50 protein-coding genes (1 of these 50 running past the window's edge) are annotated in these 57,376 nt (G+C 59.7%); 22 read left to right on the top strand and 28 right to left on the bottom strand.

Annotated elements, in window-relative coordinates:
* Positions 1 to 156: polysaccharide lyase family 7 protein (locus tag JH25_RS10810; protein ID WP_032879013.1), on the bottom strand; the 156-nt coding region annotated here is incomplete at its 3' end.
* A 310-nt stretch (positions 157 to 466) separates the two neighbouring features.
* On the opposite strand from JH25_RS10810, the gene JH25_RS10805 reads away from it, so the two are divergent.
* The 3 genes from JH25_RS10805 to JH25_RS10795 are packed head-to-tail and all read left to right on the top strand — an operon-like array spanning position 467 to position 3,429.
* Positions 467 to 2,572 (top strand): putative bifunctional diguanylate cyclase/phosphodiesterase, encoded by a 2,106-nt coding sequence (locus tag JH25_RS10805; protein WP_032879015.1) that lies wholly within the window; start codon positions 467 to 469, stop codon positions 2,570 to 2,572.
* Positions 2,573 to 2,614: 42 nt separating this feature from the next.
* Positions 2,615 to 3,115, top strand: coding sequence for a M48 metallopeptidase family protein (locus JH25_RS10800; RefSeq protein ID WP_032879017.1), 501 nt, complete (start codon positions 2,615 to 2,617; stop codon positions 3,113 to 3,115).
* Positions 3,116 to 3,132: 17 nt separating this feature from the next.
* Positions 3,133 to 3,429 carry a winged helix-turn-helix domain-containing protein gene (locus JH25_RS10795; RefSeq protein WP_032879019.1) on the top strand — a complete coding sequence of 99 codons (297 nt, stop codon included), beginning with the start codon at positions 3,133 to 3,135 and terminating at the stop codon, positions 3,427 to 3,429.
* Between the two features lie 36 nt (positions 3,430 to 3,465).
* Here JH25_RS10795 and JH25_RS10790 read toward each other — a convergent pair whose 3' ends face one another.
* Positions 3,466 to 3,918, bottom strand: a complete 453-nt coding sequence (locus tag JH25_RS10790) for a GNAT family N-acetyltransferase (protein WP_032879021.1) — start codon at positions 3,916 to 3,918, stop codon at positions 3,466 to 3,468.
* Positions 3,919 to 4,115: 197 nt separating this feature from the next.
* Between JH25_RS10790 and JH25_RS10785 the strand changes: the two genes are divergently transcribed.
* Positions 4,116 to 4,853 carry a substrate-binding periplasmic protein gene (locus JH25_RS10785; protein ID WP_032879022.1) on the top strand — a complete coding sequence of 246 codons (738 nt, stop codon included), beginning with the start codon at positions 4,116 to 4,118 and terminating at the stop codon, positions 4,851 to 4,853.
* Positions 4,854 to 4,857: 4 nt separating this feature from the next.
* Here JH25_RS10785 and yccS read toward each other — a convergent pair whose 3' ends face one another.
* From yccS to JH25_RS10750, 9 genes are all read right to left on the bottom strand, one after another.
* Positions 4,858 to 7,041 (bottom strand): YccS family putative transporter, encoded by a 2,184-nt coding sequence (gene yccS / locus JH25_RS10780; protein ID WP_005792181.1) that lies wholly within the window; start codon positions 7,039 to 7,041, stop codon positions 4,858 to 4,860.
* 216 nt (positions 7,042 to 7,257) lie between these two features.
* Positions 7,258 to 8,436, bottom strand: coding sequence for an NAD(P)/FAD-dependent oxidoreductase (locus JH25_RS10775; protein ID WP_032879024.1), 1,179 nt, complete (start codon positions 8,434 to 8,436; stop codon positions 7,258 to 7,260).
* Between the two features lie 159 nt (positions 8,437 to 8,595).
* Positions 8,596 to 9,933, bottom strand: a complete 1,338-nt coding sequence (gene dbpA / locus JH25_RS10770) for an ATP-dependent RNA helicase DbpA (protein ID WP_232289440.1) — start codon at positions 9,931 to 9,933, stop codon at positions 8,596 to 8,598.
* A gap of 130 nt (positions 9,934 to 10,063) precedes the next feature.
* Positions 10,064 to 11,491, bottom strand: coding sequence for a multidrug transporter subunit MdtD (gene mdtD / locus JH25_RS10765; RefSeq protein ID WP_032879027.1), 1,428 nt, complete (start codon positions 11,489 to 11,491; stop codon positions 10,064 to 10,066).
* 53 nt (positions 11,492 to 11,544) lie between these two features.
* Complete coding sequence (locus JH25_RS10760) at positions 11,545 to 12,417, bottom strand: alpha/beta fold hydrolase (protein ID WP_032879030.1); 873 nt, start codon at positions 12,415 to 12,417, stop codon at positions 11,545 to 11,547.
* Between the two features lie 214 nt (positions 12,418 to 12,631).
* Complete coding sequence (locus tag JH25_RS0127230; protein WP_050549381.1) at positions 12,632 to 13,369, bottom strand: hypothetical protein; 738 nt, start codon at positions 13,367 to 13,369, stop codon at positions 12,632 to 12,634.
* Positions 13,370 to 13,444: 75 nt separating this feature from the next.
* Positions 13,445 to 14,962: a hypothetical protein gene (locus tag JH25_RS27665; protein ID WP_164699528.1), complete on the bottom strand. Its 1,518-nt coding sequence runs from the start codon at positions 14,960 to 14,962 to the stop codon at positions 13,445 to 13,447.
* Between the two features lie 247 nt (positions 14,963 to 15,209).
* Positions 15,210 to 16,526 carry a TldD/PmbA family protein gene (locus JH25_RS10755; protein WP_032879031.1) on the bottom strand — a complete coding sequence of 439 codons (1,317 nt, stop codon included), beginning with the start codon at positions 16,524 to 16,526 and terminating at the stop codon, positions 15,210 to 15,212.
* Positions 16,526 to 17,968 (bottom strand): TldD/PmbA family protein, encoded by a 1,443-nt coding sequence (locus JH25_RS10750; RefSeq protein WP_032879033.1) that lies wholly within the window; start codon positions 17,966 to 17,968, stop codon positions 16,526 to 16,528. Before JH25_RS10750 ends, JH25_RS10755 begins: the two co-directional genes overlap by 1 nt.
* A gap of 257 nt (positions 17,969 to 18,225) precedes the next feature.
* Here JH25_RS10750 and JH25_RS28695 point away from each other — a divergent pair, with 257 nt between their 5' ends.
* A complete protein-coding gene (locus JH25_RS28695) occupies positions 18,226 to 18,813 on the top strand; it encodes a hypothetical protein (RefSeq protein ID WP_146097895.1) in 588 nt (195 codons plus the stop codon).
* 97 nt (positions 18,814 to 18,910) lie between these two features.
* Here the strand turns inward: JH25_RS28695 and betA are convergent, their stop codons facing one another.
* The 3 genes from betA to betI form a co-directional block, all read right to left on the bottom strand.
* Positions 18,911 to 20,614: a choline dehydrogenase gene (gene betA, locus JH25_RS10745; protein ID WP_032879035.1), complete on the bottom strand. Its 1,704-nt coding sequence runs from the start codon at positions 20,612 to 20,614 to the stop codon at positions 18,911 to 18,913.
* A gap of 143 nt (positions 20,615 to 20,757) precedes the next feature.
* The gene (betB, locus tag JH25_RS10740) at positions 20,758 to 22,230 is read right to left on the bottom strand and encodes a betaine-aldehyde dehydrogenase (protein WP_032879038.1); all 1,473 of its coding nucleotides are present in this window, start codon (positions 22,228 to 22,230) and stop codon (positions 20,758 to 20,760) included.
* 110 nt (positions 22,231 to 22,340) lie between these two features.
* On the bottom strand, positions 22,341 to 22,934 hold the full coding sequence (gene betI, locus JH25_RS10735) for a transcriptional regulator BetI (RefSeq protein ID WP_032879040.1): 594 nt from the start codon (positions 22,932 to 22,934) through the stop codon (positions 22,341 to 22,343).
* 390 nt (positions 22,935 to 23,324) lie between these two features.
* On the opposite strand from betI, the gene JH25_RS10730 reads away from it, so the two are divergent.
* Entirely contained in the window at positions 23,325 to 25,259 is a 1,935-nt protein-coding gene (locus JH25_RS10730; protein WP_228309931.1) for a BCCT family transporter, read from the top strand.
* A 150-nt stretch (positions 25,260 to 25,409) separates the two neighbouring features.
* On the opposite strand, the gene choV is transcribed toward JH25_RS10730, so the two are convergent.
* The 3 genes from choV to JH25_RS10715 form a co-directional block, all read right to left on the bottom strand.
* Positions 25,410 to 26,588 carry a choline ABC transporter ATP-binding protein gene (choV, locus tag JH25_RS10725; protein WP_005792170.1) on the bottom strand — a complete coding sequence of 393 codons (1,179 nt, stop codon included), beginning with the start codon at positions 26,586 to 26,588 and terminating at the stop codon, positions 25,410 to 25,412.
* Complete coding sequence (gene choW, locus JH25_RS10720; RefSeq protein ID WP_003194913.1) at positions 26,585 to 27,430, bottom strand: choline ABC transporter permease subunit; 846 nt, start codon at positions 27,428 to 27,430, stop codon at positions 26,585 to 26,587. The genes choV and choW overlap by 4 nt, the downstream gene beginning before the upstream one ends.
* A gap of 69 nt (positions 27,431 to 27,499) precedes the next feature.
* Positions 27,500 to 28,447, bottom strand: coding sequence for a choline ABC transporter substrate-binding protein (locus tag JH25_RS10715; RefSeq protein ID WP_032879044.1), 948 nt, complete (start codon positions 28,445 to 28,447; stop codon positions 27,500 to 27,502).
* Positions 28,448 to 28,863: 416 nt separating this feature from the next.
* Between JH25_RS10715 and JH25_RS10710 the strand changes: the two genes are divergently transcribed.
* Complete coding sequence (locus tag JH25_RS10710) at positions 28,864 to 30,240, top strand: L-serine ammonia-lyase (protein WP_032879045.1); 1,377 nt, start codon at positions 28,864 to 28,866, stop codon at positions 30,238 to 30,240.
* A gap of 499 nt (positions 30,241 to 30,739) precedes the next feature.
* Entirely contained in the window at positions 30,740 to 31,843 is a 1,104-nt protein-coding gene (locus tag JH25_RS10705; protein ID WP_005792167.1) for a GlxA family transcriptional regulator, read from the top strand.
* An 88-nt stretch (positions 31,844 to 31,931) separates the two neighbouring features.
* On the opposite strand, the gene JH25_RS10700 is transcribed toward JH25_RS10705, so the two are convergent.
* The 5 genes from JH25_RS10700 to JH25_RS10680 form a co-directional block, all read right to left on the bottom strand.
* A complete protein-coding gene (locus JH25_RS10700; RefSeq protein ID WP_032879047.1) occupies positions 31,932 to 32,195 on the bottom strand; it encodes a hypothetical protein in 264 nt (87 codons plus the stop codon).
* Positions 32,196 to 32,420: 225 nt separating this feature from the next.
* Positions 32,421 to 32,912: a thioesterase family protein gene (locus JH25_RS10695; protein ID WP_032879049.1), complete on the bottom strand. Its 492-nt coding sequence runs from the start codon at positions 32,910 to 32,912 to the stop codon at positions 32,421 to 32,423.
* A gap of 12 nt (positions 32,913 to 32,924) precedes the next feature.
* Entirely contained in the window at positions 32,925 to 33,890 is a 966-nt protein-coding gene (locus JH25_RS10690; protein WP_032879050.1) for an L-carnitine dehydrogenase, read from the bottom strand.
* 41 nt (positions 33,891 to 33,931) lie between these two features.
* Positions 33,932 to 34,819, bottom strand: a complete 888-nt coding sequence (locus JH25_RS10685; RefSeq protein WP_032879052.1) for a 3-keto-5-aminohexanoate cleavage protein — start codon at positions 34,817 to 34,819, stop codon at positions 33,932 to 33,934.
* A gap of 73 nt (positions 34,820 to 34,892) precedes the next feature.
* Positions 34,893 to 35,837 (bottom strand): choline ABC transporter substrate-binding protein, encoded by a 945-nt coding sequence (locus JH25_RS10680; protein ID WP_032879054.1) that lies wholly within the window; start codon positions 35,835 to 35,837, stop codon positions 34,893 to 34,895.
* A gap of 193 nt (positions 35,838 to 36,030) precedes the next feature.
* Here JH25_RS10680 and JH25_RS10675 point away from each other — a divergent pair, with 193 nt between their 5' ends.
* Together JH25_RS10675 and JH25_RS10670 are read left to right on the top strand one after the other, a co-directional pair.
* Complete coding sequence (locus JH25_RS10675) at positions 36,031 to 36,975, top strand: GlxA family transcriptional regulator (RefSeq protein ID WP_005792161.1); 945 nt, start codon at positions 36,031 to 36,033, stop codon at positions 36,973 to 36,975.
* Positions 36,976 to 37,043: 68 nt separating this feature from the next.
* Positions 37,044 to 38,222, top strand: a complete 1,179-nt coding sequence (locus tag JH25_RS10670) for an AAA family ATPase (RefSeq protein ID WP_032879056.1) — start codon at positions 37,044 to 37,046, stop codon at positions 38,220 to 38,222.
* 31 nt (positions 38,223 to 38,253) lie between these two features.
* Here the strand turns inward: JH25_RS10670 and JH25_RS10665 are convergent, their stop codons facing one another.
* From JH25_RS10665 to JH25_RS10655, 3 genes are all read right to left on the bottom strand, one after another.
* Positions 38,254 to 38,670: a DUF3010 family protein gene (locus JH25_RS10665; RefSeq protein ID WP_032879058.1), complete on the bottom strand. Its 417-nt coding sequence runs from the start codon at positions 38,668 to 38,670 to the stop codon at positions 38,254 to 38,256.
* A 37-nt stretch (positions 38,671 to 38,707) separates the two neighbouring features.
* Positions 38,708 to 39,322 (bottom strand): hypothetical protein, encoded by a 615-nt coding sequence (locus JH25_RS10660; protein ID WP_032879060.1) that lies wholly within the window; start codon positions 39,320 to 39,322, stop codon positions 38,708 to 38,710.
* 94 nt (positions 39,323 to 39,416) lie between these two features.
* Positions 39,417 to 39,818: a lysozyme inhibitor LprI family protein gene (locus JH25_RS10655; RefSeq protein ID WP_005792155.1), complete on the bottom strand. Its 402-nt coding sequence runs from the start codon at positions 39,816 to 39,818 to the stop codon at positions 39,417 to 39,419.
* 218 nt (positions 39,819 to 40,036) lie between these two features.
* Between JH25_RS10655 and JH25_RS10650 the strand changes: the two genes are divergently transcribed.
* From JH25_RS10650 to etfB, 6 genes are all read left to right on the top strand, one after another.
* Entirely contained in the window at positions 40,037 to 41,014 is a 978-nt protein-coding gene (locus JH25_RS10650; RefSeq protein WP_032879065.1) for a dipeptidase, read from the top strand.
* Positions 41,015 to 41,066: 52 nt separating this feature from the next.
* Positions 41,067 to 41,597: a DUF5943 domain-containing protein gene (locus JH25_RS10645; RefSeq protein WP_005792152.1), complete on the top strand. Its 531-nt coding sequence runs from the start codon at positions 41,067 to 41,069 to the stop codon at positions 41,595 to 41,597.
* A gap of 15 nt (positions 41,598 to 41,612) precedes the next feature.
* Entirely contained in the window at positions 41,613 to 43,673 is a 2,061-nt protein-coding gene (gene dgcA / locus JH25_RS10640) for a dimethylglycine demethylation protein DgcA (protein ID WP_032879068.1), read from the top strand.
* A 171-nt stretch (positions 43,674 to 43,844) separates the two neighbouring features.
* The gene (gene dgcB, locus JH25_RS10635) at positions 43,845 to 45,785 is read left to right on the top strand and encodes a dimethylglycine demethylation protein DgcB (RefSeq protein WP_032879071.1); all 1,941 of its coding nucleotides are present in this window, start codon (positions 43,845 to 43,847) and stop codon (positions 45,783 to 45,785) included.
* Complete coding sequence (etfA, locus tag JH25_RS10630; RefSeq protein WP_032879074.1) at positions 45,785 to 47,005, top strand: electron transfer flavoprotein subunit alpha; 1,221 nt, start codon at positions 45,785 to 45,787, stop codon at positions 47,003 to 47,005. The genes dgcB and etfA overlap by 1 nt, the downstream gene beginning before the upstream one ends.
* A 10-nt stretch (positions 47,006 to 47,015) precedes the next feature.
* The gene (etfB, locus tag JH25_RS10625; protein ID WP_005792147.1) at positions 47,016 to 47,786 is read left to right on the top strand and encodes an electron transfer flavoprotein subunit beta; all 771 of its coding nucleotides are present in this window, start codon (positions 47,016 to 47,018) and stop codon (positions 47,784 to 47,786) included.
* 778 nt (positions 47,787 to 48,564) lie between these two features.
* On the opposite strand, the gene gbcA is transcribed toward etfB, so the two are convergent.
* A complete protein-coding gene (gene gbcA, locus JH25_RS10620) occupies positions 48,565 to 49,860 on the bottom strand; it encodes a glycine-betaine demethylase subunit GbcA (protein WP_032879076.1) in 1,296 nt (431 codons plus the stop codon).
* 281 nt (positions 49,861 to 50,141) lie between these two features.
* Between gbcA and gbcB the strand changes: the two genes are divergently transcribed.
* A complete protein-coding gene (gene gbcB / locus JH25_RS10615; RefSeq protein WP_032879077.1) occupies positions 50,142 to 51,242 on the top strand; it encodes a glycine-betaine demethylase subunit GbcB in 1,101 nt (366 codons plus the stop codon).
* A gap of 94 nt (positions 51,243 to 51,336) precedes the next feature.
* Here the strand turns inward: gbcB and JH25_RS10610 are convergent, their stop codons facing one another.
* Together JH25_RS10610 and JH25_RS10605 are read right to left on the bottom strand one after the other, a co-directional pair.
* Entirely contained in the window at positions 51,337 to 51,537 is a 201-nt protein-coding gene (locus tag JH25_RS10610; RefSeq protein ID WP_032879079.1) for a hypothetical protein, read from the bottom strand.
* 193 nt (positions 51,538 to 51,730) lie between these two features.
* Positions 51,731 to 52,771 (bottom strand): threonine aldolase family protein, encoded by a 1,041-nt coding sequence (locus JH25_RS10605; RefSeq protein ID WP_032879081.1) that lies wholly within the window; start codon positions 52,769 to 52,771, stop codon positions 51,731 to 51,733.
* A 90-nt stretch (positions 52,772 to 52,861) separates the two neighbouring features.
* Between JH25_RS10605 and JH25_RS10600 the strand changes: the two genes are divergently transcribed.
* The 5 genes from JH25_RS10600 to JH25_RS10580 form a co-directional block, all read left to right on the top strand.
* Positions 52,862 to 53,590, top strand: a complete 729-nt coding sequence (locus JH25_RS10600) for a TraX family protein (protein ID WP_032879083.1) — start codon at positions 52,862 to 52,864, stop codon at positions 53,588 to 53,590.
* Positions 53,591 to 53,746: 156 nt separating this feature from the next.
* The gene (gene glyA, locus JH25_RS10595) at positions 53,747 to 55,000 is read left to right on the top strand and encodes a serine hydroxymethyltransferase (protein ID WP_032879086.1); all 1,254 of its coding nucleotides are present in this window, start codon (positions 53,747 to 53,749) and stop codon (positions 54,998 to 55,000) included.
* Between the two features lie 22 nt (positions 55,001 to 55,022).
* Entirely contained in the window at positions 55,023 to 56,273 is a 1,251-nt protein-coding gene (locus JH25_RS10590) for a sarcosine oxidase subunit beta (protein WP_003176546.1), read from the top strand.
* Positions 56,274 to 56,288: 15 nt separating this feature from the next.
* Positions 56,289 to 56,591, top strand: coding sequence for a sarcosine oxidase subunit delta (locus tag JH25_RS10585; RefSeq protein WP_003194855.1), 303 nt, complete (start codon positions 56,289 to 56,291; stop codon positions 56,589 to 56,591).
* On the top strand, positions 56,588 to 57,376 hold the 5' portion of the coding sequence (locus tag JH25_RS10580) for a sarcosine oxidase subunit alpha (protein WP_032879087.1). The gene runs 2,229 nt beyond the window's last position; only the first 789 of its 3,018 coding nucleotides appear in the window; it begins with the start codon at positions 56,588 to 56,590; its stop codon lies beyond the right edge, outside the window. The genes JH25_RS10585 and JH25_RS10580 overlap by 4 nt, the downstream gene beginning before the upstream one ends.

Genomic DNA, 57,376 nt, shown 5'->3' on the forward strand with positions numbered 1-57,376 from the left:
GGTGCGGGTGCCGGTCACGGGGGTCCAGAACTGCACATCGCTGCCTTCGGCCTGGAAGTATTGATCGTTGAAGCCACTCAGCAGCCTTGGGGTGTCGATGGTCGTGGGCGGGGAGCCGACCGGAATGCTCAGGTTCCAGGTGGAGAGGTCGATCATGGTGTTGGCCTTTTACAGAGGGTGAAAACGTTGGCCCAGAGGCCTTACCGGTTCTTTATAGGCGGTGCTGGTGAAATTGTTAAACAATCGCTGGCAATTAATTGGCGTCAGAGGAATGCCAAAAAGCCATGTTGCCCATGAGCCGCGGGCTGTAGGGCCTTACCGTTAGTCGGCTTCCTGGCTTTTGTTTCAATGAGGGCATCCACGTCACTTCTGCTTTTTTGGAACCGAGGCTAGAGTGAGCCCTCAGTATTTATCCGGGTTTGGTAACAGAACTGACCGGTGCAGCTCCCCAAGGAAGAGACGTAGCATGGATTGCGCTCCACACCCAGGCGATGCCAGTTCGGTCCTTTTGGTGGTCGATGACTACCCGGAAAACCTCGTCAGCATGCGTGCGCTATTGCAGTGTGAAGACTGGCGGGTAATGACCGCTGCTTCCGGCCTGGAAGCCTTGGAATTGCTGCTGGCCCACGACGTCGACCTGGTGTTGTTGGACGTGCGCATGCCCGGTATGGATGGCTTCGAGGTGGCACGCCTGATGCGTGGCAGCCAACGCACGCGCATGACGCCGATTATCTTCCTGACAGCCACTGCCCATTCACCCGATGCGGTACTTGAAGGGTATGCCAGCGGTGCGATCGACTACCTGTTCAAGCCGTTTGACCCACTTATCCTCAAGCCCAAGGTGCAGGCGTTGCTGGATCACCAGCGTAATCGCCGCGCTTTGCAGCGCCTGAGCCATGACCTGGAACTGGCCCGCGCCTTTAATGCCTCGGTGCTGGATAACGCCGCCGAGGGCATTCTGGTGGTGGGCGAAACCAGTGTGATCGAGTACGCCAACCCGGCCATTTCGCGGCTGCTCAATGCCACGATGGCCGAGTTGCAGGGGGAGAGTTTCCTCAGTTTTCTGCAAAAACCTCATGTGCCCACTTGGCTGGGCTTCCCGATGTACGAGGCGTATCGCAAGGGCCAGACGTGGCGCCAGCACGATGCCATTTTGCGTACGGGTCGCGGGCAGCAGGTGCCGGTGGCGTTATCCTGCGCGCCCTTGCCTGCCGAGCAGCAGGCGATGGTGGTGACAGTGCTGGACATGTCTGAAGTGCGCCACCTGCACCAGCAGCTGGAGTTCCAGGCCGTGACCGACCCGTTGACCGGGCTGCTGAACCGGCGGGGTTTTCATCAGGCGGTGGAGAATACGTTGCTGCGCGGCGAACGCAGTGAGCAGGCGCTGGTATTGCTGTACCTGGACCTTGATGGCTTCAAGCGAGTCAACGATACGTTGGGCCACGACGCCGGTGATCGCGTGCTGCGTTGGGTTTCTGAACAAATGCAGGCATGTCTGCGTTCCTACGACATTCTCGGACGCATTGGCGGGGACGAGTTCACCGCCTTGCTGGAGCTTGAGTTCCCCGAACAGGCTGCGAAGATCGCGGAAAAGCTGATCGAGCGAGTGTCTGTGTGCCAGCAGGTCGACGGTCTGGATGTGATGCTCGGCGTCAGTATTGGCATTGCGACGTTTCCGGATTGCGGCTCGGACCTGAGCGGTCTGTTACGGGCAGCAGATATCGCTATGTACGAAGCCAAGCGCGCCGGACGTCAGCAGTATCGTTACTACGACCAGGAAATGAACGGCCGCGCCCGTTCGCGGCTGATGCTCGAAGACAGCGTACGCACAGCCATTGCGAACAAGGATTTCACCTTGGTGTACCAACCCCAGATGTGCCTGGATGATGGGCGTCTGCGCGGTGTCGAAGCACTGTTGCGCTGGCAGCATCCGAGTGTCGGCGATGTGCCACCAGGTTTGTTTTTGCCGTTGTTGGAAGAGGCGCGCTTGATCAGCCAGTTGAGCACCTGGATCTACCAGCAAGTCGCTGCCCAGCGCCAGGCCTGGCAAGCTACCTTCGACCCTGAGCTGGTGCTGAGCGTGAGCCTGAGCAGCAGCCAGTTCAATATGCCCAACCTGGCCAACCAACTGCAGCAGGTACTGGAGCGACATGGGCTGCGTGGGCGGCAGTTGGAGGTGGAAATCGGTGAAGACTGCCTGATGAATAATCTTGAGGAGTCGACCAAACAATTGCAGTTACTGCGCCGCATTGGTGTGCGTATAGCCCTGGATGACTTTGGTGCTGGCCACTGCTCCCTGGCCCATTTGCGCGATCTTGCGTTCGACACCCTCAAGCTTGACCCGCAGTTGGTGGCGCGCCTGCCAGGCTCGTCGCGGGATGCCGCAATGGCCCGCAGCATCATCCAGTTGTGTGGGCATTTTGATGTGTTGGTGATCGCTGAAGGTGTAGAGACCCTTGAGCAAACAGAATGGCTCAAGGCCAATGGTTGCACGTATATCCAGGGGCCGTGGGCGGCGTTGCCGTTGATGGCCGAGGACGTTGCAGGCTGGTCGTACCCTCGCGTGCGTTGAATTCGCTACACTGGCGCCCGTCCCATTTGCGTTGCACACCCCATGACTGCGTTGAAATACCTCCAGGCCTATCCCGCTGCGCTTCAGGAGCAAGTGCGTCAACTGATCGCCAAGGATCAGTTGGGTGCCTATCTGGAGCAGCGTTACCCCGAACGCCACGCCGTGCAGAGCGACAAGGCGCTGTATGCCTACGCGCTGGCCTTGAAGCAGGAACACCTGCGCAACGCGCCGTCCATCGACAAGGTGCTGTTCGATAACCGGCTGGACCTGACCCATCGCGCCTTGGGTTTGCACACCACGATTTCCCGGGTACAGGGCGGTAATCTCAAGTCCAAGAAAGAGATTCGCATCGCTTCGCTGTTCAAGGAGGCCGCCCCGCAGTTTCTACGCATGATCGTGGTGCATGAACTGGCGCACTTCAAGGAATCGGACCACAACAAGGCGTTCTACAAACTCTGCCAATACATGATGCCGGACTACCATCAGGTGGAATTCGACCTGCGGGTGTACCTTACCTGGCGAGATTTGCAGGGCAAGCCCTAACCACAAGGCGACAGACCATGGATGTGAGCAAGACCAAAAGCAGCTTCTATCGCCGCCTGTATGTGGCGTATTTGATCGACAACCAGTTGGCCAGCAGCGTCCCGGCGCTGACCGAGGCCACTGGCATGCCACGGCGCACGGCCCAGGACACGATTGCGGCGTTGGCCGACCTGGATATTGTGTGTGAGTTCGAGCAGGAAGAGGGGGCGCGTAATCACGCTGGGCATTATCGGATTCGTGATTGGGGTGCGATTGACCGGGGGTGGATCGCGGCCAATCTTGCAATGATCAAGCAGGTGTTGGGTTACCCCTGACACAGGTGGTGGCTGGGCTTGCCCCCGATGAGGCCATCAAGCCCGCCGCATACCAATATGTGGAATATCGTCTTCCAGGTATTCCTCACCCACCACTACGAACCCATAGCGCCCGTAATACCCCTGCAAATGCGCCTGGGCCGAGAGAAAAATCGGCATTTCTGGCCAGATACTCTCAATGCGCTTGAGCGCTTCCTCCATCATTTGATGCCCCAGCCCGGTGCCCCGTGCCACCTTTGCTACGATGACGCGGCCGATCACTACGTCGTCGCCCTGGGACTCAGGGTCCAGTAGCCGCAGGTAAGCCACCAGCTCATCATCTTGCCAGGCCATCAAGTGGTGGGTATCGCCCGCCAGATCCTGGCCGTCGATGTCCTGGTAAACGCATTGTTGCTCGACGACGAAGACCTCGTTGCGCAGGCGCAGGATGGCGTACAGCTGTTCCTTGCCCAAGTCGTCGTGATGTTTGCAGACCCAATCAACCGTCATGATGTGTGCTCGTATAAAGACGTGCCAAGAATAGTAAGCGCGGCGGGCGCTGGTGTCTAAAATGGTAATTTTGTGAATAGCGTCAATTTGCCATCATTCGGCGCGGGCGCAGCGGGCTTCTTTGTGTAATCTGCAGTGCACGCTCATTGATGAGCTACTGTTATCAGGCCACTGCCTGCCCGCCAAGGACTTTGAGCATGCCGCGATTGACTCGTGCCGTTGCTTTGATCGCCGTGTTGTTACTGGCCCAACCGGTGTTGGCACAACGCCTGCGCCTGGTGGCGGATAGCTGGCCGCCGTTTACCGATGCCACCCTGATCAATGGCGGCCTGGCCACGGATATCGTCAGCACGGCCCTGGCCCGTGCGGGGTATGCCAGTGATTTTGACCAGGTGCCTTGGGCTCGCGCCTTGAAAGGGGTGGGGGACGGACGCTACGACGTGCTGATCAACGCCTGGTACGACGAGGCCCGTACGCAGTTGGGGCAATTTTCCGGCGAGTATTTGCTTAACCGTGTGCGCTTTCTCAAGCGTAGCGATGATCCCATTGCTTATCGCAACCTGACAGAACTGCACGACGAGACGATCGCCGTGGTGCGCGGCTACGCCTACTCGGCAGCGTTTGACCAAGACACACTGTTGCAGAAAGTGCCGGTGCACAACTTTGCCATGGCCGTGCGCATGTTGGCGGCCCGGCGCGTGCGGTTGACGCTGGAGGATGAATACGTAGCGCGTTACTACCTGGCGCGGGAATCGCCGCGGGTGCGCAATGCCGTGGCGTTTGTGGGCGAGCCCTTGAGCCAGAACAGCTTGCATATCCTGGTCAGCCTGAAGAACCCCGAACACGCGCAGATTGTTGCCGGTTTTGATCGGGAGATTGCGCGGATGAAGGCGGATGGCAGTTATGCGCGGTTGATGAAGGCGCATGGGATGTAGCGGCCTAAGCCGCGCTGGTGTCTTTGATCAAGTGCGCGGCCAACGTGCGCAACGGCCCCAGCTGCCGACAAATCAACGCCAACTGCGTTTGCACCAGCCGCTGCGCCTCATCGATCTCATCCGGCATTTGCTCCAACTCTGCCGCCAACCCTTCCTCGGCATCACTCTGGATCGCAATCGGCTGTTTGTTGGCCAGGCCGCTGGCGATCTCATCAATGCTTGCCGCCAGGCTGTTGCCTGCGCCTTCGATCAAATGCTCACGCACGTCGGCCGGTAGCTGGGTTTCGCGGTGCGCACCCAATCCCGACAAATAGCTGAGCAAGGTGTGTGACAGCACCAGAAAGCGAAAGCCTACGTCGGCCTCCTTACGAAAGTGCCCAGGCTCCATCAGCATATTCGCCAGCGTAGTGGATAGCGCGGCATCGGCGTTATGCGCGTTGCGCCGGGCCAGGCGGTAGGCCAGGTCGTCGCTCTTGCCGGCGGCGTATTGCTGCATGATCTGGCGCAGGTAGATGCTGTTGCATGTCAGAGTATTGGCCAGCACTTTGTTCAGGCGCCGGCCTTGCCAGTCCGGCAGGAACAGGAATACCGCCAGCCCCGCGATCAGGCTGCCAAGCAGGGTATCGAACAGGCGAGGCAGAAACAGCCCGTAGCCATCGCCCACCTGGTTGAAGCAGAACAGCACCATCAGGGTGATCGCTGCAGTCGCCAGGGTGTAGCGCGTGGTGCGGTTGATAAAGAACACCAGGCCCGCAGCGATGGCGAACATCGATTGCACGACCGGGTTGGGGAACAAATCGAACAGCGCCCAGGCCACGGTCAGGCCGATGGCGGTGCCGATGATCCGCTGGCCGAGTTTGCGGCGGGTGGCGCCGTAGCTCGGCTGACAGACGAACAGGGTGGTGAGGATGATCCAGTAACCTTGGGACGCGTGGATGGCGTGCAGGGTGCCATAGCCGATGGTCAATGCCAGTGACAGGCGCAAGGCGTGCCGAAACAGCAATGACGTCGGCGTGAGTTGGGTGCGCAGGCGCGTCCACATTTCCTTGAAGTTACGCGGGGCGCGGTCCAACAGGTTGCTGTCGGTAGCGTCGGCCAGGGCATCGGGGTTGCTGGCGTCGCCCAGCAGGCGGTCGAGGGTGGACAGGTTGGCGGCCAAGGCGCGCAACGAGCGCAACAGGCCACGCCAGGCGGGGTTGCTCTGGATGCGCAGGTGCTCCAGGGAGGCGTTCAGGTCGCCCAGGGCCTCGGCGAAGCTGTCGTCATATATGAACGGTTGGCGCAGTTGGATCGATTCTGCCAGGGTCTGGCAGGCTTTGCCTTGCTGGCGCAGCAGGCGCTGGCAGCGAAACAGCACATCGCTGTGGAAAAAGGCATCGGTCAGGGCGTTGTACGGGTAGTGAGACGAACTGGCGCGTTCGTGGATGTCCTGGGCCAGGAAATACAGCTTCAGGTAGCGGCTGACCTTCGAGCCCGGTCGACCATTGCCGACACGGTGCAGAATGATTTCCTTGGCCGCATTCAGCGCGGCGACCACCCGGCCATTTTGCTGCGCCAGTTCCAGGCGCCGGGCTTCCACATCCAGTTGGCGGATCGGCTCGAACAAGGATGACTTGAGCTTGAGATAGCGCCCCAGCTCACGGAACAACCGCGCCAGGCTCTGCTGCACCGGCTGGTTGGAAAACAACGCCTGCCACAGCACCGACAGCACGCCGTACCAGGCGGCGCCGGCCACCAGCAGCAGCGGCTCATGCCAGAAGTCGGTGACGGCGCCGCCGCGCTGGTCCACGCCGATCATGGTGTAGACCGACAGAATCAGGGTGGCCGAGGCAATCGCGCCATAGCGTTCGCCCAGCGCACCGAGCATGGTCAGGGAGAAACTGGCCAGGGCCAGGGCGATGGCAAAGATCCAGGGGTAGGGGAACAGCAATTCCACCGACAGCGCGGCGATGCTGAAACACACCAGTGTCACCGCCAGGGCGTTGAGGCGGCCCTGCCAACTGTCATCAGTCTCGGCCAGGGCACTGGCGATAATCCCCAGGAACAGCGGGATCAACAGCGTCATTTCATCCTGGTACCAACACAGCGCCATGCTGCCGGTGAGGGCGATGAACACCCGTACGCTGTAGCTGAATTTATCCAGCGCCCACAGGCGCCGCATGGACTGCTTGAACGAGGTCGATGACATGAAGTCTGGAGTCTTCCGGGACGTTGTCGCTAAATTGAGCTATCAAGGACGCCACGGCAAGTGTGGTGATCACATCCAACAGCAAATTTTTCAAGATCACTACAAAACCAATGTGGGAGGGGGCTTGCTCCCGATGGCGGTGTATCAGTAACAGATGTACTGACTGATACACCGCCATCGGGAGCAAGCCCCCTCCCACATTTTTACTGCGTTGTGTCAGGCGTATTGCGCGGCTGCGTAGCCCGACGCCCAGGCCCACTGAAAGTTGAACCCGCCCAAGTGACCGGTCACATCCAGCACTTCGCCGATGAAGTACAGGCCAGGGCTTTTCAGTGATTCCATGGTCTTGGACGACACTTCCCGCGTGTCCACTCCACCTAAGGTTACCTCGGCAGTGCGATAGCCCTCGGTGCCGGCCGGTACGAGTTGCCAGCTCCCAAGCTTTTGCGCGATATCGGCAATTTCAGCATGGGTGTACTGCTTCATCGGTTTGGATTCGAACCAGCTTTGGGCCAGCAGGTTGGCCATCTTCTTGGTGAAAATCTCCCCCAGCAGGGTCTTTAGCTCGCTGTTGGGATGCTCGGCCTGTTGCTGTTGCAGCCAGTCATGGGCGTCATGATCGGGCAACAGGTTGATTTCCACCGTGTCGCCGGATTCCCAGTAAGACGAGATCTGCAAAATCGCCGGCCCGCTCAGGCCGCGATGGGTGAACAGCATGTTCTCGCGAAAGCTCTGGCCGTTGCAGCTCACCAGGCAATCCACTGAAGTGCCGGATAACTCACTGCACAATGGCTTGAGCTGGTCGGTGATGGTAAACGGCACCAGCCCGGCGCGGGTTGGCAGCAGTTCGTGGCCAAATTGCTTGGCCACTTGATAGCCAAAACCGGTGGCGCCCAATGTGGGGATCGACAAGCCACCGGTGGCAATCACCAGCGACTCGCAGTGCAACTCGCCGAGCGTGGTCTGCAATTGGTAGCCGCTATCGAGCCTGGCGATTTCCTCGATGGAGGTGTCCAGGTGCAGGCTCACGCCGGTCTGGATGCACTCATCGAGCAACATGCCGAGGATGTCGCTGGACTTGTTATCGCAGAACAGCTGGCCGAGTTTTTTCTCGTGGTACGGCACGCCGTGCTTGGCCACCAGCCCAATGAAATCCCACTGGGTGTAGCGCGCCAGGGCCGACTTGCAGAAGTGCGCGTTATGCGAGAGGAAGTTGGCAGGCTCGGTGTACATATTGGTGAAGTTGCAGCGGCCGCCACCGGACATCAGGATCTTCTTGCCGGCCTTGTTGGCGTGGTCGATCAGCATCACTTTGCGCCCACGCCCGGCGGCGGTCAGTGCGCACATCAAGCCTGCGGCGCCGGCGCCAATGATCACAACTTCGGTCGAGCGCAAAACGGTGTCCTCATACAAATTCTGAATTGAAATACAGTCAAATGTGGGAGGGGGCTTGCTCCCGATGGCGGTGGTTCAGTCACATCTATATTGACTGAGACTCCGCTATCGGGAGCAAGCCCCCTCCCACATTTGAATCTCCATTGGTGTGCGAGATATTTACAGGATCCGCACGCGCAACGAACGGCCTTTGATCTTGCCGTCATTCAAGCGCTGCAACGCCTGCTTGGCGATCCCGCGTTCCACGGCCACGAATGCCTGGAAGTCAAAGATCGCAATCTTGCCGACCTGGGCGCCCGGAATGCCGGCTTCACCGGTCAATGCACCCAGAATGTCGCCTGGGCGGACTTTGTCTTTACGCCCGGCGGCGATGCACAGGGTGCTCATCTGCGGCAGCAGCGGGCCACCGCTTTGTGGCTTGAGGTTGTCCAGTTGGTCCCAGTTCAGCGGCGACTTCTGCAGTTGCTCGATGGCCTGGGCGCGGTGCGCTTCGGACGGCGCCACCAGGCTGATGGCGATACCGGTCTCGCCAGCACGACCGGTACGGCCAACGCGGTGGATGTGGATTTCCGAGTCGCGGGCCAGTTCGACGTTGATCACCATGTCCAGCGAGTCGATGTCCAGGCCACGGGCAGCCACGTCGGTAGCCACCAGCACCGAGGTGCTGCGGTTGGCGAACATCGCCAGTACCTGGTCACGGTCGCGTTGTTCCAGGTCGCCGTGCAGGCCGACGGCGGAAATGCCTTTGGCTGTCAGGTGGTCGACAGTTTCCTGCACTTGCTGCTTGGTGAAGCAGAACGCCACGCAGGAAGCCGGGCGGAAGTGCGCGAGCACCTTGGTCACCGCGTCCATGCGCTCTTCCGGTGAGATTTCGTAGAAGCGCTGTTCGATCTGGTCATCGGAGTGGAACGCCTCGGCCTTCACCTGCTGCGGCGCACGCATGAACTTGGACGCCAGCTGCTTGATGCTCACCGGGTAGGTGGCCGAGAACAGCAGGGTCTGGCGGCGTGGTGGGGTCTTGCTGATGATGTCTTCGATGGCGTCGTAGAAGCCCATGTCGAGCATACGGTCAGCTTCGTCGAGGATCAGGGTGTTCAGGCCGTCCAGTACCAGCGAGCCTTTGCGCAGGTGCTGCTGGATACGGCCCGGGGTGCCGACGATGACGTGAGCGCCATGCTCCAGGGAGGCGATCTGCGGGCCGAGGGACACGCCGCCGCACAGGGTCAGCACCTTGATGTTGTCTTCGGCACGGGCCAGGCGACGGATTTCCTTGGCGACCTGGTCGGCCAGTTCACGGGTGGGGCACATCACCAGCGCCTGGCAACCGAAGTAACGTGGGTTGATCGGGTTCAACAGGCCGATGCCGAAGGCGGCGGTCTTGCCGCTGCCGGTCTTGGCCTGGGCAATCAGGTCCAGCCCCTTGAGGATCACCGGCAAGCTTTGCGCCTGGATCTGCGTCATCTCGACGTAACCCAGCGAGTCGAGGTTAGCCAGCATGGCGGCGGACAGGGGCAAAGTATTAAAAGCGGTGGCGATGGTAGTCACGGGACTGGCTCTGCAAAACAAAATGTCGCGCAGTGTACCAGCCCTGTGGGGTTTTCCCCGCAAGTTCTCGACGAGAAGCCCGTCAGTGCTCGATATCGTGCTCGCGGCTGACCACGCGTTTGCCGTCTTTTGGCGACAATTGCAGGAAGATCGCCGCCGCCAGCATCGCCATGATGCCCACGGTGAGGAAGGTCAACTGGAACGCGCCGAGGACACTCTCCACACCGTCATTGCCGGCCTCGGCAGTAAACCCGCCAAGCAACGCGCCGGCACAGGCCACGCCGAGGCTGAGGGACAACTGCGCCACCACCGACAACAGACTGTTGCCGCTGCTGGCCTGGGCGTCGTCGAGGTCGATCAGGGTCACGGTGTTCATCGCGGTGAATTGCAGGGAGTTGATCGCCCCCAGCACCGCCAGCATTGCCAGCAGCAGCGGGTAGGGCGTGTGCTCGCTGACCAGGCCCATGCTCGCCAGCATGATGCCCAGAGCCAAGGTGTTGCCGGTCAGCACGATGCGATAACCGAGGCGCTCGATCAACGGCCTTGCCACGGATTTGGCAAACATCGCCGCCGCCGCGAGTGGCAGCATGCTCATCCCGGCTTCCGATGGCGAGTAACCCAGTGCCACCTGCAACAGCAGCGGTACCAGGAACGGCAGTGCGCCGCTGCCCAGCCGCGCAAACAGGTTGCCCAGAATGCCGACGGCAAAGGTGCGGGTCTTGAACAGCACCGGCGAGAACAACGGGTTATCAATATGCCCGGCGCGCAGCCAGTACGCCGCCAGGCAGGCGAACCCGCCGAACAGCAGCAATATGACCCGCAGGTGCGGCAGGTGCAGTTCGCCCAGGCCCTCCATGGCGATGGTGATCAGCACCATTGCCGCGCCGAACAGCAGGAAACCCAGGCCGTCGAAGCGCGTGCGTTCGCTGCCGCGCAGGTCGGGAATGAATTTCCACACGGCATAGCAGCCGATCATGCCCACCGGCAGGTTGATCAGGAAGATCCAGTGCCAGGTCAGGTATTGCACCATCCAGCCGCCCATGGTCGGGCCCAGTAATGGGCCGAGCAGGCCGGGGATGGTGATGAAGCCCATGATGCGCACCAGCTCGGAGCGTGGATAAGCGCGCAGCACTACTAGCCGCCCGACCGGCAGCATCAGCGCACCGCCCAAGCCCTGGATCACCCGTGCGCCCACCAGCATGGTCAGGCTGCTGGACAACGCGCACAGCAGTGAGCCGAGGCTGAACAGCATGATCGCGCCAAAGAAAATCTTCTTGGTGCCAAAGCGGTCGGCGATCCAGCCCGATGCGGGGATCAGCAGGGCGACGGTGAGCATGTAGGCGATCACCACCCCCTGCATGCGCAGCGGGTTCTCCGCGAGGTCCCGGGCCATGGCCGGCAGAGCCGTGTTGAGGATCGTCCCATCCAGCGATTGCATGAAGAAGGCAATCGCTACCACCCAGGGGAGCCAGCGGGCGGTCTTGGCATCGAGAGGGGCACGATTCGGCATGGGGACCCTTTTATTAGCAGGCTATGTGTTGGCGATTATGCGCCATTCGTCGCTCATTTTCCCACTGGCGGTTCGTCTAAGTCCGACAACGTTGCGTGCTCTCCGACCAGGAAATCCAGCAATGCACGGTGAACTGCCAGCGCCGCCTCCCGAGACTCCAGGTCTAGCAGGTGGCCGGTGTGCTCGGCCACCGCAAAGCTGCTGCGGCCTACATATTGTTTGAACAGCTGGGCCTCGGCGGCCGGGGTGTATTCGTCCAGGGCACCGTTGAGAAAGTGCACCGGCGTCTCGATCTGTCGCAGCGCTGGCAAGTAGTTGCCATCGCCCAAGGCCAGGACCTGGTGAATGTGAAAGCGCGCCTGGCGGTACTCGGTAGTGGCCATGGTCGACAGGTGCCGATGGTTGTTGCGCTTGAGGCGCGGCGACAGGTATTTGCCGACCGTCTCGTTGAGCAGGTGGCCGACCGCAGATTTGTCATCGGCCTCGATCAACACGCGCACGCGCTCCACGTATTCGAGCATGGCCTGGTTGAGGTTGGGCGCCAGGGCCATCACCACCGAGCTTTCGATGGAGGGCGGGTTGTGCGCCAGGGTCAGCAGCGTAGAGATGCCGCCCCACGAGGCCGACACCAGATGGTTGACCTCAAAGCGTTCCACCAGGGCACGCAGGATTTGCACCTCGTCGTCCTTGGTGACCAGGTCAAGGTCGGTGTTGTGCTCGCGCGAGTAGCCGGAGAACGGCAAGTCGAACAGCAGCACATTGAAATGCTCGGCCAGGCATTTGCTGGTGCGGGCAAAGGAGCGCGTGGTGGACAGCGCGCCATTGACCATCAGTACGGTTTTTCTATGCGGATGGTTACCGAGCTGCTCTACGTGAACGTTGTAGTGTTTGAACAGCTTCTCTATGACAAAACTTCCATGGTTCATCTGAAGGCTCCAGCTTGCCCAGTCCAGGCAAGGTCATGCATCACGTGCGGGCACGTGGGTGGGGTGGCGGGATGCCATCAAGCCTTATAACGAGGAATCAGGGAGGGGACAATAGGCGGATTCGCCAAATGAGAGCACCGCAGAAAGTTTACCAGTGGGAAGGGATTTGCCTGACAGATGAGTCCACTTACAGGCAAGTCAGGCAAAGATTGATTTAAGCCAACACCAATACGGTATTTTCTTTACTGTCGAATGGTGAGTCGCCAAGAGGAACTTTGATACTCCACAAGTCGATATGGCCATCAATGACGGCGACAGAATGGCTGGAGTTGGCAAGGGTACCTATCGCTCCATTTTTTAATTCCTCAAGAGTGCCGCTGCGCATAGAGTGCTTGAGCCCAAGGCGTGTTAACGCTTCACCAGGGTGTTCTCCGTCGTTCAAGGTGTCCATTGCGGTCTTAAAGTTCTGGCTGGCCCGGTGGTCATTGTTTTCGTTCTGCGCCCGCTTTGCGCTGGCCGCATATAGAAAAACGGCATGTCGCAAGACCTTGCCGCTACCAGCGAATCCTGTGTGCTCCATGGCTTGAAGCAGTTCTTGATGGGTCAGGGTGATGCGGACATCGTCGCGCATCACTACGTCATAACCTTCAGGTGTCCGGGTTATCTTTTTATAAATACCCTCTGGATGGCTGCCGAACTTGGCCATCGCCGCCTTGATGGCTGACACCGTGACACAGTTACCTTCGGTGACTTGAAAGAAATCTCGCCATATGTTTTTTGGTCTGATGCCCGAGTCGGTGGTCGAGCGAACAATTGTACGGGCGGGGGCATCATCTTTGCGGGTGTAGGCAGCATTGAATTCGCCTTTTTCCAAGTGGCGATTGTTGATGCGACTATTATCGTAAGGGGTTGGATAGTTGAGGCCATTCAGTGGGGAGAAACCGATATTCATAGTAATTGACTCGGGGTGCATAAAGGAGACTGTCGGTGAACAGGTTGTCTGAGAACTGACGGTGAGGATTTATTATTATGCGAGTTGATATCCGTGGGTGTGTACCTTCTCATCCCCAGGAAGGTTTTTACCTTCCTTTATGAGCCTGCCGTTGTAGAACAGCCCACCAGCGTTACTGCCGATCAACACGGTCAGGCCATCGGCATCGCCCGCTCTTTCCATGTATTTAATAGATGAGCTCACGCCCATCCCTTCCAGAACATTTTTTACCGTACGGCCATCAATGTTGCCAATCAGTGCTGCTTCGAAACTCTGCCCAAAGGAACGCATGGGGGGCTGGAGTTGTTGACGTTTGATGTAGGCTGCGAAGATGAAGTTGGCGTCCTTTATCATGCCATCATCGTGCCCGATGAATAAGGAGTGTTGTTGGGCTTGCTCAAGTTCGTCCCGCGAGAGGGTCAATTCAAATCCGTCCCTAAAGGTGACCTGATAGGCGTTATGGGCGAATTTTACATTTGAAAAAACATCAGTTGGGCTCTGCCCGAACTTGGACATCAGCAATTTTATGACATCGGCGTGGGTTGAAGTCTCACCTTGAAAGACAAAAGGTCTTTGCGTATAAAACCCGGTGACCAGGTTATCTGGTTTCTGTCCATTTCGTTTGGCAGAAAGCTCCGGAAGTTCATGGTCGGCCTGAACATCACCTTCAGGGGGAAGGGGTTCGAGCGTGAAGGTGGGAGGTGTTGATATCTGAGGGACCGCAATAGGCGTGGGCATGGAGGTGTGGGGGGCCTTGAGGACAATAAAGCTTTCTATCCATTGTGGTACCTTTTTCTTGTGCCCGTAGTTTTCCATAAAGCCGTCATTAATCATGCCGCGCTTACTCGAAAATACCTTCATTGCCGGTACGGCTACCTGGTTCCCTACGTCCTGAGACCACACATGCTGTAGTTGGTAGTCAAGCCCTAAAAGCTTTAAACCCTCGTACCCGCTGATCCCGTAATCAGAAGAGCTCAGAACAGCACCAAAGCTGTGTTGGTGAATATGGGTGCGATAATCGATTTTTCTGTAGTTGTATTGTGCTTCAAGGTGCTTGCGTTTATTCATGATCGCAAAAATAAAGCGTGCATCTTTTAGCATGCCCTCATCGTCGCCCGCAAACTTGGCATGGTGGGTAGCCAGTGCTAGTTCATCGTTGGATATATGCAGTTTGAAGTCGTCTTTCATGGTGATGTTGTAGCCGTTTCCGGTGTCCTTGACTTCATCAAAAATACTCAAGGGGCTCTGGCCGAGGCCCGACATGGCGGCCTTAATTACCGCCACCCAGTCATCGTGGTCATAACGGCCAAAGTAGGGGTATTTTTCATAGGTGGCATACAAGCCAGTCCACAAGTTACTGGGTGGGGCGCCTCTATCTTTTCCTGACATGACATGTGTTGCGGATGTTTCGGTAGGCACGGCGCGGAGGAGGTGTGAAGACAATAGTTTGTTTTCAGAGCTCGACGTGTTATTTGCGGATTTGCCCCTTGTTTGTGAATAGCTATTTACGCTCGACCGATGACTGCCGGTGGGCGTCGAAATGCTCAGGCTCATAAGTATGCTCCGCAGTTGATAGTGGGTTGCCCGCAAATGAATCACTGTTGTAAGTGTCCTGTTGCTGCAATGCGTTCCCGCTATAGGTGAGAGGATAGGTTACAGAGAGTGACCTCGATTGGTTTTGGATGCAGGATAAATCCGGCCTTGGGTCGGTTTGTACGCAGGAAGGGAAATAGCCGGACACTTATATAACTAATGGCAGCCGGAGTGGCTGCCATTAGTTTTTACGCGGGCTGTGAAAGTTTCACAGCGTCAAGGTCAGGCGCTTGACCAAGGCACCCGGCAGCAGGTTGGAGGCGGTATTGCGCTGGCTGTAAGTGCTGGCCGAGAGCAACAACTCCCGATCAGCGGTCAGGGCCTCAAGTTGCGAGCCGAGCAACTGATAGACACTGTCATCAAAACGCATGGTGCTGACCGGCGCCTTGATTTCGCCGTTTTCCACCCAGAACGTGGCGAAGCGCGTCATGCCGGTCAGGCGCGCCGCTGGCAGGTCGGAATAGTTCAGGTACCAGAGGTTGCTGATATATAACCCGGTGCCCAACTGCTTGAGGATATCGGCCTGGGCCAGGCTGCCTGCCGCCATTTGCAAGGCGCTGGGCGACTCGTCGCTGCTGGCGCCGTTGGTGCTCAAACCGTATTCGGCGGCGCTGCGAGAGTTGATCAACTGACCCTCGGCCTTGCCTGCCCGGATCAGGGGCACATCCCCGCGCGGGTAGCCTTCGGTGGAAAACGCCTGGCTCAGGGAACCGCTGATCTGTTCATTGATTGTCACCAGCGGGCTCAGTGATTGTTCACCGGCATACAGGCGCTGCAACGAACTGCCTTTGCTGGCGATGGCCTGGGCCGAAAAACCACCCCAGGTAATGATGCTGATGATTTCTTCCAGCGCTGGCGGTGCAAGGTAGGCACGGTATTGGCCGGGCGCCAGCTTGTGCAGCGGCCGCCCCAGAAACGCCAGTTGCTCGCGGGCCTGTTGAAAGCGTGCGGCAAATTCGGCGCTGTCCCAGGTGTGCCCGGCGTAGCTGGCCTTGACCGCTTCGCCATTGGCGTGGAACAGGCTGAAATCGAAGTTGAAGCTGTTGGCGCAATGCCAGCCGAACGCGCCCGAGGAACTGGCGAAACCACGGCTGATGGGGCCGGCGGCGTAGAAACCGACCAGGTCGACGCCGTCGGCAGCCTGGCTGATATCGTCCAGCACCTGGGCCAGCGCCGGCAGCGGCCGTCGCTGTTCGTTGCTGCTTTGCCAGGCGTTGTGGTTGAGCAGCAGGTACGGATCACGTGGCAGTAGCGGCAGGGTTTCACGCAGCTGTTGCAGGGCATCGGCCAGACGCTGGCGATCCAGTGCCGCCTCGCCGGACAGGGTGATGCCCAGATCGGCGTGGCGGCCATCGTTGATCAGCTTGAGGTTCAGGCTGGCCTGTTGCACTTGGCCGGCCTGGCGCACCTGTGCGTGGTTAAAACGCACGAACTCGGACGATTCATCCGCGTAACCCAGGTGGAACTGCTCCTTGTCGGTGACGGCCTGCTTGAGCCAGTCCACCAGTGCCTTGAAGTGGTTCATCAGGCATCGCCCCCAAATACGTCAATGTTACTGAATACACAGGCCGGCGACGCATGGCCGACGCGGATCACCTGGTTGGGCTCGCCCTTGCCGCAGTTGGGCGTGCCCAATACCTTGAAGGTGCTGGCGTCGCCGACCGCGCTGAGGTTGCGCCAGAATTGCGCGGAAATTGCCCGATAGTTGGGGTTCTTCACCACGCCCTTGAGTTCGCCGTTTTCGATCAACTGGCCCCACTCGCAACCGAACTGGAACTTGTTGCGCGCATCGTCGATGGACCACGAACGGTTGGTCGACATCAGGATGCCGTTTTCAATGCCACCCACCAGTTGCTCCATGCTTTTATCGCCGGCCTCGATATTCAGGTTGGCCATGCGGTCGATGGGCGGGCGGTTCCAGCCGCAGGCGCGGCTGTTGGCAACGCCTGGCAAGTCGGCGCGAAATTGCGACAACGCACCGCCCAGGGGCTTGAGCAGCAGGCCATCGCGGATCAGGAATTGCTTGCTGGCGCGGGTGCCGTCGTCGTCATGGCTGTAGCTGGCGAGCTGTTCGGGGATGTCCGGGTCGAAGGTCACGTTAAGCAGCGGTGAGCCGTATTGCAGATGGCCGAAGTCGCTGGCCTTCACAAAACTGGTGCCGGCGTAGTTACGCTCGTCACCGAGGATGCGGTCGAGTTCCAGCGGATGGCCGATGGACTCGTGGATCTGCAGGATCATCTGGTCGGGCATCAGCAGCAGGTCACGTTGGCCGTGGGGCGTATTGGGTGCGAGCAGCAATTGCAGGGCTTCGTCGGCCACCTTGCGGGCGGCGCCCACCAGGCCAAAGCGCTGGATCACACCGGCACTGCCTTGCTGGCCGAAGTTGGTACCGCCCAGGGTGCGGGTCTGGCTGTCGTTGCCGTCGAAGGCGGTGACACTCAGGCCAGGAAAGACGAAGCGCTGAGCCTGGCGCAATTGCGCGCCGGCGCTGTTGAGGTAGATCTGCTCAACATGGGTGGTGCCCAGGCTGACTTCCCAAGTCACCAGGCGTTCATCCTTGGGCACGGCGGCAGATTCATCGCCGAGCAATTGGTAGCAGTCGCTCAGGGGTGGGAAGGGCTGATCAAGGTCCGGAGACAGGTAGTCGGCGACTTCATTGGAAACCGGCTGCTGGTGCAGGTCGAGCAGGGCGTGGGGCTGGATCATCCGGGCTTGCTGTTCGGCGCGCTCAAGGGCCGCTTGCAGGCCGGCAAGGGAAATGTCGTTGGTCGCGGCATAGGCTTCCACGCCATTGAGACGCACGGTAAGCATGGCGCCTTCATCGTGGCTCAGGTGTGGTGGCTCGGCGACGTTCTTGCGTACCGACAGGTACTGACCGGATTCGCGTACGTAGCGCAGGGAGAAGAATTCGGCACGGGTGCGCAGGGCACTGAAGTGCTGTTTGAGCCGCTGGTGGTTGTCGAACATTCGGAGAACCTCCTTGTAGTGGAGCGCTGAGGCAGCAGTGGCAGCGTGGGGTGTGAGTGCGGCATCAGGGTAGGCGGGTGTGGAGGAGGTATCAAGTTTGGGGCTTCGGCTTAGATAATTATGTGCTTTCTTATTGGGTTCTTATTCGTAAATAGACTACCTGGCTGTTAGTTTTCACAGGTGGCGGCATCTGTTTAATTATGTAGCTTTAAGATGTGCGGCAGAGATTGCCGCGTTTATTTAATAAGGTGAATTTTATGAGCACGGATCGTGGAAAGTCATTTATAGCTTCGGTGTGGGTAGAAGGCGTGCCCGTAAGTTTTTCTAAAGTCGAAGATAGTCACGGAACACCTCGTAATAAAGAATGGAAATATATGTGCGCGAATTCTCACGCTGATGAGCCTGCGCAGATATATTTCAGGTATAGACATGATCACTATGTTTTATTTTTTAGGGGGGGTGGAGCAGCCGGTGCTGGGTGTATCGGCTCGGTCAGGGAGACATCAGGAACGACCCTGGGTGGCGCTTCTACACATGATTTCCTCTGTGGGGGGGAGCCGGATGATGATTCTATGTATGTTTATTTGCTCAACTCTGCTGGGGAGCATGTCACACTCGATCACCTTAGCCAAGATGAAGTAAAAGTGGGTATGCATTTCCATTTTCCGAAAACCTTTGCCAAGACTACTTATTCACTTTGTTTGAAGGAGAAAAAGAATGTTTTATCACAATGGTGGGCCCACCTAGTGGCCGTAGGCGCAGGTATAGTTCCAAGTAATCCAATTTTTACACTGAAAATTTTGGAGCGTAACGCCGCTTATTTAAGCCAACCCAATGAAGTATGAAGTCTTGGCAATTTTCACATAGCCCGAAGGGGTTAGTGGCCGTGGTGTTGCAGGAGCGAGTAAGACCAGATGTCCCCTCGCTCCTGCATTAGCAGTATCAGTGCGCAGCCGGCCCTACTTCACGCATCGGCTTGCCACGAACCGGCGCATCGCCTGCCACGTAGTAGTCGGCGGTGCTGCGCGGCAGTGGCTTGCGGCCACGGATCTTGTCGGCGATTTTTTCGGCGATCATGATCGTCGGCGCGTTCAGGTTACCGGTGGTGATGATCGGCATGATCGACGCATCGACTACACGCAGACCCTGCATGCCATGCACGCGGCCTTCGCCATCCACTACGGCCATCTCGTCGGTGCCCATCTTGCACGAGCAGGACGGGTGGAACGCTGTTTCGGCGTGCTCGCGGATGAACTTGTCGAGCTGCTCATCGGTTTGCACTTCAATACCCGGGCTGATTTCGCGGCCACGGTATTGATCCAGTGCCGGCTGCTGCATGATTTCACGGGTCAGGCGGATGCCATCGCGAAACTCCTGCCAGTCCTGCTCGGTGGCCATGTAGTTGAAGAGGATGCTCGGGTAGTCCCGTGGGTTCTTCGACTTCAGTTGCACGCGGCCACGGCTTGGCGAACGCATGGAGCCCATGTGTGCCTGGAAACCGTGCTCTTTCACACCGTTGCTGCCGTTGTAGTTAATCGCGACCGGCAGGAAGTGGTACTGGATGTTCGGCCATTCGAATTCCGGACGCGAACGGATAAAACCGCCGGCTTCGAACTGGTTGCTGGCGCCAATGCCAGTGCCGTTGAACAGCCACTCGGCACCGATGGCTGGCTGGTTGTACCAGAGCAGCGACGGGTACAGCGACACCGGCTGGGTGCATGCATATTGCAGGTACAGCTCAAGGTGATCCTGCAGGTTTTCGCCGACGCCCGGCAGGTCGTGGACCACCGGGATGTCGAGGCTTTCCAGCAGCTTGGCCGGGCCGACACCGGAGCGTTGCAACAACTGCGGCGAAGCGATTGCACCGCTGCACACCAATACTTCTTTACGCGCACGGGCTTCAACGCGCTCTTCGGCGGCGCCGATCAGGTAGCGCACGCCAACGGCACGCTTGCCTTCGAACAACACTTTGTCGGTAAGGGCATGGGTGACGATGGTCAGGGTCGAACGCTTTTTAGCCGTGTCCAGGTAACCGCGTGCGGTGCTGGCGCGACGGCCATTCGGCGTGACGGTACGGTCCATCGGGCCGAAGCCTTCTTGCTGGTAACCGTTCAAGTCTTCGGTCCGCGGGTAACCGGCTTGTACGCCGGCTTCGACCATGGCGTGGAACAACGGGTTGTTGCCCGCTTTCGGCGTAGTCACGCTGACCGGGCCTTCGCCACCGTGGTAGTCGTTCGGGCCAATATCGCGGGTTTCTGCCTTGCGGAAATACGGCAGGCAATCGAGGTACGTCCAGTCTTCCAGACCGGGCAGCTTCGACCAGTTGTCATAGTCCATGGCATTGCCACGGATATAGCACATGCCGTTGATCAGCGAAGAACCACCCAGGCCCTTGCCGCGCCCGCACTCCATCCGGCGACCGTCCATGTGTGGCTCTGGATCGGTTTCGTAGGCCCAGTTGTAGCGGCGGCCTTGCAGCGGGAAAGCCAGGGCGGCGGGCATCTGGGTACGGAAGTCGAGGCGGTAGTCCGGGCCACCGGCCTCCAGCAGCAAAACGGTGACGCCTTCGTCTTCGGTCAGACGGGTCGCCAGGGTGTTACCGGCGGAGCCGGCACCCACAATGATGTAATCGTATTCTTGGGACATTGGATGCACCCTCTTTGAAGTCTAGTCAGGTCGGGCCTCATCGGGAGCAAGCCCCCTCCCACATTTGATCGGGTTCACACAGTCAAAGGTGGGAGGGGGCTTGCCCCCGATGGCGGCCTTACAGGCAATACAAGGCTCGGGTGTTAGAACACCGAGGCGTAATCGCCCAGCTCAACCTGTACCGATTTGATGCGGGTGAAGTTGTTCAGCGAGCTGATCCCGTTCTCACGGCCCACACCGGATTGCTTGTAGCCACCGACCGGCATCTTGGCGTCGGACTCGCCCCAGGCGTTGATCCAGCAGATACCCGCTTCCAGTTGATGAATCACGCGGTGGGCGCGATTCAGGTCCTTGGTCACCAGGCCGGCAGCCAGACCGAAGTCGGTGTCGTTGGCGCGACGGATCACTTCTTCTTCGGTCTCGTAGGTGAGGATGCTCATCACTGGGCCGAAGATTTCTTCACGCACGATGGTCATGTCATCGGTGCAGTCGGTGAACACGGTCGGAGCCACGAAGGCGCCTTTGGCGAAGTCGCCATCGGTCAGGCGATCGCCGCCGCACAGCAGGCGGGCGCCTTCTTCCTTACCTTTGGCGATGTAGCCCAGCACGCTTTCCATGTGGGCGAAGCTGACCAGCGGGCCGAAGTTGGTGTTGTCGTCCTGCGGGTCGCCGACACGGATGCGCGCAACGCGCTCGACAATCTTGGCTTCAAACGCAGCTTGCAGATGCTTGGGCACGAACACACGAGTGCCGTTGGTGCAGACCTGGCCGGAGCTGTAGAAGTTGGCCATCATCGCGATATCGGCGGCGCGATCCAGGTCGGCGTCTTCGAACACGATCAGTGGCGACTTGCCGCCCAGTTCCATGGTCACTTCCTTGAGCGACGAGCTCGAGGCGCTGGCCATGACTTTCTTGCCGGTGTCGGTGCCGCCGGTGAACGAGACTTTCTCGATGCGCGGGTGCTCGGTCAACCAGGTGCCGACTTCACGGCCGCTGCCAGTCAGTACGTTGAACACACCAGCCGGAACGCCGGCTTCGGTGTAGATCTCGGCCAGTTTCAGGGTGGTCAGCGAGGTGACTTCGCTTGGCTTGAAGATCATCGCGTTGCCGGCGGCCAGGGCCGGGGCGGATTTCCACAGGGCGATCTGGATCGGGTAGTTCCACGCGCCGATACCGGCGACTACACCCAGCGGCTCGCGGCGAGTGTAGACGAAGGAGGTGTCGCGCAGCGGGATCTGCTCGCCTTCGATGGCTGGCACCAGGCCTGCGTAGTATTCCAGCACGTCGGCGCCGGTGACGATGTCGACGTACTTGGTTTCGGAGAAGGCTTTACCGGTGTCCAGTGTTTCCAGGGCGGCCAGTTCATCGTTGCGCTCGCGCAGGATGTCGACAGCACGACGCAGGATGCGCGAACGCTCCATGGCGGTCATGGCAGCCCAGATTTTCTGGCCCTTTTCAGCGCTGACCACGGCACGCTCGACGTCTTCTTTCGTGGCGCGTTGCACTTGGGCGAGAACTTCACCGTTAGCCGGGTTGATGGCTTCGAAGGTGGCATCGCTGCCAGCGTCGCTGTAGCCGCCGTCAATGTAGAGTTTTTGCAGGTCGAAACGGGCCATAAAGTCCTCGCAAGTGCATAAGTGGTTGGCGTTACCCGCCGTACAGTGGGCCATGGAGTTGTGGCAACACTGAGCGGCGGACGTTCAGGGGTTGAGCGTTTATAAGTGCTCTAACTCACCTGCTTGGCCAATTGGAAATCCATGTATTCGTAAGCGATCCGTTGCGCTTGCTCCGTGTCGAAAGCGTCTCCCGACAGGGCGCCGCGCAACCACAAACCGTCGATCAAAGCCGCCAGGCCGCGGGCTGCGCTGCGTGCCTCGGGTAACGGCATCGCACGGCGGAACTGGCAACACAGGTTGGAATACAGACGGTGATCGTTGATCCGCTGCAACCTGTGCAATGACGGGTGGTGCATGCTGGTGGCCCAGAAGGCCAGCCAGGTTTTCATTGCCGGGCCATTGACCTGGCTGGCGTCGAAGTTGCCTTCGATGATCACCTGAAGGTGTGCCCGTGGGCTGTCTTCCTTCAAGGCACGCCTGCGTTCGTGGACGTTCTCGATCAACGCATTCATCAGGTAGCGCATGGTCGCTGCGATCAGGCCGTTCTTGTCCTGAAAGTAGTGACTGATGATGCCGTTCGAGACGCCGGCCAGCCGCGCAATCAGCGCAATGCTGGCATCTCCCATTCCGACCTGATCGATGGCCGTCAAAGTGGCTTCGATCAACTGCTGGCGGCGTATGGGTTGCATACCGACCTTGGGCATGTAGCACCTCTCCTTAGGCCTGCCGATGGGCGATCCACGTCCGTCGGCTTGAGGGCCAGTCTATTTTGTTTTGATTGAACGTTCAATCAACAAAGAATAAGATCTGCGACAAATGGTCGCTGCCTACAGATATTTCCTACCTGCGAGCTGCAACCTCTGACACCTGCAAAAACCCTTGAAACAGGCCACTTCAGAGCCTGATCACCGCTTCGGCGGGCTCAAGAATTTTCGGGGTGTCTTTATAACACCCGTCCGTCGACTGCCGAAAAATCGATGTCCCGGGATAACCGTTGCCTTGTGTTTCTCTCTCGCACTGCCTGGAGCATCTGCGCCATGAGTTCTGCCTCTCTTATAAAGACCCCGCCGGAAAAGGTCCGGGTCAACGGTTGGGTGTTCTACACCTCCACCGCGCTGATTCTGATATTGACCGCCATTCTGATCATCGCCCCGCAGGAGGCCGGGCGCCTGCTCGGCGTAGCCCAGGCGTGGCTGTCGAAAAGCTTCGGCTGGTACTACATGGTGGTTATCGCCGCCTACCTGGTGTTTGTGGTCGGCCTGGCGTTTTCGTCCTACGGGAAATTGAAACTGGGTAGTAAGGACGACACCCCGGACTTCAGCTACGGCGCCTGGGCCGGCATGTTGTTCTCGTCGGGCATCGGCATTTCGCTGTTGTATTTCGGTGCGTCCGAGCCGTTGGACCACTACTTCAACCCGCCCGAAGGTGCAGCGGCCAGCAATGGCGCGGCACGCCAGGCGCTGCAACTGACCTTCCTGCACTGGGGCCTGCACGGCTGGGCGATCTATGCCCTGGTCGGTTTGGCCGTGGCGTACTTTGCCTACCGCCATAACCAGCCGCTGGCCTTGCGTTCGGCGCTGTACCCATTGGTGGGCGAGCGTTGGGTGAAGGGCGCGGCCGGCCATGCGGTAGACGGCTTCGGCATGTTCGTCACCTTGCTGGGGCTGGTGACCAACCTGGGTATCGGCTCGATGCAGGTGTCGTCGGGGCTGGAAAACCTGTTCGGCATGGAGCACAGCAACACCAACCTGCTGATCGTGATCATCGTGATGAGCACCGTGGCGACCATCGCCGCCGTGTCGGGTGTGGAAAACGGCATTCGCCGCCTGTCCAACCTCAACATCGTGCTGTTCAGCGGCTTGCTGATTTTTGTTCTGCTGTTCGGCCCGACCCTGCACCTGCTCAATGGCCTGGTGCAGAACACCGGCGATTACCTCAACGGCATCATTCTGAAAACCTTCGACCTGTATGTGTACGAAGGCGACGCCGACAAGACCGAGCGCTGGATGGGCCTGTGGACCCTGTTCTACTGGGCCTGGTGGATTTCCTGGGCGCCATTTGTGGGCATGTTCATCGCGCGTATTTCCCGTGGCCGTACCGTGCGTGAACTGGTGGCGGGCGTATTGCTTATCCCGCTGGGCTTTACCCTGGCGTGGCTGTCGATCTTCGGTAACTCGGCCCTGGACCTGGTGTTGAACCACGGGGCGGTGGAGTTGGGCAAGACGGCTCTGGAGCAGCCGTCCATGGCCATCTACCAACTGCTTGAGCATTACCCAGCATCGAAAATTGTTATCGGCGTATCGATCTTCGTGGGCTTTGTGTTGTTCCTGACCCCGGCGGATTCCGGCGCGGTGATGATGGCCAATCTGTCCTGCAAAGGCGGCAATGTGGACGAAGATGCGCCGCACTGGTTGCGGATCTTCTGGTCGGCGGTCATTACGCTGGTGACGATCGGTCTGTTGTTTGCCGGCAACTTCGAAGCCATGCAAACCATGGTAGTGCTGGCAGGGCTGCCGTTCTCGGTGGTGCTGATCTTCTTTATGTTCGGTTTGCACAAGGCGATGCGCCAGGACGTGGCCATCGAACAGGAGCAGGCGCAACTGGCTGAACGCGGGCGTCGTGGGTTCAGCGAGCGCTTGACGGCGCTGGACCTGCAACCGAGCCAGGCCACCGTGCAACGCTTTATGGACAAGCACGTAACGCCGGCGCTGGAAGAAGCGGCGGTTGCGCTGCGTGAGCAAGGTTTGGAAGTGCAGACACTGCTGGGCAAATCCAAGCGCTGCATTGGTGTGCGCATCGAGATGGAAGAGGGCAACCCGTTTGTCTACGAAGTGAGCCTGGATGCTTACTCGTCGGCGCCGGCTGACTTGCCTGAAGAAGAGCGCACCCGTTATTACCGTGCCGAGGTGTACCTGCACAACGGGCCTCAGGAATACGACCTGATGGGCTTCACCCAGGAACAGATCACCCGGGATGTGCTCGATCAGTTTGAAAGCCATCGGCAGCTCCTTGGCCGTGTCTATAGCTGATAGTTGAAGCCTGGTGGTGCTTTGAATGTGGGAGGGGGCTTGCTCCCGATGGCGGTGTATCAGTAACAGATGTACTTACTGACACACTGCATCGGGAGCAAGCCCCCTCCCACATTGACCCAGTTGCTACAGTTGGTTTTGCAGTGTTTGCTAGCCCAGGTTCTTGCCTAAGAGGGCATGGTAGAGCTCACTGTCACCCAATATCCCCACCACCTTGTTGTTGTCATGCAACACCAGCTTGTTCCCCGTCTGGTAGCGAATCTGCAACGCATCGCGCATACCGATGTTGGAGTCCACCAGCGTCGGTACCCGGCCCAGACCTTCCACCGCTTGCCCCGGCGCCCAATTCTGCAGGTTCATCGCCACGCCATTCTGGCGTGCGCCCTGGATGGTGTTGCCTTCGGCCAGGTCCAGCCACGAGTCACCACCCGGATCAAGGCACACCGAACCGTTCACGCGCTTGCAGTTGTCCAGCGTGCGCATCAGGCTGCGTCCGCACAGCACGTTCAGTGGGTTGGTGTGGGCGACGAAGGTGCGTACATAGTCGTCCGCCGGGTTCAGCACGATCTCTTCCGGCACGCTGTACTGGATGATCTTGCCGTCTTTCATGATCGCGATACGGCTGCCCAGTTTCAGCGCTTCATCCAGGTCGTGGCTGACGAACACGATGGTCTTGCTCAACTTGCGTTGCAGCTCCAGCAGCTCATCCTGCAAACCTTGGCGAATCAGCGGGTCGAGGGCCGAGAAGGGTTCGTCCATCAGCAGGATATCGGCGTCCATCGCCAGGGCGCGGGCCAGGCCGACGCGTTGCTGCATACCGCCGGACAGCTCGTCGGGCTTCTTGTTGCGCCATTGGCTCAGGCCCACCAGTTCAAGCTTTTCATCCACCAGCGTGCGCCGTTCCTTCTCCGGACGGCCCTGCATTTCCAGGCCGAAGCTGATGTTCTCGCGTACCGTCAGCCAAGGCATCAGGGCGAACTTCTGGAATACCATGGCGATGCGTTTGGTGCGCATCATTTTCAACTCGGCGGGGGTGCAGGAGGCGATGTCGATCTGGCGACCTTCATGCTCTACAAACAGTTGGCCACGGCTGACGGTGTTGAGGCCGTTGATGCAGCGCAGCAGGCTTGACTTGCCGGAGCCCGACAAGCCCATCAGCACACAGATCTCGCCTTTCTCGATATCCAGGCTGGCCTTTTCAACGCCGACAATCTGCCCGGTCTTCTTCAGAATTTCGTTACGGCTCATGCCCTGGTCCAGCAGCTTGAGCGCTTCGCGTGGGTCTTTGGAAAAGATCACGTCGACATTGTCGAATCGGATAATGCTCATGCATCACCCCCTACTTTAGCGTCGGGTTGTTTGCAGATACGGTCGAGCATGATGGCCAGCAAGACGATCGCCAGGCCCGCTTCAAAGCCCAGGGCAATGTCAGCGGTGTTCAGTGCGTTGACCACCGGCTTGCCGAGGCCGTCGGCACCCACCAGCGCGGCGATCACCACCATCGACAACGACAGCATGATGCATTGGGTAATGCCGGCGGCGATGCTCGGCATGGCGTGGGGCAACTCGATGCGCGAGAGCAACTGGCGGCGCGAGCAGCCAAAGGCTTTACCGGCGTCCATCAGCTCTTGCGGCACATCGCGGATACCCAGGTAGGTCAGGCGGATCGGCGCGGCAATCGCGAACACCACCGTGGAAATCAGCCCGGGCACCACACCCAGCCCGAAGAGGGTCAGGGTAGGGATGAGGTAGACGAAGGTCGGTACGGTCTGCATCAGATCGAGCACCGGCCGCATCATGGTGTAGAACATCGGCTTGTGCGCGGCAACAATACCCAGCGGCACGCCGATGACCACGCAGACCAGGGTGGCGAACAGCACCTGCGCGAGGGTTTCCATGGTTTCCTGCCAGTACCCCAGGTTGAGGATCAGCAGGAAGGAGGCAATGACAAACACCGTCAGGCCCCATTTGCGTTGAATAAAGTGAGCCAGCAGCGCAATCAGACCGATCAATGCCAGCGGATTGAACCAGGTCAGCGCAAACGTCACGCCGTGGATCATCGTTTCCAGTGTCGATGCGATTGCGTCGAAATAGTTGGCACCGTGTTGGGTCAACCAGTCGACGAAGGCAGCGATGTACTGGCCTAGAGGGATTTTCTGTTCAGTCAGCATGGTAGTGAATGTCCACATGCGAAGGGGAAAACATCCCGGGCCAGCGCACCGGCCCGGGGTCAGCGGGTGCTATTTGGCGAGGTAAGCTTTGACGGCATCGAGCCCTGGTTTGCCATCGACGGTGGTGACACCGGCGAGCCAGGTGTCGAGCACTTGCGGGTTCTTCTGCAGCCAGGCCTTGGCGGCGGCGTCGGCCTTCATCTTGTCGTCCAGGACGTTACCCATCAGGGTGCTTTCCATGTCCAGCGTGAACACCAGGTTTTTCAGCAACTGGCCGACGTTGCTGCATTCCTGGGTGTAGCCCTTGCGGGTGTTGGTGTAGATGGTGGCCTGGCCATAGTTGGGGCCGAACGAATCGTCGCCGCCGGTCAGGTACTTCATCTTGAAGCGGGTGTTCATCGGGTGCGGTTCCCAGCCGAGGAACACAATGGCCTGGTTGCGCTTGGAGGCGCGTTCAACCTGGGAGAGCATCCCGGCTTCGCTGGACTCGACCACCTTGAAACCGGCGGTCTTGAGGCCGAAGGCGTCTTTGTCGATCAGTGTCTGGATAGTGCGGTTGCCGTCGTTGCCCGGCTCGATACCGTAGATCTTGCCGCCCAGCTCATCCTTGAATTTGGCGATATCGGCGAAGTCTTTCAGGCCCTTGTCGTACAGCGCCTGTGGGACTGCCAGGGTGTACTTGGCGTTCTCCAGGTTGGCGCGCACGGTTTCCACGGTGCCGGCATCACGGTACTGCTTGATGTCGTTTTCCATGGTCGGCATCCAGTTGCCGAGGAAGATGTCCATGTTCTTGCCGTCGGCCAGAGACTTGTAGGTCACCGGTACCGAAATCATCGTGGTGCGCGGTTTGTAGCCCAGGCCCTTGAGGATTTCGCTGGTGGTCGCGGTGGTGACGGTGATGTCGGTCCAGCCGACATCGGAGAAGTTGACGGTCTTGCACTGTTCCGGTTCTGCGGCGTGTGCCATGACGGGCAGACTCAGCATGGCGGCCAACAACAACGAGGGTGAACCTTTCATCGGGGTAGACTCCTGTGTCTTTTCTGGCGGCATTCGCCGCGCTTTATAAGTGTTGCGGTTGGAGCGTGCGAGAACAGCTCTGGCGCGGTGCCTTGCAAACGAGTCGAGACTGATCATGTACCAGTGAAAATCTGACGCCTACAGGGGGCGTCGTATCCAGTACAGGGAGGGTCGCATCCAGTACCGATGACGTCGCTTACAGCTTTTTCCCAAGGTAAAACTGCTGTTTTTACCCATCTGCACCGCAAAAAACGGCCAAAACAGGCGTTCGCACGCGAGCGACGCTGGTGAGCATGGATGCGTCGGTGTGAGACGCCGTGGCGAGCAACAAAAGCTTGATGATGCCGCCATCTGGGCGATCTGAGCGTAGCACCTCGTTCAAGCCCGGCCCGCGCTTATCGAGGAGTTACACGTTAATGGCTATCAGCGTTTTCGACCTGTTCAAGATCGGCATCGGGCCTTCGAGTTCTCACACCGTGGGCCCCATGCGCGCCGCGGCGTTGTTCGTGCAGGCGTTGCGTGAGCGTGAACTGTTGGAACGGGTTCGGCGTGTCGAAGTGCAACTGTACGGCTCGTTGTCTGCCACTGGCATCGGCCATGGCAGTGACACCGCAACCATCATGGGCCTGATGGGCGAATGGCCGGACGCAATCGACCCCTCGCAAATCGGCGTACGCATTCAGACCTTGCGTGAAACCGACACCCTGTTGCTGGACAGCCGCTTGCCGGTGCCATTTGTGTGGGCGCGGGACATGCGCTTGCTCGACGAGAACCTGCCGTTCCACCCCAACGCCATGACCCTGGTGGTATGGGGTGATGACGGCGAACTGCATCGCGATACCTACTATTCGGTCGGCGGCGGCTTTGTGGTGGATGAGGCCCAGGCCCAAAGCGGCGTGGCCGATATGGACCGCACCGAATTGCCTTACGATTTTTCCAGTGCGGTGGAGCTGTTGCAGCTGTGCAAGACCCACAACCTGCGCGTCGCCGAACTGATGCTGGCGAACGAAAAGACTTGGCGCTCCGAAGAAGAAATCCGCAGCGGCCTGATGAAACTCTGGCGCGCCATGCAGGATTGCGTGGAGCAGGGCCTCAAGCACGAAGGCATCCTGCCCGGCGGCCTCAATGTGCGCCGCCGCGCCGCCAAGTTGCATCGCAGTTTGCAAGAGCTGGGCAAACCCAATGTGATCGGCTCGACCTTGAGCGCCATGGAGTGGGTCAACCTGTTCGCCCTTGCGGTCAACGAAGAAAACGCCGCCGGTGGGCGCATGGTGACGGCGCCCACAAATGGCGCGGCGGGGATCATCCCGGCAGTGCTGCACTACTTCATGAAGTTCAGTGAGGAGGTCACCGAAGCCAACGTGGTCGACTATATGCTCGGCGCGGCGGCGGTAGGTATCTTGTGCAAGAAGAACGCTTCGATCTCCGGTGCTGAAGTCGGCTGTCAGGGTGAAGTAGGCTCGGCTTGCGCGATGGCCGCAGCTGGCTTGGCGGAGATTCTAGGTGCCACGCCGGAGCAGGTGTGCAACGCCGCTGAAATCGGCCTGGAACATAACCTCGGCCTGACCTGCGACCCGGTCGGCGGCCTGGTACAGGTGCCGTGTATCGAGCGCAATGCGATTGCGGCGGTGAAGGCCATCAACGCGGCGCAAATGGCCCTGCGTGGCGACGGCCAGCACTTTATCTCCCTGGACCGGGTGATCCGCACCATGCGTGATACCGGGGCCGATATGCATGACAAGTACAAAGAGACATCACGCGGTGGGTTGGCGGTGAGTGCGGTTGAGTGCTGAGACCCAGTCGCCTGCATCGGGGGGCAAGCCCCCTCCCACACTTGATTTGTGAACACCTTCAAAATGTGGGAGGGGGCTTGCCCCCGATAGCAATAGTGCAGACACAATTGCTCATAAAGTGAACACCAGATCAAAAAACGCCACCTTTTAGCGCGTCGCAAACAGATAAGTAGCTACCAAACGATTTCCCTCTCGTCACCTGCGCATTGTGCTTTGGGTGACAGACACGTCCTACGCCCGCAAAGCGCCTTCCCACAAGTGCTACCGATTTGCTCACACGCTTTGAGTAGCACCCTTCTCACGTCATATCCCGCACCCCACGCGCGGGCTTATATAGACGCATCAACAGGTCGTTTTCAGGAGTTATTGAATAGCCATTCAATTTTCGGCATGGCATTTGCTCTGTCAATTCAAAGCCTCTCTCCCCTCGCAGGGGATGAGCGCAATAACAAGAGCCTCGCCTGAGGCCATCACCCGCTTTGTGTGAGGAGATACCGCGATGACGTCGTTCAACTCCGGGGCCCAACCCCAGAACCGTGCGCCTCAATCCATCGGCTTTTTGCTGCTGGACAATTTCACGCTGATTTCACTGGCGTCGGCCGTGGAACCCCTGCGCATGGCCAACCAGTTGTCCGGCCGCGAGCTGTACCGCTGGACAACCCTGAGCGTGGACGGCAACCAGGTATGGGCCAGCGACGGCCTGCAAATCACCCCGGACGCCTCCATGCACAAAGCGCCGGCGTTGGACACGGTCATCGTCTGCGGCGGTGTGGGTATCCAGCGCACGGTCACCCGTGAGCATGTGTCGTGGCTGCAAAGCCAGGCGCGTCAATCCCGTCGCCTGGGTGCCGTGTGTACCGGCAGTTGGGCGCTGGCTTGCGCGGGTTTGCTCGACGGTTTTGATTGCAGCGTGCATTGGGAATGCCTGGCGTCGATGCAGGAAGCCTTCCCGCGCGTCGCGATGAGCACGCGTCTGTTCACGCTCGACCGCAACCGCTTCACCAGCTCCGGCGGCACTGCGCCGTTGGACATGATGCTGCACCTGATCAGCCGCGACCACGGCCGTGAATTGTCGGCTGCCATCTCCGAGATGTTCGTCTACGAACGCATCCGCAACGAACAGGATCACCAGCGCGTGCCGCTCAAGCACATGCTCGGCACCAACCAGCCGAAGCTGCAGGAAATCGTCGCGCTCATGGAAGCCAACCTGGAAGAGCCGATCGACCTGGATGAACTGGCGGTGTATGTCGCCGTGTCGCGCCGCCAGTTGGAGCGGCTGTTCCAGAAATACCTGCACTGCTCGCCGTCGCGTTATTACCTCAAGCTGCGCCTGATCCGTGCACGGCAGTTGCTCAAGCAAACACCGATGTCGATCATCGAAGTGGCGTCGGTGTGCGGGTTCGTGTCCACGCCGCACTTCTCCAAGTGCTACCGCGAATACTTCGGCATACCGCCACGCGATGAACGTGTCGGCTCCAACACTACCCAGCAAGTGGCGATGATGCCGATTCCGCAGGCACTGGTGTTGTCACCGTTGTCGGGGCCGATGTCGGCGTTGAGCCAGGCCAGAAACGAGTCGACGTTTGCCAGTGTAAGGCTCTAAACCGAGTCGTCTGCATCGCAGGCAAGCCAGCTCCCACCTTGGAATGCGTTCTCCTGTGGGAGCTGGCTTGCCTGCGATAGCGGTATTTTCAGGCGCCGGAGTTCTGTTTGAATTGCATCAGCGCCGGCAACAACTGCTTGTCGATCGCCTGGCGTACCGCCGGCAAAATCGTCGCACTGCCGCTGTACATTTTTTCAACCATGCCCTTGAGCGCCTTGGCCCGCGCCTCGCTCAAACCGCGCACCGCACATTCACACGCCTGCTCGGCGGTGGTACCGCTGGATACTTCAAAACCCAGCGAGCGCAGTTGGCTCAGCAGGTCATCCTGGTCAATCAAATCCGCGTGCATCATGACGTTTATCCTGGTGTAGGGAACAGGGATTGACCTGGATTCTGGTTGGCCCCCGCTGGGTGGGCAAGAGCAGAATCGAGCAATGGCTTGGATGGCTATGAACAGGTCGTTTTCGGGTCACTTGGCAATACGGTTAATAGGCACACTGATCCCAGGCACGCAGCTTGACGGTTTGGTCACCCTCCAGATGCACAGCTCACACAAGGCCCCTCTGCCCCGATCCAGTCACGGCTGGCTCGGGGCTTTTTTTGCCGGCAAACCGATGACACGGCCAAGCAGGGCGGGCCTTGGCAGCTCGGCCTGTGCAGCGCTGATCGCGTCGAGCCGTTGCAGCGTGGCCTCGGTGAACGGTGTAGCTTGCGGCCCGGCCAGATCGACGTGCAGCAGCATCTGTTCATTGCCGGCCAGTTCCTTGTCATCGCCCACCCGGTGCAGGCTGTGATACAGGTGCAGGCGCTTGGCGTCATGGGCGATCAGTTGGGTGTGCACTTCAACCTCGGCGCCCAGTTTCACTTCGTGCAGGTAGTTCAGATGCAGCTCCAGGGTGAACAATGAGTGGCCGCTGGCTTCACGGTTGTCGCTGTCCAGGCCCAGGGTGTCCATCAGCGCGTCGGTGGCGTAGCTGAAGATCAGCAGGTAGAACGCGTCGCGCAGGTGGCCGTTGTAGTCCACCCAGTCGGGAAGGACTCGGGTGGTATAGGTGGTCAATGCGGGCATTATCGGTTCCCTTTATTCGGCGAAGGTCATGCCGTGCCGGGCCTTGGTGGTTTTCACCGCCTCAAGCACTGCCAACAGGCAATCATCACGATAGCGCTCCAGCGCCGAAATGCTGTGTTGGCCCAACTGATCGCTAGTGCCATCGACAACGTCGTCAATCAGCTTGTCGGTCAGCTCCGGTGCTGGCAGGTAGGTCCATGGCAACTGCAACGCCGGGCCGAATTGCGCCATGAAGTGCCGCATACCGGCATCACCGCCTGCCAGGGTGTAGGTGAGGAAGGTACCCATGAACGACCAGCGCAAGCCGGCGCCAAAGCGAATCGCGTCATCGATTTCGCCGGTGGTGGCCACGCCGTCATTGACCAGGTGCAGCGCCTCGCGCCACAACGCTTCGAGCAGCCGGTCGGCAATAAAACCGGGCACTTCCTTGCGCACATGCAGCGGGCGCATACCGAGGGATTCATACACCTTGATGGCCGCCTGGATCGCTTCTGGCGCAGTGCGCTTGCCGCCCACCACCTCCACCAAGGGCAGCAGGTAAACCGGGTTGAACGGGTGGCCGACCACGCAGCGTTCCGGATGGGTCGAACCTTCATAGAATTCGCTTGGCAACAGCCCGGACGTGCTCGAACCGATCAACGCATTCGGCTTGGCCGCCGCGCTGATCTGGCTGTGTAACTGCAGCTTGAGCTCCAGGCGTTCCGGGGCGCTTTCCTGAATGAAGTCGGCGTCCTTGACGCACTCCTCGATGGTGCTGACAAAGCGCAGCCGATGCTGGGAGGCACCCGCTGCCAGGCCTTGTTTTTCCAGCGCACCCCAAGCATTGGCGATGCGTTTGCGCAAGGCTGCTTCGGCACCGGGGGCAGGGTCCCAGGCGACCACATCCAGGCCGTGGGCGAGGGCACGGGATACCCAACCGCTGCCGATAACACCGCTGCCCAAGGCAGCGAAGGTTTTGATGTCAGTGATAAAGCTCATTGGCACATTCCTAAAGAGTTCGGGGATCCCCTCCCACATGTTTAACCGCGTTTGGTCAGGCCCATCTTGATTCGGCCCTCGGCCGGGGTCATGACCCGCGCACCCAGCCGGCTGAGGATTTCACGGGCGCGTTCCACCAACTGGCCGTTGGTGGCGAGCACGCCTTTGTCCAGCCACAGGTTGTCTTCCAGGCCCACCCGTACATTGCCGCCCAGCAGCACCGCTTGCGCGGCCATCGGCATTTGCATGCGACCAATCCCGAACCCTGCCCACACCGCGTCGGCGGGCAGGTTGTCGACCATGGCTTTCATGGTGGTGGTGTCGGCCGGCGCGCCCCAGGGAATGCCCAGGCACAGTTGGAACAGCGGGTTATCGAGCAGCCCTTCCTTGATCATCTGCTTGGCGAACCACAGGTGGCCGGTGTCGAAAATTTCCAGCTCGGCCTTTACGCCCAGGGCCTGGATACGCTTGGCGCCGGCCCGCAGTTGCGCCGGGGTGGACACGTAAATGGTGTCGCCGTCGCCGAAGTTGAGGGTGCCGCAGTCCAGGGTGCAGATCTCCGGCAGCAGCTCCTCCACATGCGCCAGGCGGGTCAGTGGGCCGACCAGATCAGTGTTGGGGCCGAAGTCCATCGGGTTCTCGCCGCCACCGATTTCCAGGTCGCCGCCCATGCCGGCGGTGAGGTTGACGATGATGTCGATGTCGGCCTCGCGGATGCGCTCCATCACTTCACGGTACAAGGCTACATCGCGGCTGAATTTGCCGGTGTACGGGTCGCGTACATGGCAGTGCACCACGGTGGCGCCGGCCTTGGCGGCTTCTACTGCGGCGGCGGCAATTTGTTTGGGGGTGACCGGCACGTGCGGGCTTCTGGCGGTCGTGTCGCCAGCACCGGTGAGTGCGCAGGTGATGATGACGTCGTGGTTCATGAGGCGGTTCCTTACAGGCGTGGTGGTGCCGTTCGCGGTCGCAAGTGGCCGCGAAACGGTGATTCGGAGAAGGTTATTTGCTGGTGAGTTTCAGGTTGGCGGCCGCGGGTTTGCCATCGAACGTGGTCACGCCCTCCAGCCAGCGCTGCTGGTCTTGAGGGTGATCCTTGAGCCACTGCCTGGCGGATTCCAGGGCATCCTTGTGATCGAGCAGCGGCTGCATCATGCGGCTCTCGTCGGCGGCGGTGAACGTCAGGTTGGTCAGCAGCGTGTGCACGTTGGGGCACTGCTCGGCGTAGGTTGGCGACGTGACGGTCCATACGCTGGCCCGGCCTTCGTTCGGCCCCAGGGCGTCTTCGCTGCCGGTGAGGTAGGTCATCGCCACATTCACGTTCATCGGGTGCGGCGCCCAACCAAAGAACACCACGGCTTCCTTGCGGCGCACGGCGCGGTCCACGGCGGCCAACATGCCGGCTTCGCTGGACTCCACCAGTTGGAACTTGCCCAGGCCAAACTGGTTCTTGGCAATCATCGCCTTGATCTGGGTATTGGCACCCGAGCCAGGCTCGATGCCGTAGATCTTGCCGCCCAGCTCTTTCTGGAACCTGGCGATGTCAGCGAAGGTCTTCAGGCCCTTGTCCGCCAGATAAGTCGGCACCGCCAGGGTGGCGCGCGCGTCTTCCAGGCTGGGTTTATCCAGGACCTTGACCTGCCCGGCCTCGACAAACGGCGTGATGGTCTGGGTCATCAGCGGGTTCCAGTAGCCCAGGAACAGGTCCAGGCGTTGGTCGCGGATACCGGCGAAGATGATTTGCTGGGAGGCGCTGGTTTGTTTGGTCTTGTAGCCGAGGCCGTCGAGCAGCACTTGAGTCATGGCGCTGGTGGCGATCACGTCGGTCCAGTTCACCACGCCCATGCGTACGTTCTGGCATGAAGCGGCATCCGCTGCCATGGCGTTAGTGCTCAAAACGGCGCTGGCGCTGAGTGCAAGTACGCAACGGCGGATCAGTCGGTTCATGGTGGGTCCCTCGGCAGGTCGTTATTGTGGGGGCCGGTGTCTTTGTGCACCGTGACGCCACGTTACGCAGCTTGGCGAACCACAAAGCGCACGACGGCGACCGGCTCTTGCACTGCAGCGACCTGTCCCCTTGAATCCGTGCATGAACGGGAGTATCACAGTGCCACGCTGCCCGCCCCACGAGAGCGCCACCATGTCCCAGGATTTCTACTTCTTGCTGATGCCGGGTTTTTCGGCCATCGGTTTTATCTCGGCCTTGGAACCGTTACGGGTCGCCAACCGCTTTCGTGGCGAGTTGTACCGCTGGCACATATTGAGTGCAGATGGCGGTGCGGTGCTGGCGAGCAACGGTATGTCGGTCAACGCCGACGCCGCGCTGGAGCCGCTGGAAAAAGGCGCCACATTATTAGTGGTGGCCGGTTTCGAGCCTTTGCAATGCTCCACCCCGGCGCTGGAGCATTGGCTGCGTCGCCTTGATCACGACGGCGTGACCTTGGGCGCCATCGACACCGGCGCCTGTGTGCTGGCCGAAGCGGGGCTGCTCGATGGCCACCGCCTGACCCTGCACTGGGAAGCCATCGACGCCTTCAAGGAAGCCTATCCGCAGTTGAGCGTGACTCAGGAACTGTTCGAGATCGACCGTCGCCGCATTACCTGCGCCGGCGGCACCGCGTCCATCGACTTGATGCTCGATCTGATCGCCCAGGCCCACGGCTCGGAACTGGCGGTCCAGGTCTCGGAGCAATTCGTGCTCGGCCGTATACGCCCACGCAAAGACCACCAGCGCATGCAGATCGCCACGCGCTACGGCATCAACAACAAGAAACTGGTGCACGTGATCGGCGAAATGGAGCAACACACTGAGCCGCCCTTGAGCACCCTGGCCCTGGCCGACGCGATCAAGGTCACCCGGCGTCAACTGGAGCGCCTGTTTCGTCTGCACCTGAACGACACCCCGAGCAACTTCTATCTCGGCCTGCGCCTGGAGAAAGCCCGGAAACTGCTGCGCCAGAGCGACATGAGTGTGCTGGAAGTGAGCATTGCGTGTGGGTTTGAGTCGCCGTCCTATTTCACCCGCAGCTATCGCGCCAGGTTTGCCAAGTGTCCTAGGGAGGATCGGCGACGGGAGGTGGTTTGACGGACAATTATAGTCAATTATATTCTTCGCTATAATTTATAGTCCTTTCCATAATTGAGTATAAAACCATGTCCACGCACAGCGGCTTTGTGTTTCGCCGCCCCACCCTGGCAAGCAGTATTGCCGATGGCCTGGTGGGGGCCGGTATTCAGGATTTCACCTCCGGCCTGTTTCTTGCGGCGCCCCGACGCACGGGCAAAAGCACCTTTCTGCGCGAGGACCTGATTCCGGAATGTCAGCTCCGGGGCTGGCTGGCGGTGTATGTCGACCTGTGGGCCAACAAGGAAAAAGACCCCGCCGAGCTGATCGCGAGTGCCATTGCGGGGGCGTTGGTGCCGTTTGAAAAGGGCATTCGCAAACTGGCAAAGAACATTGGCATCGAGAAACTAAGCTTTCTGCGTACGCTTTCCTGGGACTTTACCAAGCCACAATTGCCTGTCGGTGCGACGCTGACCCAAGCGTTGGAATTGCTCCATAGGGCTGCAGGAAAAACCGTTGTGCTGGTGATTGACGAAGCACAGCACGCATTAACCACCGAATCAGGTATCAATGCGATGTTCGCGTTGAAGGCTGCCCGGGATCAGCTCAACCAAGGCCGTTACGAGGAGGGCAGCGGTTTGCGCCTGGTGTTTACCGGATCCAATCGCGACAAGCTCGCCCATTTGGTATTGGGTAAAAGCCAGCCATTCTTCGGTTCCAGCATCACGCCGTTTCCGCTGCTGGGCAAAGCGTTCACCCAGGCCTACACCGTGCACCTCAACGCGCACCTGGCCAAGAACAACCAATTCAACGCGGCTGATATTGATGAGGCGTTTGAGCGGGTAGGTCGGCGTCCCGAGATGTTGCGCACGATCATCGGTGAAGTCGCATTGGAGCTGGGCGAGGCGAGCAATCTGGGCCAACTGCTGCACAGTCGTGCAGAACTGCTGCGCGCGGGTGTATGGACCGAGTTCGAAAGCGCCTGGAACGCCCTGACCATCCCTCAGCGCGCCGTGCTGGAGGTGATGGTGGAGCGTTCTCAAAACAACGAACCCTTCGCGCCATTCACCGATAGCACCCTCACGGCTGTCAGCAAGGCGCTGGAAAAGATGGGTAGCGACGTGGTGCCGGGTACCCAGACCATCCAGGCCTGCATCGATGCCCTGCGCGACAAGGAACTGGTGTGGAAGTCGAGCCGAGGCGGCTATGCCCTGGAGGACAAAACCTTCGGTGACTGGCTGCAACACAAGAGCCCTGCACCGCGCTAAAAGGCCGGTTCCTAAAGAGAGCGGGTGTGGCTTATTTCTTTACCAGGGCCGAGCATGCCGCCTTGTAGGCTTCATGCTGGTACTTGTTCAGCGTCGCGGGCAGATCAAAGGTGTGCTTCTTGTTCTGTGCATTGATGGTCTGCGGCGACAGCAGCGTCACCTCCACCCCGTCCAGCAACTGAAACACCCCTTCAATCTTGAACGTCGTCGGGCCGCCGGCAAACTCGCCTTTTTTGCTGCGCTTCTTGATCGCGATACGGGTAATGGCGTTCGTCTGCACGAAGGCCTTTACCTGAGCGGCGAAGGCTTTGACGTTGGCCGCTTCATCGTCGTCATCAAGGGCGATTTTCTTGGTGGCCAGGGCGATGTGGGTCAGTGCCTGGTTGTCCAGAGCGGCGAGGGCGATGATGGCTTCGCTGCCTTTGATTTCGATGCCGCAAGTAGTCATGGAATGCTCCGCGCCCCAGAAAATGCTCATGGGTAAGTTATTTATCGGGGCGCATGATACCGCCAAGCTCAAACAGCTTCTTTACGGTTTCGCTCATGGGCTGCATTTGAGAGATCTCAATGTGCAATTTCAACAAACTGGCTTTCTTGATTTCTTCGTCGAGTTCATTTTGGCGCTCGTTTGGCCCGTGGATTTTTTTGCGCCAGCCGCTTAGGCCAAATACGGTTAGCCATGATGCGACGAGGGCGTATATGACGAGGGCGATCAATGAAAGCGCCTCTCGAGCACGTACGAAGTTAAATACAAGATCGAGGGTGTCAGGATCAGCAGGTTTGTAGCCGGCCTTCAGCTCTGACTGGATTTTCAATGCAGCTGCTAAAAAATCCGGATCGTTATTTAATTTCTTTGAAAGCTGCGGGATATAGTCTTTCTCGGTGTCACCCTCTTTAAGAGCGGTGATGCGGTTTTCGAATAATCTCTGATTATGCTGGTTTGAAAAGTTGTCCAGAGACGCGTTGGTCTGTACTTCGATTCGATAATCCAGGTAAGCCAATGACAGGATGGCAAACAGCGCGCCGCCGAGCATCAGCAAGCCGCAAACAGCGGCAAATTTGTACAGGTTGTCGGTGGGAGGGGTAGGAAACCATTGCATTGTTCAGTACTCATCCTTGAGAGGGAAAGCATCGTTAAATTTGACGAGCGCGCAAAAGCAGCGTGGGACTTGCTTGGCCAATAGGGTGCGCAAATCACTCCTGCCCAATCGACTCCAAAAACTCCGACCGCTCATCACTCATCCGCGCCAGGCAATCATTCTGCGCAATCGCATACTCCTTGCTGCCATTGACCGCCGGGAAGGTGTCCACCGCGCAATCGGCATCGCGCAGTTTTTCCCATTTCTGCTGGGCGTCCTTCAGACGGGCGGTAATGTCGGCCAGTTTGGTCTTGTCGCTGCCGTAGGTTGAAGCCATGCGCTCCAGCAGGCCCTGATAGTTATCCTTGAGCAATTGCTCGGCGGTGGTTTTGTTGTAGGCGGCGCAGGCCAGGGTCTGTTTGTCGTTTTCGATGCCGTCGCACGGCGTGCTGTCGGTGTCTTCGGCTGCGTGAACGCCGGTTGCGATGAGTGCCAAAGCCAGGAAAATCGATTTCATTGCGCCGTCTCATATCACGTGATGCGCAATTCTGGCTCAAGCGTAAGACAAAGAACAGCCGCCCGTCAGGCATGTCTGCACAGCCTTTGTCGTGGATTGACGCTTTCGGCAATTCCCCTGTCGTTTTTGCACCCGGCTCGGGTTGTCCCTGGGCATATGCTGGCCCCAAAGCGCCGGCAGACGATTCGGCGCATGAATCGCCAATAAGGGGACGCCTGATGAGCCCAGCCGAGTTGCACGCCGACAGCATCGTTATCGACGGTCTGATTATTGCCAAGTGGAACCGCGACCTGTTCGAAGACATGCGCAAAGGCGGCCTCACCGCCGCCAACTGCACGGTGTCGGTGTGGGAAGGCTTCCAGGCCACGATCAATAACATCGTCGCCAGCCAGACCCTGATCCGCGAGAACAGTGACCTGGTGATCCCGGTGAAAACCACCGCCGACATCCGCCGTGCCAAGGAACAGGGCAAGACCGGCATCATCTTCGGCTTCCAGAATGCCCATGCGTTTGAAGACCAGCTCGGCTATGTCGAGATCTTCAAGCAGCTCGGCGTTGGCGTGGTGCAGATGTGCTACAACACCCAGAACCTGGTGGGCACCGGCTGCTACGAGCGCGACGGCGGGTTGTCGGGCTTCGGGCGCGAAATCGTCGCCGAGATGAACCGTGTCGGCATTATGTGCGACCTGTCCCACGTTGGTTCCAAGACCAGCGAAGAAGTCATCCTCGAATCGAAAAAGCCGGTGTGCTATTCCCACTGCCTGCCGTCCGGGCTCAAGGAACACCCGCGCAACAAGTCCGATGAAGAACTCAAGTTCATCGCCGACCACGGTGGGTTTGTCGGCGTGACCATGTTCGCGCCGTTCCTGGCCAAGGGCATCGATTCGACCATCGACGACTACGCCGAAGCCATCGAATACACCATGAATATCGTCGGCGAAGACGCCATCGGCATTGGCACCGACTTCACCCAGGGGCATGGCCAGGATTTCTTTGAAATGCTTACCCATGACAAGGGCTACGCCCGCCGCCTGACCAGCTTCGGCAAGATCATCAACCCGCTGGGCATCCGCACCGTGGGTGAATTCCCCAACCTCACCGAGACCCTGCTCAAGCGTGGCCACTCCGAGCGCGTGGTACGCAAGATCATGGGCGAGAACTGGGTCAACGTCTTGAAGGACGTCTGGGGCGAATAAGCCAGACACCTATCGGCAACACCACAACGAATTTTTCTGGAGTTAAGTTTCCATGGCCAAGATCGCCCCGCAATTGCCAATCGAAGTCGACAGCGAAACCGGTGTCTGGACCTCCGACGCCTTGCCCATGCTGTACGTGCCGCGCCATTTCTTCGTCAACAACCACATGGGTATCGAAGAAGTGCTGGGCGCTGATGCCTACGCCGAGATCCTCTACAAGGCCGGCTACAAATCCGCCTGGCACTGGTGTGAGAAAGAAGCCGAGTGCCACGGCCTGGAAGGCGTCGCGGTGTTCGAACACTACATGAAGCGCCTGTCGCAACGTGGCTGGGGCCTGTTCAAGATCCAGGACATCGACCTGGATAAAGGCACCGCCAGCGTCAAGCTTGAGCACTCGGCGTTCGTCTACGTGTACGGCAAGGTCGGGCGCAAAGTCGACTACATGTTCACCGGCTGGTTTGCCGGTGCCATGGACCAGATTCTTGAGGCCCGTGGCAGCAAGATCCGCACTGTCGCCGAACAAGTCTACGGAGGCTCCGAAGAGGGCCACGACGATGGCCTGTTCACCGTCAAACCGTTGTAAGCCGAGGACCGTGCCATGGCTTTCGAAGCAATGTTTGCGCCGATCCAGATCGGCAAGCTGACCATCCGCAACCGCGTGCTCAGTACCGCCCACGCCGAGGTGTATGCCACCGACGGCGGCATGACCACCGACCGCTATGTGAAGTACTACGAAGAGAAAGCCAAGGGCGGTATCGGCCTGGCGATCTGCGGCGGGTCCTCGGTGGTGGCCATCGACAGCCCCCAGGAGTGGTGGAGTTCGGTGAACCTGTCCACCGACCGCATCATCCCGCACTTTCAGAACCTGGCCGACGCCATGCACAAGCATGGCGCCAAGATCATGATCCAGATTACCCACATGGGCCGTCGCTCACGCTGGGACGGCTTCAATTGGCCGACCCTGATGTCGCCGTCCGGCGTGCGTGAGCCGGTGCACCGTGCCACCTGCAAGACCATCGAGCCGGAAGAAATCTGGCGCGTGATCGGCAACTACGCCCAGGCGGCGCGTCGTGCCAAGGCCGGTGGCCTGGATGGCGTCGAGCTGTCTGCCGTGCACCAGCACATGATCGATCAGTTCTGGAGCCCGCGGGTCAACAAGCGTACCGACGAATGGGGCGGTAGCTTTGAAGGCCGCATGAAGTTCGGCCTGGAAGTGCTCAAGGCCGTGCGTGCCGAAGTAGGCGATGACTTCTGCGTGGGCATGCGCCTGTGCGGTGACGAGTTCCACCCGGACGGCTTGTCCCATGAGGACATGAAGCAGATCGCCAAGTATTACGACGACACCGGTATGCTCGACTTCATCGGCGTGGTGGGCTCGGGGTGCGACACCCACAACACCCTGGCCAACGTGATCCCGAACATGAGTTACCCACCGGAGCCGTTCCTGCACCTGGCAGCCGGGATCAAGGAAGTGGTCAAGGTTCCGGTGCTGCACGCGCAGAACATCAAGGACCCGAACCAGGCCACGCGCATCCTCGAAGGCGGCTATGTGGACATGGTCGGCATGACCCGTGCGCACATCGCCGACCCGCACCTGATCGCCAAGATCAAGATGGGCCAGATCGACCAGATCAAGCAATGCGTGGGCGCCAACTACTGCATCGACCGCCAGTATCAGGGCCTGGACGTGCTGTGCATCCAGAACGCCGCGACCTCCCGTGAATACATGGGCGTGCCGCACATCATCGAGAAAACCACCGGGGCCAAGCGCAAAGTGGTCGTGGTGGGCGCAGGCCCCGCTGGTATGGAGGCAGCACGTGTCGCCGCCGAACGCGGCCACGACGTGACCCTGTTGGAGAAAAAAGAGTTCATCGGCGGGCAGATCACTACCGCTTCGAAAGCGCCGCAGCGCGACCAGATCGCTGGTATCACTCGCTGGTACCAGCTGGAGTTGGCGCGCTTGAAAGTCGACCTGCGCCTGGGCGTGGCGGCGGATGCCGAGACCATCCTGGACCTGCGTCCGGATGTGGTGGTGCTGGCGGTGGGCGGGCATCCGTTCATCGAACAGAACGAACATTGGGGCGCCGCCGAAGGCTTGGTGGTGAGCAGTTGGGATGTGCTTGACGGCAAAGTCGCGCCGGGCAAGAACGTGCTGGTGTACGACACCATTTGCGAGTTCACCGGCATGTCGGTGGCGGACTTCCTGGCCGACAAAGGCTGCCAGGTGGAAATCGTCACCGACGACATCAAGCCTGGTGTGGCGATTGGCGGTACGTCGTTCCCGACGTACTACCGCAGCATGTACCCCAAGGAAGTGATCATGACCGGCGACATGATGCTGGAAAAGGTCTATCGCGAGGGCGACAAGCTGGTGGCAGTGCTGGAAAACGAATACACCGGCGCCAAAGAGGAGCGTGTGGTCGACCAGGTGGTGGTAGAGAACGGCGTACGCCCGGACGAGGCCCTTTACTACGGGCTCAAGGAAGGCTCACGCAACAAGGGCCAGATCGACGTTGAAGCCTTGTTTGCGATCAAACCGCAGCCGTGCTTGAGCGAGGCGGGCGAGGGGTACTTGCTGTTCCGCATTGGTGACTGTGTGGCCCAGCGCAACACCCACGCCGCAATCTACGACGCCCTGCGCTTGTGCAAGGATTTCTGACCCGACACCGAACCAATGTGGACTCGGTTCAAATGTGGGAGGGGGCTTGCCCCCGATAGCGGTGGGTCAGCTACAACAGTATCAACTGACACTCCGCCATCGGGAGCAAGCCCCCTCCCACATTCAAGGCCAGTTTCACAGTAGACCTGTGTGGTCTGTGGGAGCTTCATCATGTTGAACACCTTGTTGCCAATTCTCTTGTTTGCCGCTTTGGGGCTCGCCGTCCTCGGCGCCTTGCGCCGCATGAGCATGTGGCGCCGTGGGCGTGCATCCAAAGTCGACTTGCTTGGCGGTCTTTTGGCTATGCCCAAGCGCTACATGGTCGACTTGCACCACGTGGTCGCCCGCGACAAATACATTGCCAATACCCACGTCGCCACGGCGCTGGGCTTTGTGCTGTCGGCGCTGCTGGCTATTGCGGTGCACGGCTTCGGCCTGCAGAACCGCATTCTCGGCTATGCGTTGCTGCTGACGTCGGTGCTGATGTTTGTCGGTGCCATCTTCATGTACCTGCGCCGCCGCAATCCGCCTGCGCGCCTGTCCAAGGGCCCATGGATGCGCCTGCCGAAAAGCCTGATGGCGTTCTCGGTGAGCTTTTTCCTGGTGACCTTGCCGGTGGCCGGGATTCTGCCCGCTGACTTTGGCGGCTGGCTGCTCGCTGCGCTGCTGAGCGTGGGCGTACTGTGGGGCGTATCGGAAATGTTCTTCGGCATGACCTGGGGCGGGCCGATGAAGCACGCCTTCGCGGGTGCCCTGCACCTGGCCTGGCACCGCCGCGCCGAGCGCTTCGGCGGTGGCCGCTCCACTGGTTTGAAGCCGCTGGACCTCAGTGATAAAACCGCGCCGCTTGGCGTGGAAAAGCCCAAGGATTTCACCTGGAACCAGTTGCTCGGCTTCGACGCCTGCGTGCAATGCGGCAAGTGCGAAGCAGCGTGCCCGGCGTTCGCTGCCGGCCAGCCCCTGAACCCGAAAAAGCTTATCCAAGACATGGTCGTCGGCCTGGCCGGTGGCACCGATGCCAAGTTCGCCGGTAGCCCATACCCAGGCAAACCGGTGGGCGAACACGGCGGTAACCCGCATCAGCCGATCGTCAATGGCCTGGTGGATGCCGAGACGTTGTGGTCGTGCACCACATGCCGCGCCTGCGTGGAAGAGTGCCCGATGATGATCGAGCACGTTGACGCCATCGTCGACATGCGCCGCCACCTCACCCTGGAAAAAGGTGCCACGCCGAACAAGGGCGCCGAAGTCCTGGAAAACCTGATTGCCACCGACAACCCTGGCGGTTTCGCACCGGGCGGTCGCCTCAACTGGGCGGCGGACCTGAACCTGCCGTTGCTCAGTGACAAGGGCAGCTGCGAGGTGCTGTTCTGGGTCGGCGACGGTGCCTTCGACATGCGCAACCAACGCACCCTGCGGGCGTTTGTCAAAGTGCTCAAGGCGGCGGGGGTGGACTTTGCGGTACTTGGCCTGGAAGAACGCGACAGCGGTGACGTAGCGCGGCGTCTGGGCGATGAAGCAACTTTCCAATTGTTGGCCTCGCGCAATATCCAGACGTTGGGCAAATATAGCTTCAAGCGCATTGTTACCTGCGACCCGCACAGTTTCCATGTGCTGAAAAACGAGTACGGCGCCTTCAACGGCAATTACTTCGTACAGCATCACAGCACCTTCATGGCCGAGTTGATCGGCGACGGCGCGCTCAACCTGGGCCAGCACAAAGGCAGCAGCGTGACCTACCACGACCCTTGTTACCTGGGCCGCTACAACGGCGAATACGAGGCACCGCGCCAAGTGCTGCGGGCGTTGGGCATCGAGGTCAAGGAAATGCAACGCTCAGGCTTCCGTTCGCGCTGCTGTGGCGGTGGCGGCGGCGCGCCGATCACTGACATTCCCGGCAAGCAACGTATCCCCGACATGCGCATGGAAGACATCCGCGAAACCGGTGCCGAACTGGTGGCCGTGGGCTGCCCGCAATGTACGGCGATGCTTGAAGGTGTGGTCGAGCCGCGGCCATTGATCAAGGATATTGCCGAGCTTGTGGCCGACGCTTTGCTTGAAGACCCCGTGCCGGCAAAAGCGCCTAAACGTGAACCCGCGGAGGTGCATTGATGAGCGACATTATTCGCCGTGACCCTCGGGCCGAATGGATCGCCCGTAACCGTCTTCACCCCTTGCACGCGGCCATGCAGCCCGTGCAGCAGAGCTGGATGGGGCCCAACGGCATCATTCGTAAAAACGTGCACGGTGTCGGTTTTATCGGCCCCAACGGCATCAAGCGTATTGACCGCAGCGGTGCCCAGCAGGGCGGTGCGGCCAAGCGTACGGCGGCGGTGGAGGTACAGTTGCCACTGCATCAGGTGCCAACGCCCGCGTTCTACATCAGTGTGGTGCCGGACATGGTCGGTGGCCGCTTGAGCAGCCACGACCGTGACTTGCTTGGCCTGGCCAGGCAACTGGCTGGCAGCGACGGCGCGGTGCTGGCCGTGGTGTTTGGTGAACATAAGGAAAACGCCTTCGCCACTGCCGGTGTCGATCGCCTGCTGGTACTGGACGGCCACGCGTTCGACGGTTATTCACCGGAGCAACGCGTACAAGGCCTGCGCGCTGTGGATAACCAGTTCAATCCGCGCCACTGGCTACTGCCGGACAGCCGCAGCGGCGGCGGTGAATTGGGTCGGCGCTTTGCCGCCAGCCTCAAGGAACGCCCGGCGACACGCGTTTGGCAAATCAAGGGCGATGAGTGCATCGGCCGTGCGGGGGCGGGCCAGCAAGATTTGGCCCGGCCGCTGCCGCGCCTGATCCTGGCGGCCGTTGAGTGTGCCGACCCGGTCAGCGAGACCCGGCATGAGGTACTGCCCGTAGAGTTATCCACAAGCCTGGCGCGCAGTTTGTCGCGTATCGAGGACCTGGGGGCGGTGGCGGTGGATCCGGCGGCGATTCCCATGGCCGAAGCGGAATTCATTTTCTCCGGTGGCAATGGCGTGAAGGACTGGGCGCTGTTCCACCAGACCGCCGCAGCCCTGGGCGCCACCGAGGGCGCGTCGCGGGTGGCGGTGGACGATGGCTTCATGGCGCGTGATCGTCAGGTCGGCGCCAGCGGCACCTGGGTCACGGCGCGGGTGTACGTGGCCGTGGGTATTTCCGGGGCGATCCAGCACCTGCAAGGCATCGGGGCCTGCGACAAGGTGGTGGCGATCAACCTCGACCCGACCTGCGACATGATCAAGCGTGCCGACCTGTCGGTGATCGGCGAAAGCGCCGCGATTCTGCAAGCCTTGATCGATGCGGTGCAGGCCTACCGCAACGGCGCCAAGCGCGATGCAGCTTAGGGACATGACCATGACAACCACTGTAATCAGCTTGGTATCCATCGGCGCCCACCCCACTTCCGGGCGCCCGCGCCGTGCGGAGCAGGACGCCCGCGCTGTCGAGCTGGGCCTGCAAATGGCTGGGGATAAGTTGCAGGTGCTGCACGCCGGCGATATCAACGAGCCGACCTTGCGCAGCTACCTTGGGATGGGGCTGGCGCAACTGCATGTACTGGAACAACCGCCCGGCGCCGATGCCTTGCCGGTACTCAGTGAATACCTGCATGACGCCGGCGCCCAGGTGGTACTCACCGGCAGTCAGGCGGAAACCGGTGAAGGCTCGGGCATGTTGCCGTTTCTGCTGGCAGAACAATTGGGCTGGCCCCTGGTTGTAGGGTTGGCCCAGGTGGAATCCATCGACGCCGGCGTGGCCCATGTACTGCAAGCCTTGCCTCGCGGCCAGCGGCGGCGCCTGAAAGTGCGCCTGCCGTTTCTGGCCACCGTGGATAACGCTGCGCCCAAACCGCGCCAGAGTGCATACGGCCCGGCGCAACGTGGCGAACTGGCGGCCCATGAGGTGGAGATCGAACAGGACGAGTTATTCACAGGCGCCCTGCTGCAACCGGCCAAGCCAAGGCCCAAGCGTCTCAAGGTGATCAAGGCCAAGAGCGGCGCCGACCGTATGAAGGCTGCCACGGCCAAGGCCAGTGGCGGTGGTGGGCAGGTGCTCAAGGGTGTGAGTGCTGAAGAGGGCGCTCAGGCGATTCTCAAGCTGTTGATTGAAGAGGGTGTCGTACGCTGATCCGCTGTGGGAGGGGGCGCGCTCCCTCCCGCATGAGTTCTGCGGTTTACCCACAATCGCTGTTGATCCGCTTGTGGATAACCTGTTTGCGGTTGTCCACACCCCCTATGTATCAAGCCTTGCAGCCCTCTGTACGAAAAATAGCCAGCCTAAACTGCGGTTTTTCCAGGAGTTTTCCCGGTTGGCAGTACTGACTTGCCCCCAAAGTCTGTTGGCGCATCTGTGGATAAGATGTTCGCTATCTTCTGTAAGCCATGTAAACAAAGGCTTTCAGAGGGTCGATCAAAAATCGATCAATTTCGGCTTTTTTCTGCATTAAAACCCTGGGGAGCCCGATTTATGCAGGGTTTGTGCGCTTTTCCACAGGTTGGATAAAGTTGCCCCCAAAGTCTGTTGGTGCATCTGTGGATAAGGTGTTCGCTTAGTGCTGTAGACCATATGAATCAAGGTCTGCACAGATATGATCAATAAATGATCAGGTAAGGATGGATACCTTGGTTTCAAATAAGTCACGGATTTTCTTGATTTAATTTAAGCCGCACACTGACTTGCCCACAATTGCTGTGGGTGGCTTTGTGGATAAGTTGTTGGGCAAAGGCTGGAGGGCAGGGTGTTAGCGGTCTGCGCGAGAGTTGATCAAATAGTAGGCAGCGTCTGCTTGAAGTGTGGGAGGGGGGGCTTGCTCCCGATAGGGATGGCTCAGCTTGCACATGCATTGGCTGATACTCCGTTATCGGGAGCAAGCCCCCTCCCACATTTTTGATCCATAGGGCGTCAGTTACTCGTGTGCAGCCACACCTTTGAGGTACGGAGCAGGCGCGGCACCCAAGTTGTTCAACATGCGCTCGCTGTACCAGTCCACAAAGTTCACCACGCCAAACTCATAGGTCTTGGAGTACGGGCCAGGCTGGTAGGCGGTGGAGTTGATGCCGCGCTGGTTCTCCTCGGCCAGGCGACGGTCCTGGTCGTTGGTGGCGTCCCACACCTGGCGCATGCGCTCCACATCGTAGTCCACGCCTTCCACGGCGTCCTTGTGCACGATCCACTTGGTGGTGACCATGGTTTCCTGGGCGCTGATCGGCCACACGGTGAACACGATGATGTGGTCGCCCATGCAATGGTTCCACGAATGAGGCAGGTGCAGGATGCGCATCGAGCCCAGGTCCGGGTTCTTGATGCGGCCCATCAGTTTGGCGCAGCCCTGCTTGCCGTCCAGGGTCATCGACACTGTGCCCTTGAGCAGCGGCATACGCACGATGCGGTTACGCAGGCCGAAGCTGGCGTGGGCGTAAGGGATCTTCTCGGCATCCCAGGCGGCGGCGGAGGCGGCTACGTGGTCCTTGAACGCCTGGTCGGCGCGCGGGTCGGTGACGTCGTCCCATTCCAGCAGGGTTTTGAGCAGTTCCGGGTGCGACGCGTTGCAGTGGTAGCACTCGCGGTTGTTTTCCAGCACCAGCTTCCAGTTGGCTTTTTCGAACAAGGTGGTCTGGATCGCCACCTTGGTGTTTTCCATGTCGTAGGGTTCCATGTAATGGCTGAGCGTCGACAGGAAGTCATCGATGGCCGGCGGGGTCTCGGCCAGGCTGATGAAAATGTAGCCGCCGGCGGTCTTCACGTTTACCGGTTTCAAGCCGTACTGCTTCATGTCGAAGTCGGCGCCCATCTCGGTACCGGCGAACAACAGGCGACCGTCCAGTTCGTAGGTCCATTGGTGGTAGTGGCAAACCAGCTTGGCGACCTTGCCCTTTTCGCTGGTGCACAAGCGCGAACCACGGTGGCGGCAGACGTTGTGGAATGCATGCACCACGCCTTCGGCGCCACGGATCACGATGATCGGGTTCTTGCCCACTTGCAGGGTCAGGTAGTTGCCCTTGGTGGGGATTTCGCAGGTCATGCCGGCAATCAACCACTCTTTCTGGAAGATCTCCTGCATGTCGATATCAAACAGCCGCTCATCAGAGTAGAACGGCTGTGGCAGCGAAAAGGTGCGCTCGCGCTCGTGCAGCATTTGCGCGGTGGCCTTGCGTGCGGGTTCCAGCGGATCGCCCAAGCTTAAGGTTGCGGTGACGTCCATCGTGTGTGTCCTCATGGCCATTCTGTGTGGCCGGCGAATAGTGGCTGATCAGGTTTGCAGCAAGGCGTAAAGAACGCGTCTTTGTTGGGAGCGAGTGTGGGCCCGGCGTTGGGTCGAACCTTATCCATGGGCGACATGGCCCAATCTGATCCCGACGCGCAAGGCCCTGTCTTTGGGGGCTGGTCGCCGTAAGTATGTGAATGTCGCAGATAGGTAAATGGGTGGCCCCGGCGTTACGCAGAATCGCCACCATAAGGCCGACGTCGGCGGTGGAGAACAACATGTCTAGCAATTTCCTGAATCCGGTAACCACCCAGACCTGGGCCAATGGTCGGCACATCGTCCGTTGCGTCAAAGTCATCCAGGAAACCTGGGACGTGCGCACCTTCTGTTTTATGGCTGACCAGCCGATTCTGTTCTTCTTCAAGCCCGGGCAATTCGTCACCCTGGAGCTGGAAATCGAAGGCCAGCCGATCATGCGCTCCTACACGATCTCCAGTTCACCGTCGGTGCCTTACAGCTTTTCGGTAACCATCAAGCGTGTACCGGGCGGGCGTGTGTCCAACTGGCTGCATGACACGCTGCACGAGGGCCAGGAGCTGGCGGTGCACGGACCTGTCGGGCTGTTCAACGCGATCGACTTCCCCAGCCCGAAAGTACTGTACCTGAGCGGCGGGGTGGGGATCACCCCAGTCATGTCCATGGCGCGCTGGTTCTACGACACCAACGCTAATGTGGACATGACGTTTGTTCATAGCGCGCGTTCACCCAAGGACATCATCTACCACCGCGAGCTGGAGCACATGGCGTCGCGGATCGACAACTTCAGCTTGCACCTGATTTGCGAAAAGCATGGCCTGGGTGAACCCTGGGCCGGCTACCGCGGTTATCTGAATCACAAGATGCTGGAACTGATGGTGCCGGACTTCCTGGAGCGCGAAGTATTCTGTTGCGGCCCGACGCCTTACATGAGCGCAGTGAAACGCCTGCTGGAAACCGCCGGTTTCGATATGGCGCGTTATCACGAAGAATCCTTTGGTGCGACGCCGCCGGAAGCGCGGGCTGACGCCGTGGAGCAGGCCGAGCAAGCGGCGGATGCGCCGGAAATCGACCTCGCGGATCTGCACCAGGTGGAGTTCATCGCATCGGGCAAAAGCATTCGGGTGGCCCCCGGCGAGACTGTCCACGCGGCAGCTGCCAAGCTTGGCCTGTTGATCCCCAAAGCCTGCGGCATGGGTATCTGCGGCACGTGCAAGGTGATGAAGCTGGGCGGGGAGGTGGAGATGGAACACAACGGCGGGATCACCGAGGAAGACGAAGCCGAAGGTTACATCCTGTCGTGCTGCAGCGTGCCCAAGGGCGATGTGCGCATCGAGTTCTAATACCCTGCACATTCCCACGCAGGAGCGTGGGAATGGCCGGTCGGCTGCGCGCCGAGGGGCATGAGTCTTCGGCGCGGGCTTCAAGGGTTAACAGTTACTGCGCGTAGATATGCACGACGAAGTGCTGGCCGGATGCTGTCAGTTCATAGACCTTGTCGTAGATCCTCAGCGTCCTTGAAGGCTCGCGGATCGTATCGCCGATCTTTGCGTACTTCCTGAACTCATCCCAGTCAATCACCGTGGTGCTGATAGTGCCATCGCTTTGCAGGGTGTTGCCGTTGCTTTGATATTCCATGATTAAGCTCTCCATTGGATTTACGTTTCCAGCCGATTATTCGGCGGGTAGCGAACCCGGAAAGTGGCGGTTATGACTGCGTTTTCCTTCCGGGTACCAAGAGGCTAGTCAACGAATATCCAGCGCGTAGCTGTCAGAAATATCAAAAAACAGACTTGGCAATCGGCCAGTATTCGCTGGCCGAATTCCCACGTTAAGCCCTCATGACTTCCCTGATATCGGCGGCTAATTCTCGTACACGCTCTTCTTCTGTGTCCCACGCACACATGAATCGCGCCCCACCTTTACCGATAAAGGTGTAGAAGCGCCAACCCTTGGCTGTAAGCCCCGCAATGGCTGGCTCCGAGAGTTGCAGGAATACGCCGTTGGCTTGCACAGGGAACATCAATTCCACGCCGGGGATGTCCGCAACCAGGCTGCTGAGCAATTGCGCGCAGTGGTTGGCGTGGCGTGCGTGCTTGAGCCAGGCATCGTTTTCCAGCAAGCCTACCCACGGGGCGGACAGGAAGCGCATCTTTGATGCCAACTGGCCAGCCTGTTTGCAGCGGTAGTCGAAGTCTTCGGCCAGCTTGTGATTGAAGAACAGGATGGCTTCACCCACCGCCATGCCGTTCTTGGTGCCGCCAAAGCACAGCACGTCCACCCCGGCTTTCCAGGTCAGGTCGGCCGGTGAGCAACCCAGGAACGCACAGGCGTTGGAGAAGCGGGCACCGTCCATGTGCAGGTTCAGGCCCAGCTCTTTGCAGGTGGCGCTGATGGCGCGGATTTCTTCCGGGGTGTACACGCTGCCGACTTCGGTGGCCTGGGTCAGGGTGACCACCCGCGGTTTGGGGTAGTGGATGTCCTGGCGCTTGAGGGCGATCTCGCGGATCGATTCCGGGGTCAGCTTGCCGTTCTCGGTGCGTGCAGTGAGCAGCTTGGAGCCATTGGAGAAAAACTCCGGTGCGCCGCATTCGTCGGTTTCAACGTGGGCGGTTTCCGAGCAAATCACGCTATGGTAGCTCTGGCACAGCGAGGACAGTGCCAGGGAGTTGGCGGCGGTGCCGTTGAAGGCGAAGAACACTTCGCAGTCGGTTTCGAACAAATTGCGGAAACCGTCGGCGGCGCGATGGGTCCACTCGTCATCACCGTAGGCGCGTTGATGGCCGTGGTTGGCTTGTTCCATGGCGGCCCAGGCTTCCGGGCAGATGCCGGAATAGTTGTCGCTGGCGAATTGTTGGCTCTTGTCGGTCATGGCCCATTCCTGTGGTCGATGTTGGTGCGCACTTTAACCAAGATTGTCAGGGGCGCGCACGCTCTGTAAATGCAAAGTCGTTGGGGAATTATGCACGGTACTCACACCTTGCCTGTCGGACGTGTCCGAGATGGCGCTTTGGACTTACTCAAGTGGCTGGCGCTGCTGAGCATGGTGCTCGATCACCTGCGCTATGTGGGGTTGAGCCTGGATGGGCTGTATGTGCCTGGGCGTCTGGCGTTCCCGTGGTTTTGCCTGGCGATTGCGGCCAATTTGCACAGGGCCCGGAACGCTCCGGTGACCGGCCATCGGCGCTACCTGGGGTGGTTGCTGCTGTTCAGCGTGATCAGCGAAGTGCCTTATCGGATGTTCATCGAAAATGCCGATACCTTGAACGTGTTGCCGACTCTGGCGCTGGGCCTGCTGGTTGCCCGAGGTTGGCAGCAGAAGGCGTTGGTTGATCGAGGATTGGCGCTGATCGCCGTCACAATAGCAGCTGTGTTTTCAACCCAGTTGATGTTCGGTTTCTTTGGTGTATTGCTGCCACTGGCGATTCTGTTGGTGTTTCGCCGGCCCTGGTATTTCAGCGTGCTGCCGGGTTTGGTCTGCGTCGCCGCGAATCAATGGCAGATTCTGCTGAATAGCGGCACGCCTGTGGCGCAGTTGGGGTTGGCTGCATGTCTGATTGCGCCGCTGGCAGGATTGGTCTTATTGCGACATGGCAAAAACGCCAAGCCACCCGCCATGCGGCGCTGGGCCTATGCCCTGTATCCCATGCATTTTCTTCTGTTGCTACTCGTTCGCAAGCTCATCGCCTGACCCCTGTGGGAGCTGGCTTTGCACATTCTTCAGTCCATGTCGTAAACGCACCTTTGCGTGGCGTGCGCAGGCATTTGACCTGTACGCGCCAGCCCTACCATCGCATCAAAGGGCCCTGCGAGGGCTTCAACAATACGAAAGGCTGGGAGAGACGCGATGTTCAGCAAACAAGACCAGATCCAGGGATATGACGACGCACTGCTGGCAGCCATGAATGCCGAGGAGCAGCGTCAGGAAGATCATATCGAGCTGATCGCGTCGGAGAACTACACCAGCAAACGCGTGATGCAAGCCCAAGGCAGCGGCCTGACCAACAAGTACGCCGAAGGCTACCCGGGCAAGCGCTACTACGGTGGCTGCGAGCATGTGGACAAGGTCGAGGCCCTGGCCATCGAGCGCGCCAAGCAGCTGTTCGGCGCCGATTACGCCAACGTGCAGCCGCACTCCGGTTCGTCCGCCAACAGCGCGGTGTACCTGGCGCTGATCAATGCCGGCGACACCATTCTGGGCATGAGCCTGGCCCACGGCGGTCACCTGACTCACGGTGCCAAAGTGTCGTCCTCGGGCAAGCTGTACAACGCAGTGCAATACGGCATCAACACCGACACCGGCCTGATCGACTACGACGAAGTCGAGCGCCTGGCGGTCGAGCACCAGCCGAAGATGGTGGTGGCCGGTTTCTCTGCCTACTCCAAAACCCTGGATTTCCCACGCTTCCGTCAGATTGCCGACAAAGTGGGCGCGCTGCTGTTCGTCGACATGGCCCACGTCGCCGGCCTGGTGGCCGCCGGCCTGTACCCCAACCCGCTGCCCTACGCCGACGTGGTCACTACCACTACCCACAAGACCCTGCGCGGTCCTCGGGGCGGCCTGATTCTGGCCAAGGCCAACGAAGCGATTGAAAAGAAACTCAATGCTGCGGTGTTCCCCGGTGCCCAGGGCGGCCCGCTGATGCATGTGATCGCCGGCAAGGCGGTGTGCTTCAAGGAAGCGCTGGAGCCTGGCTTCAAAGCGTACCAGCAACAAGTGATCGACAACGCCCAGGCGATGGCCGAGGTGTTCATCAAGCGTGGCTACGATGTGGTCTCCGGCGGCACCGATAACCACTTGTTCCTGGTCAGCCTGATCCGTCAGGGCCTCACCGGCAAAGACGCGGACGCCGCCCTCGGTCGTGCCCACATCACCGTCAACAAGAACGCCGTGCCGAATGACCCGCAGTCGCCGTTCGTGACCTCGGGCCTGCGCATCGGCACTCCGGCGGTGACCACCCGTGGTTTCAAGGTGCCGCAGTGCATCGAGTTGGCTGGCTGGATCTGCGACATCCTCGACAACCTCGGCGACGCCGATGTCGAGGCCAACGTGGCCAAACACGTGTCTGCCCTGTGCGCTGATTTTCCGGTTTATCGCTGAGCGCGGTTTTGGAGTAATGACTATGCAACGCTACTCAGGCTTCGGCCTCTTCAAGCACTCCCTCAGCCATCACGAAAACTGGCAGAAAATGTGGCGCACGCCCACGCCGAAAAAAGTCTACGACGTGGTCATCGTCGGTGGCGGCGGGCATGGTCTGGCGACCGCCTACTACTTGGCCAAGGAGCACGGCATCACCAACGTGGCTGTGGTCGAGAAAGGCTGGCTGGGCGGCGGTAACACTGCGCGCAATACCACCATCGTGCGTTCCAACTACCTGTGGGACGAGTCCGCGCATTTGTACGAACATGCGATGAAACTCTGGGAAGGTTTGTCTCAGGACCTCAACTACAACGTGATGTTCTCCCAGCGCGGCGTGTACAACCTGTGCCACACCCTGCAAGACATCCGCGACTCCGAACGCCGTGTGAGCGCCAACCGCCTCAACGGCGTGGACGGCGAACTGCTCAATGCCCAGCAAGTAGCTGACGAGATTCCATACCTGGACTGCTCGAAAAACACCCGCTACCCCGTGCTGGGCGCCACCGTGCAACGTCGCGGCGGCGTGGCCCGTCACGATGCCGTAGCCTGGGGCTTTGCCCGTGCTGCCGATGCCTTGGGCGTGGACTTGATTCAGCAAACCGAAGTGATCGGGTTCCGCAAGGAAAACGGCGTGTGCATCGGTGTGGAAACCAACAAGGGCTTTATCGGCGCCAAGCGCGTCGGCGTCGTCACTGCCGGTAACTCCGGGCACATGGCCTCGCTGGCCGGGTTCCGCCTGCCGATCGAATCCCACCCGTTGCAAGCCCTGGTGTCGGAGCCGATCAAGCCGATTATCGACAGCGTGATCATGTCTAACGCCGTGCACGGCTACATCAGCCAGTCCGACAAGGGCGACCTGGTGATCGGTGCCGGTATCGACGGCTACAACGGCTACGGCCAGCGTGGTTCGTACCCGGTCATTGAGCACACCATTCAGGCCATCGTCGAGATGTTCCCGGTGCTGTCGCGGGTGCGCATGAACCGCCAGTGGGGCGGCATCGTCGACACCACGCCGGATGCCTGCCCGATCATCTCCAAGACCCCGGTACCGAACATGTTCTTCAACTGCGGTTGGGGCACCGGTGGCTTCAAGGCCACGCCGGGCTCAGGCAACGTGTTTGCTGCGAGCCTGGCCAAGGGTGAAATGCACCCGCTGGCCGCACCTTTCTCCATCGACCGTTTCCACAACGGTGCGTTGATCGATGAACATGGCGCTGCGGCCGTCGCCCACTAACAGGAGAAATTCCCTATGTTGCATATCTTCTGTCCTCACTGCGGCGAACTGCGCTCCGAAGAGGAATTCCACGCGTCCGGCCAAGCGCACATCCCGCGCCCGCTGGACCCGAATGCCTGCACCGACGAGCAGTGGGGCGATTACATGTTCTTCCGCGACAACCCTCGCGGCCTGCACCACGAACTGTGGATCCATGCCGCCGGTTGCCGCCAGTACTTCAATGCCACCCGCGACACCGTCACCTACGAAATTCTTGAAACCTACAAGATTGGCGAAAAACCCCAGTTCACCGCCAAGGCTTCTGGAGAGAAGGTATGAGCCAGATCAATCGCCTGTCCAACGGTGGCCGCATCGACCGCAATAAAGTCCTGACTTTCAGTTTCAACGGCCAGACTTACAAAGGCTTTGAAGGCGATACCCTGGCCGCCGCGTTGCTGGCCAATGGCGTCGACATCATTGGCCGCAGTTTCAAGTACTCGCGCCCTCGCGGCATCTTTGCCGCCGGCGCCGAAGAGCCGAACGCAGTGCTGCAGATCGGTGCTACCGAAGCCACGCAAATTCCTAACGTGCGCGCCACTCAACAGGCGCTGTACCAGGGCCTGGTTGCCACCAGCACCAACGGCTGGCCGAACGTTAACAACGACGTGATGGGCATTCTCGGCAAGGTCGGCGGCAAGCTGATGCCGCCGGGCTTCTACTACAAAACGTTCATGTACCCGCAGTCGTTCTGGATGACCTACGAGAAGTACATCCGCAAGGCCGCAGGCTTAGGCCGCTCGCCGACCGAGAACGACCCGGACACCTACGACAACTTCAACCGTCATTGCGACGTGCTGGTCGTGGGCGCAGGCCCTGCCGGCCTCGCGGCTGCATTGGCCGCTGCGCGCAGCGGTGCGCGGGTGATCATCGCCGACGAGCAGGAAGAGTTCGGTGGCTCGCTGCTCGATTCCCGTGAAAGCCTCGACGGCAAGCCGGCCACTGAGTGGGTTGCCAGCGTCATTGCCGAATTGAAAGCCCTGCCGGACGTGGTACTGCTGCCCCGCGCCACCGTCAACGGCTACCACGACCATAACTTCCTGACCATTCACGAGCGCCTCACCGAT

The sequence above is a fragment of the Pseudomonas sp. BRG-100 genome, from assembly GCF_000737955.1.
GTDB lineage: Bacteria > Pseudomonadota > Gammaproteobacteria > Pseudomonadales > Pseudomonadaceae > Aquipseudomonas > Aquipseudomonas synxantha_A.

Excerpts from the sequence above, each read along its gene's own strand:
- JH25_RS10710 (WP_032879045.1), top strand. The coding sequence starts at position 28,864 with ATGGCTATCAGCGTTTTCGACCTGTTCAAGATCGGCATCGGGCCTTCG.
- JH25_RS10760 (WP_032879030.1), bottom strand. The coding sequence starts at position 12,417 with ATGAACCATGGAAGTTTTGTCATAGAGAAGCTGTTCAAACACTACAAC.
- JH25_RS27665 (WP_164699528.1), bottom strand. The coding sequence starts at position 14,962 with ATGAGCCTGAGCATTTCGACGCCCACCGGCAGTCATCGGTCGAGCGTA.
- JH25_RS10680 (WP_032879054.1), bottom strand. The coding sequence starts at position 35,837 with ATGAACCGACTGATCCGCCGTTGCGTACTTGCACTCAGCGCCAGCGCC.
- JH25_RS10755 (WP_032879031.1), bottom strand. The coding sequence starts at position 16,526 with ATGAACCACTTCAAGGCACTGGTGGACTGGCTCAAGCAGGCCGTCACC.
- JH25_RS10805 (WP_032879015.1), top strand. The coding sequence starts at position 467 with ATGGATTGCGCTCCACACCCAGGCGATGCCAGTTCGGTCCTTTTGGTG.
- JH25_RS10715 (WP_032879044.1), bottom strand. The coding sequence starts at position 28,447 with ATGAAAGGTTCACCCTCGTTGTTGTTGGCCGCCATGCTGAGTCTGCCC.
- JH25_RS10600 (WP_032879083.1), top strand. The coding sequence starts at position 52,862 with ATGCACGGTACTCACACCTTGCCTGTCGGACGTGTCCGAGATGGCGCT.
- JH25_RS10700 (WP_032879047.1), bottom strand. The coding sequence starts at position 32,195 with ATGATGCACGCGGATTTGATTGACCAGGATGACCTGCTGAGCCAACTG.
- betI (WP_032879040.1), bottom strand. The coding sequence starts at position 22,934 with ATGCCCAAGGTCGGTATGCAACCCATACGCCGCCAGCAGTTGATCGAA.
- JH25_RS10785 (WP_032879022.1), top strand. The coding sequence starts at position 4,116 with ATGCCGCGATTGACTCGTGCCGTTGCTTTGATCGCCGTGTTGTTACTG.
- betA (WP_032879035.1), bottom strand. The coding sequence starts at position 20,614 with ATGTCCCAAGAATACGATTACATCATTGTGGGTGCCGGCTCCGCCGGT.
- choW (WP_003194913.1), bottom strand. The coding sequence starts at position 27,430 with ATGCTGACTGAACAGAAAATCCCTCTAGGCCAGTACATCGCTGCCTTC.
- JH25_RS0127230 (WP_050549381.1), bottom strand. The coding sequence starts at position 13,369 with ATGAATATCGGTTTCTCCCCACTGAATGGCCTCAACTATCCAACCCCT.
- dbpA (WP_232289440.1), bottom strand. The coding sequence starts at position 9,933 with ATGCTGGCTAACCTCGACTCGCTGGGTTACGTCGAGATGACGCAGATC.
- gbcA (WP_032879076.1), bottom strand. The coding sequence starts at position 49,860 with ATGGACGTCACCGCAACCTTAAGCTTGGGCGATCCGCTGGAACCCGCA.
- JH25_RS10605 (WP_032879081.1), bottom strand. The coding sequence starts at position 52,771 with ATGACCGACAAGAGCCAACAATTCGCCAGCGACAACTATTCCGGCATC.
- JH25_RS10670 (WP_032879056.1), top strand. The coding sequence starts at position 37,044 with ATGTCCACGCACAGCGGCTTTGTGTTTCGCCGCCCCACCCTGGCAAGC.
- JH25_RS10690 (WP_032879050.1), bottom strand. The coding sequence starts at position 33,890 with ATGAGCTTTATCACTGACATCAAAACCTTCGCTGCCTTGGGCAGCGGT.
- dgcB (WP_032879071.1), top strand. The coding sequence starts at position 43,845 with ATGTTGAACACCTTGTTGCCAATTCTCTTGTTTGCCGCTTTGGGGCTC.
- JH25_RS10705 (WP_005792167.1), top strand. The coding sequence starts at position 30,740 with ATGACGTCGTTCAACTCCGGGGCCCAACCCCAGAACCGTGCGCCTCAA.
- gbcB (WP_032879077.1), top strand. The coding sequence starts at position 50,142 with ATGTCTAGCAATTTCCTGAATCCGGTAACCACCCAGACCTGGGCCAAT.
- JH25_RS28695 (WP_146097895.1), top strand. The coding sequence starts at position 18,226 with ATGAGCACGGATCGTGGAAAGTCATTTATAGCTTCGGTGTGGGTAGAA.
- dgcA (WP_032879068.1), top strand. The coding sequence starts at position 41,613 with ATGGCTTTCGAAGCAATGTTTGCGCCGATCCAGATCGGCAAGCTGACC.
- JH25_RS10610 (WP_032879079.1), bottom strand. The coding sequence starts at position 51,537 with ATGGAATATCAAAGCAACGGCAACACCCTGCAAAGCGATGGCACTATC.
- mdtD (WP_032879027.1), bottom strand. The coding sequence starts at position 11,491 with ATGCCGAATCGTGCCCCTCTCGATGCCAAGACCGCCCGCTGGCTCCCC.
- JH25_RS10645 (WP_005792152.1), top strand. The coding sequence starts at position 41,067 with ATGGCCAAGATCGCCCCGCAATTGCCAATCGAAGTCGACAGCGAAACC.
- JH25_RS10650 (WP_032879065.1), top strand. The coding sequence starts at position 40,037 with ATGAGCCCAGCCGAGTTGCACGCCGACAGCATCGTTATCGACGGTCTG.
- JH25_RS10585 (WP_003194855.1), top strand. The coding sequence starts at position 56,289 with ATGTTGCATATCTTCTGTCCTCACTGCGGCGAACTGCGCTCCGAAGAG.
- JH25_RS10685 (WP_032879052.1), bottom strand. The coding sequence starts at position 34,819 with ATGAACCACGACGTCATCATCACCTGCGCACTCACCGGTGCTGGCGAC.
- yccS (WP_005792181.1), bottom strand. The coding sequence starts at position 7,041 with ATGTCATCGACCTCGTTCAAGCAGTCCATGCGGCGCCTGTGGGCGCTG.
- JH25_RS10695 (WP_032879049.1), bottom strand. The coding sequence starts at position 32,912 with ATGCCCGCATTGACCACCTATACCACCCGAGTCCTTCCCGACTGGGTG.
- glyA (WP_032879086.1), top strand. The coding sequence starts at position 53,747 with ATGTTCAGCAAACAAGACCAGATCCAGGGATATGACGACGCACTGCTG.
- JH25_RS10675 (WP_005792161.1), top strand. The coding sequence starts at position 36,031 with ATGTCCCAGGATTTCTACTTCTTGCTGATGCCGGGTTTTTCGGCCATC.
- JH25_RS10800 (WP_032879017.1), top strand. The coding sequence starts at position 2,615 with ATGACTGCGTTGAAATACCTCCAGGCCTATCCCGCTGCGCTTCAGGAG.
- etfA (WP_032879074.1), top strand. The coding sequence starts at position 45,785 with ATGAGCGACATTATTCGCCGTGACCCTCGGGCCGAATGGATCGCCCGT.
- etfB (WP_005792147.1), top strand. The coding sequence starts at position 47,016 with ATGACAACCACTGTAATCAGCTTGGTATCCATCGGCGCCCACCCCACT.
- JH25_RS10795 (WP_032879019.1), top strand. The coding sequence starts at position 3,133 with ATGGATGTGAGCAAGACCAAAAGCAGCTTCTATCGCCGCCTGTATGTG.
- JH25_RS10790 (WP_032879021.1), bottom strand. The coding sequence starts at position 3,918 with ATGACGGTTGATTGGGTCTGCAAACATCACGACGACTTGGGCAAGGAA.
- JH25_RS10750 (WP_032879033.1), bottom strand. The coding sequence starts at position 17,968 with ATGTTCGACAACCACCAGCGGCTCAAACAGCACTTCAGTGCCCTGCGC.
- JH25_RS10655 (WP_005792155.1), bottom strand. The coding sequence starts at position 39,818 with ATGAAATCGATTTTCCTGGCTTTGGCACTCATCGCAACCGGCGTTCAC.
- JH25_RS10590 (WP_003176546.1), top strand. The coding sequence starts at position 55,023 with ATGCAACGCTACTCAGGCTTCGGCCTCTTCAAGCACTCCCTCAGCCAT.
- JH25_RS10660 (WP_032879060.1), bottom strand. The coding sequence starts at position 39,322 with ATGCAATGGTTTCCTACCCCTCCCACCGACAACCTGTACAAATTTGCC.
- betB (WP_032879038.1), bottom strand. The coding sequence starts at position 22,230 with ATGGCCCGTTTCGACCTGCAAAAACTCTACATTGACGGCGGCTACAGC.
- choV (WP_005792170.1), bottom strand. The coding sequence starts at position 26,588 with ATGAGCATTATCCGATTCGACAATGTCGACGTGATCTTTTCCAAAGAC.
- JH25_RS10665 (WP_032879058.1), bottom strand. The coding sequence starts at position 38,670 with ATGACTACTTGCGGCATCGAAATCAAAGGCAGCGAAGCCATCATCGCC.